The 57,494-nt window shown below is 66.9% G+C and carries 49 protein-coding genes and 1 riboswitch (2 of these 50 only partly in view); of the genes, 22 read left to right on the forward strand and 27 right to left on the reverse strand.

Going from position 1 to position 57,494, the window contains the following annotated elements:
* On the forward strand, positions 1-987 hold the 3' portion of the coding sequence (hemL, locus tag ACZK4H_RS17560) for a glutamate-1-semialdehyde 2,1-aminomutase (protein WP_099552954.1). 303 nt of this gene lie to the left of the window's left edge; only the last 987 of its 1,290 coding nucleotides appear in the window; its start codon lies off the left edge, out of view; it ends in the stop codon at positions 985-987.
* Between the two features lie 70 nt (positions 988-1,057).
* Here hemL and azu read toward each other — a convergent pair whose 3' ends face one another.
* Complete coding sequence (gene azu / locus ACZK4H_RS17565; protein WP_075676335.1) at positions 1,058-1,507, reverse strand: azurin; 450 nt, start codon at positions 1,505-1,507, stop codon at positions 1,058-1,060.
* Between the two features lie 122 nt (positions 1,508-1,629).
* Between azu and ACZK4H_RS17570 the strand changes: the two genes are divergently transcribed.
* Positions 1,630-2,232 carry an HAD-IA family hydrolase gene (locus ACZK4H_RS17570; RefSeq protein WP_099552953.1) on the forward strand — a complete coding sequence of 201 codons (603 nt, stop codon included), beginning with the start codon at positions 1,630-1,632 and terminating at the stop codon, positions 2,230-2,232.
* Between the two features lie 53 nt (positions 2,233-2,285).
* Here the strand turns inward: ACZK4H_RS17570 and ACZK4H_RS17575 are convergent, their stop codons facing one another.
* Positions 2,286-3,512, reverse strand: a complete 1,227-nt coding sequence (locus ACZK4H_RS17575) for an acetylornithine transaminase (RefSeq protein WP_010484016.1) — start codon at positions 3,510-3,512, stop codon at positions 2,286-2,288.
* 63 nt (positions 3,513-3,575) lie between these two features.
* Here ACZK4H_RS17575 and ACZK4H_RS17580 point away from each other — a divergent pair, with 63 nt between their 5' ends.
* Positions 3,576-4,448: an ion transporter gene (locus tag ACZK4H_RS17580; RefSeq protein WP_099552952.1), complete on the forward strand. Its 873-nt coding sequence runs from the start codon at positions 3,576-3,578 to the stop codon at positions 4,446-4,448.
* A gap of 60 nt (positions 4,449-4,508) precedes the next feature.
* Here ACZK4H_RS17580 and ACZK4H_RS17585 read toward each other — a convergent pair whose 3' ends face one another.
* A complete protein-coding gene (locus ACZK4H_RS17585) occupies positions 4,509-5,327 on the reverse strand; it encodes an SDR family oxidoreductase (RefSeq protein WP_099552951.1) in 819 nt (272 codons plus the stop codon).
* A 108-nt stretch (positions 5,328-5,435) separates the two neighbouring features.
* On the opposite strand from ACZK4H_RS17585, the gene ACZK4H_RS17590 reads away from it, so the two are divergent.
* Positions 5,436-6,119: a hypothetical protein gene (locus tag ACZK4H_RS17590; RefSeq protein WP_099552950.1), complete on the forward strand. Its 684-nt coding sequence runs from the start codon at positions 5,436-5,438 to the stop codon at positions 6,117-6,119.
* Between the two features lie 51 nt (positions 6,120-6,170).
* Here the strand turns inward: ACZK4H_RS17590 and ACZK4H_RS17595 are convergent, their stop codons facing one another.
* Both ACZK4H_RS17595 and ACZK4H_RS17600 read right to left on the reverse strand, forming a co-directional pair.
* Positions 6,171-6,659 carry a DUF2867 domain-containing protein gene (locus tag ACZK4H_RS17595; RefSeq protein WP_278252902.1) on the reverse strand — a complete coding sequence of 163 codons (489 nt, stop codon included), beginning with the start codon at positions 6,657-6,659 and terminating at the stop codon, positions 6,171-6,173.
* Between the two features lie 14 nt (positions 6,660-6,673).
* Positions 6,674-7,336, reverse strand: coding sequence for a serine/threonine-protein kinase (locus tag ACZK4H_RS17600; RefSeq protein ID WP_099552948.1), 663 nt, complete (start codon positions 7,334-7,336; stop codon positions 6,674-6,676).
* Between the two features lie 85 nt (positions 7,337-7,421).
* Between ACZK4H_RS17600 and ACZK4H_RS17605 the strand changes: the two genes are divergently transcribed.
* Complete coding sequence (locus tag ACZK4H_RS17605) at positions 7,422-9,416, forward strand: bifunctional DedA family/phosphatase PAP2 family protein (RefSeq protein ID WP_099603980.1); 1,995 nt, start codon at positions 7,422-7,424, stop codon at positions 9,414-9,416.
* 96 nt (positions 9,417-9,512) lie between these two features.
* Here the strand turns inward: ACZK4H_RS17605 and ACZK4H_RS17610 are convergent, their stop codons facing one another.
* The 3 genes from ACZK4H_RS17610 to ACZK4H_RS17620 all read right to left on the reverse strand — a co-directional run bounded on the left by ACZK4H_RS17610 (position 9,513) and on the right by ACZK4H_RS17620 (position 12,344).
* Positions 9,513-10,091: an LON peptidase substrate-binding domain-containing protein gene (locus ACZK4H_RS17610; RefSeq protein ID WP_099552946.1), complete on the reverse strand. Its 579-nt coding sequence runs from the start codon at positions 10,089-10,091 to the stop codon at positions 9,513-9,515.
* The gene (mpl, locus tag ACZK4H_RS17615; RefSeq protein WP_099552945.1) at positions 10,088-11,452 is read right to left on the reverse strand and encodes a UDP-N-acetylmuramate:L-alanyl-gamma-D-glutamyl-meso-diaminopimelate ligase; all 1,365 of its coding nucleotides are present in this window, start codon (positions 11,450-11,452) and stop codon (positions 10,088-10,090) included. The genes ACZK4H_RS17610 and mpl overlap by 4 nt, the downstream gene beginning before the upstream one ends.
* A 328-nt stretch (positions 11,453-11,780) precedes the next feature.
* Complete coding sequence (locus ACZK4H_RS17620) at positions 11,781-12,344, reverse strand: adenylate kinase (RefSeq protein WP_014038375.1); 564 nt, start codon at positions 12,342-12,344, stop codon at positions 11,781-11,783.
* A gap of 136 nt (positions 12,345-12,480) precedes the next feature.
* On the opposite strand from ACZK4H_RS17620, the gene ACZK4H_RS17625 reads away from it, so the two are divergent.
* Entirely contained in the window at positions 12,481-13,737 is a 1,257-nt protein-coding gene (locus tag ACZK4H_RS17625; RefSeq protein WP_099552944.1) for a 6-phosphofructokinase, read from the forward strand.
* A 118-nt stretch (positions 13,738-13,855) separates the two neighbouring features.
* A complete protein-coding gene (locus tag ACZK4H_RS17630; RefSeq protein WP_099552943.1) occupies positions 13,856-14,245 on the forward strand; it encodes a DUF488 domain-containing protein in 390 nt (129 codons plus the stop codon).
* A 119-nt stretch (positions 14,246-14,364) separates the two neighbouring features.
* On the opposite strand, the gene ACZK4H_RS17635 is transcribed toward ACZK4H_RS17630, so the two are convergent.
* Positions 14,365-14,868, reverse strand: a complete 504-nt coding sequence (locus ACZK4H_RS17635; protein ID WP_099552942.1) for a hypothetical protein — start codon at positions 14,866-14,868, stop codon at positions 14,365-14,367.
* 282 nt (positions 14,869-15,150) lie between these two features.
* Here ACZK4H_RS17635 and ACZK4H_RS17640 point away from each other — a divergent pair, with 282 nt between their 5' ends.
* Positions 15,151-17,178 carry a sodium-translocating pyrophosphatase gene (locus ACZK4H_RS17640; protein WP_099552941.1) on the forward strand — a complete coding sequence of 676 codons (2,028 nt, stop codon included), beginning with the start codon at positions 15,151-15,153 and terminating at the stop codon, positions 17,176-17,178.
* 35 nt (positions 17,179-17,213) lie between these two features.
* Here ACZK4H_RS17640 and ACZK4H_RS17645 read toward each other — a convergent pair whose 3' ends face one another.
* From ACZK4H_RS17645 to ACZK4H_RS17665, 5 genes are read right to left on the reverse strand one after another with little or no spacing between them, the layout of a single operon-like run.
* Positions 17,214-17,933, reverse strand: coding sequence for an energy transducer TonB (locus ACZK4H_RS17645; RefSeq protein WP_099552940.1), 720 nt, complete (start codon positions 17,931-17,933; stop codon positions 17,214-17,216).
* On the reverse strand, positions 17,930-18,355 hold the full coding sequence (gene exbD / locus ACZK4H_RS17650) for a TonB system transport protein ExbD (protein ID WP_099552939.1): 426 nt from the start codon (positions 18,353-18,355) through the stop codon (positions 17,930-17,932). Before exbD ends, ACZK4H_RS17645 begins: the two co-directional genes overlap by 4 nt.
* A gap of 9 nt (positions 18,356-18,364) precedes the next feature.
* A complete protein-coding gene (gene exbB / locus ACZK4H_RS17655) occupies positions 18,365-19,093 on the reverse strand; it encodes a tonB-system energizer ExbB (protein WP_099552938.1) in 729 nt (242 codons plus the stop codon).
* Positions 19,080-19,547 carry a YbaN family protein gene (locus ACZK4H_RS17660; protein ID WP_099552937.1) on the reverse strand — a complete coding sequence of 156 codons (468 nt, stop codon included), beginning with the start codon at positions 19,545-19,547 and terminating at the stop codon, positions 19,080-19,082. The genes exbB and ACZK4H_RS17660 overlap by 14 nt, the downstream gene beginning before the upstream one ends.
* 31 nt (positions 19,548-19,578) lie before the next feature.
* On the reverse strand, positions 19,579-20,166 hold the full coding sequence (locus ACZK4H_RS17665; protein WP_099552936.1) for a biliverdin-producing heme oxygenase: 588 nt from the start codon (positions 20,164-20,166) through the stop codon (positions 19,579-19,581).
* Between the two features lie 108 nt (positions 20,167-20,274).
* Between ACZK4H_RS17665 and ACZK4H_RS17670 the strand changes: the two genes are divergently transcribed.
* Complete coding sequence (locus ACZK4H_RS17670) at positions 20,275-20,532, forward strand: DUF2789 domain-containing protein (RefSeq protein ID WP_099552935.1); 258 nt, start codon at positions 20,275-20,277, stop codon at positions 20,530-20,532.
* Positions 20,533-20,640: 108 nt separating this feature from the next.
* On the opposite strand, the gene ACZK4H_RS17675 is transcribed toward ACZK4H_RS17670, so the two are convergent.
* The 3 genes from ACZK4H_RS17675 to ACZK4H_RS17685 all read right to left on the reverse strand — a co-directional run bounded on the left by ACZK4H_RS17675 (position 20,641) and on the right by ACZK4H_RS17685 (position 25,341).
* Positions 20,641-23,559 (reverse strand): TonB-dependent receptor, encoded by a 2,919-nt coding sequence (locus ACZK4H_RS17675; protein WP_099603981.1) that lies wholly within the window; start codon positions 23,557-23,559, stop codon positions 20,641-20,643.
* Between the two features lie 244 nt (positions 23,560-23,803).
* Positions 23,804-24,736 carry a FecR family protein gene (locus ACZK4H_RS17680; protein ID WP_099552933.1) on the reverse strand — a complete coding sequence of 311 codons (933 nt, stop codon included), beginning with the start codon at positions 24,734-24,736 and terminating at the stop codon, positions 23,804-23,806.
* Between the two features lie 104 nt (positions 24,737-24,840).
* Positions 24,841-25,341, reverse strand: coding sequence for an RNA polymerase sigma factor (locus ACZK4H_RS17685; protein WP_014038389.1), 501 nt, complete (start codon positions 25,339-25,341; stop codon positions 24,841-24,843).
* 181 nt (positions 25,342-25,522) lie between these two features.
* Between ACZK4H_RS17685 and ppa the strand changes: the two genes are divergently transcribed.
* Positions 25,523-26,059, forward strand: a complete 537-nt coding sequence (gene ppa, locus ACZK4H_RS17690; RefSeq protein ID WP_005410935.1) for an inorganic diphosphatase — start codon at positions 25,523-25,525, stop codon at positions 26,057-26,059.
* Positions 26,060-26,210: 151 nt separating this feature from the next.
* A complete protein-coding gene (locus tag ACZK4H_RS17695; protein ID WP_099552932.1) occupies positions 26,211-27,332 on the forward strand; it encodes an HDOD domain-containing protein in 1,122 nt (373 codons plus the stop codon).
* A gap of 56 nt (positions 27,333-27,388) precedes the next feature.
* Here ACZK4H_RS17695 and ACZK4H_RS17700 read toward each other — a convergent pair whose 3' ends face one another.
* The 6 genes from ACZK4H_RS17700 to thiC form a co-directional block, all read right to left on the reverse strand.
* Positions 27,389-27,595, reverse strand: coding sequence for a hypothetical protein (locus tag ACZK4H_RS17700; RefSeq protein WP_012512032.1), 207 nt, complete (start codon positions 27,593-27,595; stop codon positions 27,389-27,391).
* Between the two features lie 179 nt (positions 27,596-27,774).
* The gene (locus ACZK4H_RS17705; protein ID WP_006390155.1) at positions 27,775-30,738 is read right to left on the reverse strand and encodes a TonB-dependent receptor plug domain-containing protein; all 2,964 of its coding nucleotides are present in this window, start codon (positions 30,736-30,738) and stop codon (positions 27,775-27,777) included.
* 49 nt (positions 30,739-30,787) lie between these two features.
* The gene (locus ACZK4H_RS17710; RefSeq protein WP_005410939.1) at positions 30,788-31,687 is read right to left on the reverse strand and encodes a helix-turn-helix transcriptional regulator; all 900 of its coding nucleotides are present in this window, start codon (positions 31,685-31,687) and stop codon (positions 30,788-30,790) included.
* A gap of 114 nt (positions 31,688-31,801) precedes the next feature.
* Positions 31,802-34,132 carry a winged helix-turn-helix domain-containing protein gene (locus ACZK4H_RS17715; RefSeq protein WP_099552931.1) on the reverse strand — a complete coding sequence of 777 codons (2,331 nt, stop codon included), beginning with the start codon at positions 34,130-34,132 and terminating at the stop codon, positions 31,802-31,804.
* Between the two features lie 269 nt (positions 34,133-34,401).
* Positions 34,402-35,073 (reverse strand): ion channel, encoded by a 672-nt coding sequence (locus ACZK4H_RS17720; protein ID WP_099552986.1) that lies wholly within the window; start codon positions 35,071-35,073, stop codon positions 34,402-34,404.
* Positions 35,074-35,188: 115 nt separating this feature from the next.
* Positions 35,189-37,033: a phosphomethylpyrimidine synthase ThiC gene (gene thiC, locus ACZK4H_RS17725; protein ID WP_099552930.1), complete on the reverse strand. Its 1,845-nt coding sequence runs from the start codon at positions 37,031-37,033 to the stop codon at positions 35,189-35,191.
* A gap of 82 nt (positions 37,034-37,115) precedes the next feature.
* Positions 37,116-37,217: riboswitch (TPP riboswitch) on the reverse strand.
* Positions 37,218-37,482: 265 nt separating this feature from the next.
* On the opposite strand from thiC, the gene ACZK4H_RS17730 reads away from it, so the two are divergent.
* Entirely contained in the window at positions 37,483-39,060 is a 1,578-nt protein-coding gene (locus tag ACZK4H_RS17730; RefSeq protein ID WP_099552929.1) for a BCCT family transporter, read from the forward strand.
* A 628-nt stretch (positions 39,061-39,688) separates the two neighbouring features.
* Here the strand turns inward: ACZK4H_RS17730 and ggt are convergent.
* Positions 39,689-41,407 carry a gamma-glutamyltransferase gene (gene ggt, locus ACZK4H_RS17735; RefSeq protein WP_099555192.1) on the reverse strand — a complete coding sequence of 573 codons (1,719 nt, stop codon included), beginning with the start codon at positions 41,405-41,407 and terminating at the stop codon, positions 39,689-39,691.
* 708 nt (positions 41,408-42,115) lie between these two features.
* Between ggt and ilvC the strand changes: the two genes are divergently transcribed.
* The 9 genes from ilvC to leuB all read left to right on the forward strand — a co-directional run bounded on the left by ilvC (position 42,116) and on the right by leuB (position 51,768).
* A complete protein-coding gene (gene ilvC, locus ACZK4H_RS17740; protein ID WP_099555194.1) occupies positions 42,116-43,090 on the forward strand; it encodes a ketol-acid reductoisomerase in 975 nt (324 codons plus the stop codon).
* 37 nt (positions 43,091-43,127) lie between these two features.
* A complete protein-coding gene (gene ilvG / locus ACZK4H_RS17745) occupies positions 43,128-44,864 on the forward strand; it encodes an acetolactate synthase 2 catalytic subunit (RefSeq protein ID WP_099555196.1) in 1,737 nt (578 codons plus the stop codon).
* Positions 44,848-45,099 (forward strand): ACT domain-containing protein, encoded by a 252-nt coding sequence (locus ACZK4H_RS17750; RefSeq protein WP_049445555.1) that lies wholly within the window; start codon positions 44,848-44,850, stop codon positions 45,097-45,099. Before ilvG ends, ACZK4H_RS17750 begins: the two co-directional genes overlap by 17 nt.
* Positions 45,100-45,195: 96 nt before the next feature.
* Positions 45,196-46,287 carry a threonine dehydratase gene (locus ACZK4H_RS17755; RefSeq protein ID WP_099555198.1) on the forward strand — a complete coding sequence of 364 codons (1,092 nt, stop codon included), beginning with the start codon at positions 45,196-45,198 and terminating at the stop codon, positions 46,285-46,287.
* On the forward strand, positions 46,284-47,870 hold the full coding sequence (locus ACZK4H_RS17760) for a 2-isopropylmalate synthase (RefSeq protein WP_142806696.1): 1,587 nt from the start codon (positions 46,284-46,286) through the stop codon (positions 47,868-47,870). The genes ACZK4H_RS17755 and ACZK4H_RS17760 overlap by 4 nt, the downstream gene beginning before the upstream one ends.
* A 10-nt stretch (positions 47,871-47,880) precedes the next feature.
* Positions 47,881-48,660 carry a class I SAM-dependent methyltransferase gene (locus ACZK4H_RS17765; protein WP_099551977.1) on the forward strand — a complete coding sequence of 260 codons (780 nt, stop codon included), beginning with the start codon at positions 47,881-47,883 and terminating at the stop codon, positions 48,658-48,660.
* Positions 48,661-48,720: 60 nt separating this feature from the next.
* Positions 48,721-50,139, forward strand: a complete 1,419-nt coding sequence (gene leuC, locus ACZK4H_RS17770; RefSeq protein WP_099551978.1) for a 3-isopropylmalate dehydratase large subunit — start codon at positions 48,721-48,723, stop codon at positions 50,137-50,139.
* Complete coding sequence (leuD, locus tag ACZK4H_RS17775; RefSeq protein ID WP_065200767.1) at positions 50,139-50,717, forward strand: 3-isopropylmalate dehydratase small subunit; 579 nt, start codon at positions 50,139-50,141, stop codon at positions 50,715-50,717. The genes leuC and leuD overlap by 1 nt, the downstream gene beginning before the upstream one ends.
* Complete coding sequence (gene leuB / locus ACZK4H_RS17780) at positions 50,707-51,768, forward strand: 3-isopropylmalate dehydrogenase (protein WP_099603911.1); 1,062 nt, start codon at positions 50,707-50,709, stop codon at positions 51,766-51,768. The genes leuD and leuB overlap by 11 nt, the downstream gene beginning before the upstream one ends.
* A 205-nt stretch (positions 51,769-51,973) precedes the next feature.
* Here leuB and ACZK4H_RS17785 read toward each other — a convergent pair whose 3' ends face one another.
* A complete protein-coding gene (locus ACZK4H_RS17785) occupies positions 51,974-52,747 on the reverse strand; it encodes an SDR family oxidoreductase (protein ID WP_099551980.1) in 774 nt (257 codons plus the stop codon).
* 117 nt (positions 52,748-52,864) lie between these two features.
* Here ACZK4H_RS17785 and ACZK4H_RS17790 point away from each other — a divergent pair, with 117 nt between their 5' ends.
* A complete protein-coding gene (locus ACZK4H_RS17790; RefSeq protein ID WP_099551981.1) occupies positions 52,865-53,770 on the forward strand; it encodes a LysR family transcriptional regulator in 906 nt (301 codons plus the stop codon).
* Positions 53,771-54,055: 285 nt separating this feature from the next.
* On the opposite strand, the gene ACZK4H_RS17795 is transcribed toward ACZK4H_RS17790, so the two are convergent.
* Complete coding sequence (locus ACZK4H_RS17795) at positions 54,056-57,217, reverse strand: efflux RND transporter permease subunit (protein WP_099551982.1); 3,162 nt, start codon at positions 57,215-57,217, stop codon at positions 54,056-54,058.
* A 4-nt stretch (positions 57,218-57,221) separates the two neighbouring features.
* On the reverse strand, positions 57,222-57,494 hold the 3' portion of the coding sequence (locus ACZK4H_RS17800; RefSeq protein ID WP_099551983.1) for an efflux RND transporter periplasmic adaptor subunit. 858 nt of this gene lie beyond the right edge of the window; the window shows 273 of its 1,131 coding nt (coding positions 859-1,131); the start codon falls outside the window, past its right edge; it ends in the stop codon at positions 57,222-57,224.

Here is a 57,494-nt window from a genome sequence, read left to right on the forward strand (position 1 = left end):
ACCCGCCTGGTGCCGTCGTGCGAGATGGTGCGCATGGTCAACTCCGGCACCGAGGCCACGCTGTCCGCGATCCGCCTGGCCCGCGGTGCGACCGGCCGCAACCGCATCGTCAAGTTCGAGGGCTGCTACCACGGCCACGGTGACTCGTTCCTGGTCAAGGCAGGCAGCGGCATGCTGACCCTGGGCGTACCGACCTCGCCGGGCGTGCCCGCCGGCCTGAGCGAACTGACCCTGACCCTGCCCTACAACGACTTCGAAGCCGCCACTGCGCTGTTCGAGCAGCAGGGTGACGACATCGCCGGCCTGATCATCGAACCGGTGGTCGGCAACGCCAACTGCATTCCGCCGCGCGACGGTTATCTGCAGCATCTGCGCGAACTGTGCACGAAGCATGGCGCGCTGCTGATCTTCGACGAAGTGATGACCGGCTTCCGCGTCGCCCTCGGTGGTGCACAGGCGCACTACGGCATCACCCCGGACCTGACCACCTTCGGCAAGATCATCGGCGGCGGCATGCCGGTGGGTGCCTACGGCGGTCGCCGCGAGCTGATGCAGCAGATCGCACCGGCCGGCCCGATCTACCAGGCCGGCACGCTGAGCGGCAATCCGGTGGCGATGGCCGCCGGCCTGGCAATGCTGGAGCTGATCCAGCAGCCGGGTTTCCATGCCGACCTCGCCGAGCGCACCGCGCGCTTGTGCGCCGGCCTGGAAGCGGCCGCCGCCGACGCCGGCGTGGCCGTGACCACCACCTGCGTGGGTGCGATGTTCGGGCTGTTCTTCACCAGTGAGAAGGTGGAGACCTATGCGCAGGCCACCGCCTGCGACATCCCGGCATTCAACCGCTTCTTCCACGCCATGCTGGACCAGGGCGTGTTCCTGGCACCGTCGGCGTACGAGGCCGGCTTCCTGTCCAGCGCGCACGACGATGCGGTGATCGAAGCGACGCTGGCCGCCGCCCGCGTGGCGTTCAAGGCCGCCAAGGGCTGATCGCAAAAAGGGGACGGAGGGGATTAAGTCGTTTGTGCACAAACGACTTAATCCCCTCCGTCCCCTTTTTTCAACCGAAGACGAACTTGCCCTTCATCATCGCGAAGTGGCCAGGGAACGAGCAGAAGAAGGTGTAGTCGCCGCCCTTCTGCAGGCCCTGGGTGGAGAAGCGCACGCGCGTGGTCTCGCCACCGCCGATCACCTTGGTGTGTGCCAGCACGCGCTTGTCAGCCTTCGGCAGGTAGCTGTCGGCCAGGGTCATGCGCATGCCCGCCATCGCCACCGGCTGGTAATCGGCGGTGCGGGTCAGCACCCAGTTGTGGCCCATGGCAGTGGCGGCCAGCTTGCCGGTGTGACGCAGGGTCAGGTCCACGGCGGAGCAGTCGGCGGCGACCTTGATCTCGCGGCTGCTGAAGCTCATCTGGTCGGTGCTGTCGATGCTCACCGCGCACACCCGTGCCATCGCCGACGGCGCCAGCATCAGCGCGCCCAGTCCCACTGCCACCATCCAAGCCTTCATCGTTGCGTCTCCTGCAGGTTCAAGCGCCATTCTAGGCAGGCACCTGCAGCCGTGTCTGCGACCGTCTGTCGCACGCGTACTCCAGGGTTTCCGCACATCGGCCACGATGGCATGCTCGGCCGATGCGGATCGATCTGTTGCTGCTGGATGTGGATGGCGTGCTGGTGCAGTACCAGCGCGCGCAGCGTGTGCTGCACCTGGCGCGGGCGCTGGGGGTTCCGACGCAGGCCGTGCAGGCTGCGCTGTACGACAGCGGGCTGGAAGCCGCGCATGACAATGGCGCGCTGGATGGCCCGGCCTATCTGGCGCGATTGGGGGAGCTGCTGGGCACGACTGTCGATGTGGCTACATGGACCGCGGCGCGACGGGCCGCCAGCCATCCGCAGCCAGCCGTATTGCAACGGCTGCAGGCCCTGCAGCTGCCGATGGCGGTGCTGACCAACAATGGCGCACTGATGAAGCAGGCCTTGCCTGCCCTGCTGCCGGAGCTGTTCCCTGCCCTGCTGGGTCGCGTGTTCTGCAGCGCCGATTTCGGCCTGCGCAAACCGGCACCGGAGGTGTTCCTGCGCACGCTGGAGATGCTCGATGCAGCGCCTGCGCACACGCTGTTCGTCGATGACCTGTTCGCCAACGTGCGCGGTGCACGCGCCGCCGGCCTGCATGCGGAAACCGTGCGCGATGGCCGTGGACTGGGCAAGGTGTTGAAGCGTTACGCGGTGAGCTGATCGGGGTCAGAGCCCTCTCCGCAGGAGAGGGATCCGACCCCACTGCCATGGCTTCAGCGCGCTGCGATGAACGCAGCAATCGCCGCACGCAGGCGCTTGAGGCCTTCGGCCACTTCTTCGTCGGTGATGTTCAACGACGGCACGAAACGCAGCACGTCCGGGCCGGCCTGCAAGGTCAGCAGGCCCTGCTCGGCAGCGTGGTCGAGGATCGCGCCAGCCTGGCCGGCAAAGTCCTTGCTCAGCACTGCGCCCAGCATCAGGCCACGGCCACGCACGTCGCTGAACACGCCGAATTCTTCGTTGATGCGCGCGAAGCCATCGCGCAGCGCCTTCGACTGGCGGCTGACATTGGCGGCGATCTCCGCCGAGGCCAGCTTGCGCAGTGCCACGCGGGCCACCGCAGCAGCCAGCGGGTTGCCGCCGAAGGTGGTGCCATGCGCGCCGAACTGCATGGTCTCGGCCACCTTCGGGCCGGCCAGCATCGCGCCGATCGGGAAGCCGCCGCCGAGTGCCTTGGCCAGGGTGACCATGTCCGGCACCACGTCGTCCTGCCAATGCGCGAACAGGGTGCCGGTGCGGCCCATGCCGGCCTGGATCTCATCCAGCACCAGCAGCGCGTTGTGCTGGTCGCACAGCTCACGCACGCGCTTGAGGAAACCGGACTTGGCCGGCATCACGCCGCCCTCGCCCTGGATCGGCTCCAGCATCACCGCGGCGACGTCGCCGGCGGCCATGGCGGTTTCCAGCTGCACCTCATCGTTGAAATCGATGTAGCGGAAGCCACCGGGCAGCGGCTCGTAGCCTTCCTGGTACTTCGGCTGGGCAGTGGCGGTCACCGCACCCATGGTGCGGCCATGGAAGCTGCCACGGAAGGTGATGATCACCCGCTTGTCGGCCGGGCGCCCTTGGCTGGAGGCCCACTTGCGGACCATCTTGATCGCCACTTCGTTGGCTTCGGCGCCGGAGTTGCACAGGAACACGCGCTCGGCGAAGCGGCTGGCCTTCACCAGCTCCTCGGCCAGGTGCAGCGGCGGCGCGCTGTAGAACACGTTGCTGGTGTGCCAGAGCTTGCCGGCCTGCTCGACCAGCGCGGCCACCAGGTCCGGATCGTTGTGGCCCAGCCCGCACACGGCGATGCCGGCGGCCAGGTCGATGAACTCACGGCCCTGGCTGTCCCACACGCGGGCGCCCTGGCCTCGCTCCAGTACCACCTGGCGGGGCTTGTAGACCGGCAGGTAATAGTGCGAAAGGGAGATCAGCGGATCGGTAGCGGCGGTCATGGCAGTCGGCAGGGTTCAGGAATCCCCATTCTCGCGCCGGAACCCCTGCGGCACAATGCGCCCATGCGACCGTTTTCCGCCCCCCAGCTGAACCCCGCCACCGAGACCGGCTGGCGCCGTCGGTGGTTCGACATCATCTACCGCCACGACTCGCGACCCTCGCGCAATTTCGACCTGCTCCTGGTGGTGGCGATCGTCGCCAGCATCCTGGTGGTGATGATCGACAGCGTGCAGCACCTGCATGCCGAATGGTCCACCGGCCTGTACATCCTGGAATGGGGCTTCACGATCATCTTCACCGCCGAGTACCTGTTGCGGCTGGCGGTGGTCAAGCGCCCGCTGCGTTACGCGGTGAGCATCTGGGGCATCATCGACCTGCTGTCGATCCTGCCCGCCTACCTGTCGTTGTTCATCCCCGGCGCGCAGAGCCTGCTGGTGGTGCGCGCGCTGCGCATCCTGCGCGTGTTCCGCATCCTCAAGCTGACCCGCTACATCGAGGAAAGCGGCGTCCTGATGACGTCGCTGTGGCGCAGCCGGCGCAAGGTGCTGGTGTTCCTGTTCACGGTGATCACCATCACCATCATCGCCGGTGCGCTGATGTACGTGATCGAGGGCCCCGAACACGGCTTCACCAATATCCCGGCCAGCATGTACTGGGCGGTGGTGACCATGGCCACGGTCGGCTTCGGCGACATCGTGCCGCAGACCGTGCTCGGCCGCTTCGTCACCTCGGTACTGATCCTGATCGGCTACAGCATCATCGCCGTGCCCACCGGCATCTACACCGCCGAACTGGCCAGCACCATGCGCGAAGCAGAGCTGGCCGCGCGCCGTGATGCGCGCGGCTGCCCGCATTGCGGGCTGGAAGGCCACGAGCCGGATGCACGGCACTGCCGCAAGTGCGGCGGCGAACTGCCGGATGCGTTCAACCATTGAGGGGTTCGCCGGGCATGGCCCGGCGCTACCCGTGGGCGGTCACACGTGGATGCCCGCGCCTCAATCCAGGAACAGGTCCGGCAGCAACGGCCGCGACGGATCCACCGCGTAGCCCGAAAGATCGGTGACGCCGGCCTGCGCCAGCACTTCATCATCGATCAGGAACTGGCCATGGAAGCCGGCCGCTTCGCGCACCAGCACCGCATGCGCGGCGTCGGCCATGATCTGTGGCGTGCGGCAACCGGCCGCATCCACGCCCGGAATCATGTTGATCGCATCGGTGGCGATCACCGTGCGCGGCCACAGGGCGTTCACCGCCACGCCCTGCGGACCGAACTCCGCAGCCAGGCCCAGGGTGACGAAGCTCATGCCCATCTTTGCCAGCGTGTAGCCGGTGTGCGGTGCCCACCACTTCGGCTCCAGGCTCGGTGGTGGTGCCAGGGTGAGGATGTGCGGGTTCGGCGCCTGCAGCAGGTACGGCAGGCAGGCCTGCGCGCACAGGAAGCTGCCGCGTGAGTTGACCTGCTGCATCAGGTCGAAACGCTTCATCGGCGTATCCAGCGTGCCGCGCAACCAGATCGCGCTGGCGTTGTTGATCAGGATGTCGATGCCACCGAAGGTATCGACCGTGGCGGCAACTGCGGCCTGTACCTGCTCTTCCTCGCGGATGTCACACTTCAGCGCCAGGCCCTGGCCGCCGGCCGCCGTTACCGCCTCGGCAGCGCTGTGGATGGTGCCCGGCAGCTTCGGATTCGGCACCGACGACTTGGCCGCGATGGCCACGTTGGCGCCGTCGCGCGCAGCACGCAGTGCGATGGCCAGGCCGATGCCACGCGAGGCACCGGTGATGAAAAGGGTTTTGCCCTGCAGACTGCCCACGTTCCACACTCCAGCGTATGCAATGAGCCGCTAGTATGCCGCGCCGACGCGGAGTTCACCCGGCCTTGACGATACTCGGGCCTCCAGACAACGCACAAGGTCCACGCCATGCGCCGTTCCCGCCTGTTGCTGCCTGCCCTGGGGCTTGTTCTGCTGACTGCCTGCCAGGGCCGTTCGCCGGAACCCGGCAAGGAGCCGCCCGCCGGTGACGCGCCCAGCGCGGAGAAGGCCGCCGCCGACGGAAAGATGCGCTGGAGCGAAGCCGTGGTCTGGGATGGCGATCTGAACGCATGCCGCCAGGGCGAGACTGCCGCCACCCGCGACTGCCTGCGCGATGCGATGCGTGCGGGGGGAGCAAGCGCCGAGGCGATCACCGCCGCCGAGCAACTGTCCAGCGCCGGGGAACTGGCGTATGTCACCGCTTGGCATGAGAACGAGGGGCTGGGCATTGCCACGGTCGAGTATCCCTTCCGCGCCAACACGAACGAAGGCACCCGCCTGGTCGACGCCGGCGGCAAGCGCATCGATGTGGACGCCGTGCAGCTGGACGACACGCTGCGTGCCGACCCGGTCGTGCAGGAGCTGCTGAAAGCCAATCCGCAGGCCACGCCGTTCGCGCCTGCGCAGTCGGCCGGAGCGACACCGCTGGAGGGTGGCGGCATACGCCTGCTGTACCGCACACCGCTGCGCGACTGCCACGCCTGCCCGGACGTGGGCCAGCTGCAGATCGCCTATGACTTCGATGCCAAGCGCAACTTCATCGGCCAGCAGGTGGTACCGGCAACGCCGTAGCCCGGAAACACCGCGTGTCGCCGGGCCACGCCCGGCGGACGCAGTGTCGCGTCACCGGTACGCCTGCACCTGCTTCTGCAGCAGATGCGGCACGATCAACCTGTGCACGGGCGCGACCGGCAGCATGTAGAGGCGCCCGAACGCGTTGTGCGTGTGCACCACCGTCGCCACTTCCAGCACGTCGCCCTGCCATTGCAGGGCAAGCTGTACGCGCAGGTGGCGATCATCGTCTTCCAGCACGATGGCATCGTCATCCAGCGACTGCAGGGTGAAGATGCCCAGCCGCTGGCCGGGAGCCGGATCGACAGTGTCCTGCACCGCCCGCAACGAACCCAGATGTTTCATGCCCAGCAGGCGCATGCCGTGGTTGCGCAGTGCCATCAGGCCATCGAACCAGCCGGGAATGGTCGCCGCCATGTCGCGGTAGGCCTGCAGTGCGGTACGCCCGTCGCGCCGGGTGGTGGCCTGGCAGGCGTGCACGAACTCCGCACCGGGCAGCTGAGCAAGCAGCACGCTACCCGCGCTGGGCGGGGCGCTCATCACCTGCGATGCACTCACGGCTTCGGTCCCTGCCCCTCGTTGTCTTCCCAGTGCAGGATGCGGCGGGTGATGAAGCGGTAGACCGGCTTGCCGGTGGCGAACCACAGCTCGCGCACCCACGAGGTACGCTTGAGCACGCGCTTTTCCACCGGAGTGAGCGATTCACGGCAGTACATGCGCTTGTGCTTGAGCAGGTGGCGCAGGTCCTCGCGGGCCAGCAGCCGCATCCAGCGAGAGCGCGGGTTGCCGATCACCGCCAGCTGGAAGTCGATCAGCGCCGGGCGGCCATCCTCGGTGACCAGCCAGTTGGCCTCCTTGGCCAGATCGTTGTGGGCCACGCCACGGCGGTGCAGCTGCTGCAGCAGGCGCCGTGCGGAACGGAACCAGGCCAGGTCGCCGCGCGGCGGACGCTGGTACATGGCATCGCCGGCCATGAAGCTGCGGTCGAGGTGGCGGCCATCCCAGGCCAGCAGCTGCGGCACATCGGCCATGCCATGGATATGGCGCAGCGCGCGCGCCTCGCGACGTGCAAGCCACCACGCGGGCAACCGCAGCCACAGCGGCGTGGCGCCCAGATCGCGGCGTACGAACCGGCCGTCGGGCCCTTCAACCAGAAGGATCTGACCGAAACTGTCGGCCTTCAAAGCATGGTGGGGAGCGTCTGGCATATGCGGCATGCCCCCATTCTAGGCGATGGCGCCGGTTGCAAACGGTCACGAAGCGGCTGGGAACCAGTCACCTTCACGCCCCTATAATCGGGCAATGGACTCTTCATGGATCGACGCCACCCTCGCGTGGATTGCCGCTCACCCCGTGCTGGCGGGTGCCGTTATCTTCCTCATCGCCTTCTGCGATGCGGTGATCATTCTCGGCGCCATCGTGCCGGCCCTGCCGCTGCTGTTCGCGGTGGGCGTGTTCATTGGCCTGGGCCAGATCTCCGGGCCGTACGCGGTGGCGGCTGCGGCATTGGGTGCGTTTGCCGGCGATGGCATCAGCTACTGGATCGGCCGTCGCTGGGGCGATCGACTGCGCGGCATCTGGCCGTTCAGCCGCTATCCGCAGCTGCTCGACCGTGGCGAGAACCTGTTCCGCCGCAATGCATTCAAGAGCATCCTGGTGGCGCGCTACGTTGGCGCGATCCGCCCATTCGTGCCGGCCATCGCCGGCATGATGAAGATGCCCGCCAGCCGCTACGTGCAGGCCAGCGGCATCGCCAGCATTTCCTGGGCAGTGCTGTTCCTGGCCCCCGGCTGGATCCTCGGCGAAGCGTATGACGCGGTGGCTGCCGTGGCCGGTCGACTGGTGGTGGTGGTCGGCCTGCTCGCGGTGATCCTTGGCCTGGTCTGGGCCATCGTGCTGTACGGCTACCGCTGGTCGGCCGCGCGCATGGACAACTGGCTGGCACGCCTGCTGGACTGGTCCAACCGCCACCCGACGCTGGGCCGCTACACCGTCGGCGTGCTGGACCCGAAGCGCCGCGAATCGGTGCCGCTGGCGATGCTGGCGTTGATGCTGCTCTTGCTGGGCTGGGGCTGGTTCGCGCTGCTGACCGTGGTAGTCGCACACGGTGAGCCGCTGGCCATCGACCTGCTGGTGCACCAGGCCATGCTGGCGCTGCGTAATCCTCTGGCCGACTACCCGATGGCGGCCCTGGCCTCGCTCGGCGCCTGGCAGGTGCTGTTGCCGGCCACGGCCGCGGCGATGGGCTACCTGATCTGGCGCCGGCGCTGGATGGCCGCCGCGCACTGGTTGGCAGCCCTGGCCTTCGGCCTGGCGTTGACCATGCTGCTCGGCGCCACCGTGGATGTGGTGCGGCCTGTCGATGCCAGCAGTGGCTTCGGCTTCCCGTCGGTTTCGGTGACCATGGCCACCATCACCTTCGGCTTCTTCGCGGTGCTGATCGCACGCGAGATGCCCGGCCGCACCCGCGTCTGGCCGTACCTGGTCTCGGGCATCGTGGTCAGCCTGATCGGCTTCTCGCGCCTGTACCTGGGCGCGCATTGGCTGAGCGATGTGATCGGCGGCATGCTGTTCGGCACGTTCTGGCTGCTGGTGCTGGGCATCGCCTACCGCCGCCGCTTCAACCGCTCGTTCTGGGTGAAGCCGGTGGCCTGGCTGTTCTACGGCGTCTTCGCCGTGGCGGCCATGTGCTATGCGCCACGTAACATCCCGGTGAAGCTGGAACGCTTCGAACCGACCCTGCCGGCCCCGCAGGCGATGGACATGCAGGCCTGGTGGCAGCACGACTGGGTGACGCTGCCGGCGCGCCGCAACGAGTTCGACGACGACCAGCGCTGGCCGCTGGACGTGCAGGTGGCGGGACCGCTGGCGCCGCTGCAGGCGCAGCTGGAAGCGCGCGGCTGGAAGCGGCAGGAACAGGCCGGCTGGCAGCAGGCGCTGCTGATGCTGGACAAGAACACCGGCGCCGACGAACTGCCGGTGCTGCCGGCCACGCTGGAAACGCGCGTGGAGGCGCTGCTGATGGTGCGCCAGGGTGCGAAGCCGGATGAGCGCTATGTGCTGCGCCTGTGGCCGGCACCGGCACAGCTGCAGCCGGGCAACACGCCGCTGTGGCTGGGCAGTGCACAGACCCTGCGTTACGAGCGCCACTTCGAATGGATCGGCATGTGGCACCCGCTGCGCGGTGTCGACCCGGCATTGAACGCGGTGAAGGACGCCGTGCAGGACCTGCCGCAACGCGAGGACGTGCACAGCGAAACCGGGCTGCCGGTGCTTCGGTTGAAGACGCAGCCGTGATGGATCCGCCGGGCATGGCCCGGCGCTACCGGAACGCGGACGGGTAGCGCCGGGCCATGCCCGGCGGTGTAGATCCACGCCATGCGTGGATGGCTTCTACGGCATCCAGCCCAGCAACTGCTGCAACCGCTGGTGCGGGTCATCCAGCTGCAGCAGCTGCAAACGTTGCTGCTCGCTCAGCGGCAGCAGCTCGGCCAGCCGCCAGCCGACCCAGCTGGCCTGGTCCAGCAGCGCCGGATTGGCCGGCGCATAGGCCTCACCGGCCTGCTCGATGATGTGCCCCAGCACCGTGGCCAGCAGTGCATGCTGCGGCCGCAGTTCGTCATCGGGGTCTTCCTCGCACCAGCGCACATCGGCCACCACCAGGCCATTGTCGCGCACGCGGGTGCGCTCGACATGGAAGCGGCGGGTGCCGCGCAGGCGCAGCTGCAGCACGCCGTCGGCGCCGACATCGAAGTCTTCGATGCGCACCTGCACGCCGTAGGCCGCCGGTGTTGCCGGTGCCCCCACTTCCTGGCCGTCGAGGATCAGGCAGACACCAAAGCCTTCGCCACTACGGCCGCTGTCGCGCACCAGATCAAGGTAGCGCCGCTCGAACACGCGCAGGCCCACCGCTGCACCCGGCACCAGCGTGGTGTGCAGCGGAAACAGTGGCAGTATCGTATCGCTGCTCATCGGGCCTGCAGCGCGGCAAGGAAGCGGCGCGGTGCGCCGTCGAAGCCACCATTGGACATGAACACCACGTGGTCGCCGCTGCGCGCGCTGGCCTGCAGCTGCGCCAGCAGCGCGGCGGTATCCGGCACCGCGTGCGCTTCACCACGCACCGCGGCGATCACAGCGGCGGCATCCCAGGCCAGTTCCGGGCGGTGCAGGAACACCACTTCGTCGGCCAGCGCCAGCGAGGGCGCCAGCGCCTGCGCATGGGCGCCCAGACGCATCGAATTGCTGCGCGGCTCCATTGCAACCACGATGCGCGCATCGCCCACCTTGGCACGCAGGCCTTCCAGCGTGGTGGCAATCGCGGTCGGATGATGGGCGAAATCGTCGTAGACGGTGATGCCGTCGTGGCTGCCGATCACTTCCATGCGGCGCTTGACGCTGCGGAAGCGCGCCAGCGCCGGGATCACCTCGGACGGCGCCACGCCCACTGCATGTGCAGCGGCCAGCGCGGCCAGGCCGTTGAGCACGTTGTGACGGCCAAGCAATGACCACTGCACATCGCCCAGCGCCTGCCCGCGATGGTGCACACGGAACGCGCTGCCATCGGCAGCCAGCAGTTCCGCATGCCATTCCAGGGACGGGTCGAAACCGAAGCGCTCGACCGGGGTCCAGCAGCCCATCGCCAGCACCTCGGCCAGGTGCTGATCCTCGCCGTTGACGATCAGGCGGCCACGCGCCGGCACGGTGCGCACCAGATGGTGGAACTGGCGCTGGATCGCGGCCACGTCCGGGAAAATGTCGGCGTGGTCGTATTCAAGGTTGTTGAGGATGGCCACCAGCGGCCGGTAGTGCACGAACTTGCTGCGCTTGTCGAAGAAGGCGGTGTCGTACTCATCGGCCTCGACCACGAATTCGCGGCCCTGGCCCAGGCGCGCGGAAACGCCGAAATCCTCGGCCACGCCGCCGATCAGGAAGCCCGGCGAGCGCCCGGCGCTTTCCAGCAGCCAGGTGAGGATGGTGGTGGTGGTGGTCTTGCCATGGGTACCGGCCACGGCCAGGGTGTCGCGGCCCGGCAGTACCTGTTCGGACAGCCACTGCGCACCCGAAATGTAGCGCTGGCCGGCGTCGAGCACGGCCTCCACGGCCGCATTGCCGCGCGAGAGCGCGTTGCCGATCACCACTTCATCGGTTCCGGCCGGCACGCTGTCGGCGCGATAGCCCTGGTCCAGGGTGATGCCCAGCTGTTCCAGCTGGGTCGACATCGGCGGGTAGATGGCCTGGTCGCTGCCACTGACCGTATGGCCGAGTTCCCGCGCCAGGGCGGCCACGCCGCCCATGAAGGTGCCGGCGATTGCAAGGATATGTACGCTGCTCATGACCGGGGATTGTGACCGATGACGGCTGTATAGGGCCAATGTCCGCCCCCGGGTAAGACAAGTCCTACACCGGATGTGAGAAAACTCCAATCTTCTGTCAGGGAATTCCCGATAGCGATGTTCTGTGAACCCGGACACAATTCGAACTGCCAGCCGCAGTACCCGAACCGGTCCTACTCCCCAAGAGGCCATCCCCAAGGGAGCTCATGCTGCGGGGCCCTGAGCAAGCCCTCTGCTGGCGCCTATGAAACGACACAGGCCTGATCCTCGCGGACCAGGCCTGTGTTTTTTGCGCCTGAAGGGCCGGCAGCAGGCCGGCCCCACCGGATCAGGCCTTGATCGCCGCCAGGATGCGGGCTTCGATCTCGTCCAGTTCACCGACGCCGTCGACGCGGGCCAGGGTGCCACGGCCAGCGTAGAAGTCGACCACCGGGGCGGTCTGGTCGTTGTAGACCTGCAGGCGCTGGCGCACCGCTTCCGGATTGTCGTCGGCACGACCCTGCTCCTTGGCGCGACCGGCGATGCGGTCGACCAGCAGCTCGGTGGCCACGTCCAGCTGCACCACGGCATCCAGCGGCTGGCCGATCTTGGCCAGCAGGCCGTCCATCGCGTTGGCCTGGGCCACATTGCGCGGGTAGCCATCGAGGATGAAGCCCTTGGCGACATCGGCCTGGGTCAGGCGCGACTCCAGCATGCCCAGCAGGATGTCGTCCGACACCAGGTTGCCGGCATCCATCACCGTCTTGGCCTGCTTGCCCAGCTCCGTGCCCGCGGCGATTTCCGCGCGCAGCATGTCACCGGTCGAAATGTGGGCGATCCCCAGCTTTTCCTTCAGGCGCGTCGCCTGTGTCCCCTTGCCCGAACCGGGCGGTCCCAACAGAACCAATCGCATTGACCTGACTCCAACGTGTTGAAAACAAAGAAGGTTCGCGTCCCGGACGGACCGGTATCGCTGCACCGCAATAGCGCCACTTTACCGCATCCGGGTAATGTCCCTGCAATGTCCTTTCCCCCGAGCAGGTAGACGCATGCGCAACGGTACTCTCCTCTACGCCCAATCCGGTGGTGTCACCGCAGTCATCAACGCCACGGCGGCGGCGGTGATCGAGCAGGCCCGGGCCAAGGGCATCAAGGTCCTGGCCGCGCGCAACGGCATCCTCGGCGCGCTGCGCGAAGAGCTGATCGACACCAGCAAGGAGAGCGCTGCGGCGATCCGCGCCCTCGCCCATACCCCGGGCGGCGCCTTCGGCTCGTGCCGGGTCAAGCTGAAATCGCTGGACGCCGACCGTGCCCGCTACGACCGCCTGCTGGAAGTGCTGCGTGCCCACGACGTGCGCTGGTTCCTCTACAACGGCGGCAACGACTCGGCCGATACCGCGCTGAAGGTCTCGCAGCTGGCCAAGGCCTCCGGCTACGACCTGACCTGCATCGGCGTGCCCAAGACCATCGACAACGACCTGGCGGTGACCGACACCTGCCCCGGCTTCGGCTCGGCGGCCAAGTACACCGCGGTGTCGGTGCGCGAGGCAGCACTGGACGTGGCGGCGATGGCCGAAACCTCCACCCGCGTCTTCATCTACGAGGCGATGGGCCGCCACGCCGGCTGGCTGGCCGCCGCCGCTGGCCTGGCTGGCAACGGTGATGACGAAGCGCCGCACATCATCCTGCTGCCCGAGCGCGCCTACGACGAGGCCGCGTTCCTGGCCAAGGTGAAGGCGGTGGTCGAGCGCGTCGGCTACTGCGTAGTGGTGGCGTCGGAAGGCATCGCCACCGCCGATGGCCGCTTCGTTGCCGACGCCGGCGGCGGCAAGGACTCGTTCGGCCACTCGCAGCTGGGTGGCGTGGCCGCGCACCTGGCCGGACGGGTCAAGGACCAGCTGGGCCTGAAGGTGCACTGGGCACTGCCCGACTACCTGCAGCGCTCGGCCCGCCACCTGGCCAGCAAGACCGACTGGGAGCAGGCGCAGGCGGTCGGCAAGGCTGCCGTGCAGCTGGCGCTGAAGGGCCAGAACGGCGTGATGCCGGTGATCGTGCGCAGCAGCGACGCACCGTACCGCTGGAAGATCGAAGCGGCGCCGCTGTCGAAGATCGCCAACCACGAGAAGAAGATGCCGGCCGGCTTCATCCGCCGCGATGGCTTCGGCATCACCGCCAAGGCGCGCGCCTACCTGTCGCCGCTGATCAAGGGTGAAGCGCCGCTGCCCTACGGCGCCGACGGCCTGCCGAAATACGTCACGCTGAAGAACGTGGCGGTGAAGCAGAAGCTGCCACGCTTCGAGGGCTGACCCGGAAAAAGGGACGGAGGGGATTAAGTCGCATACGCCCCTCCGTCATCTCCAACAGCGTCAGTAGTGGGTCGGATACGACTTAATCCCCTCCGTCCCCTTTTTGTGGAGGAGCATCATGGCACTGCGTGTTGTTCGACTGGGTACGCCGCGCGCTCCCGGCGAGGGCCTGCGCATCGGTACCGTGCGGCGACCACCGCGCGGTGTGCCGCGCACCGAGTTCGCCCGGCAGGACTGGTATGACGTCTGGTTCCCGACACTGTCGCCCAGCGCGGCACTGGTGAAGCAGGCGCACGAGGCGAGAACGGCCGCCGACTGGAATTCATTCTTCCGCCACTACACGACCGAGATGAAGGCGCCCGATGCCGCCCACGCGCTGGACCTGCTGGCTGCGATGTCGCAGCACAGTGACATCAGCGTGGGGTGCTATTGCGAGGATGAGGCGCACTGCCACCGCAAGGCCCTGCGCGAGCTGCTGGTGGCGCGTGGGGCGACGCTGGCGGAGTGATTGCAGGGGAGTCGGCCAGCGGCCGGCACTACCAGGTTGCCCGCCGGGCATGGTCCGGCACTACCGATGCGCAGCGAAGTAGATCCACGCCATGCGTGGATGCGCGCTGCTGGACGGCCTCAATTGCAGGCCTTGCCTTCCATCTGCAACTGCGCGGCGAACATGGTCACCTGCGGAATCTGGCCGGCAGCGGCCTGCTTCTTCGCCTCTTCCAGGTAGATGCGCGACTGGCCCTGCCCGTCCAGCTCGACCTTGTTGCTCGACGGCAGCCGCCACACGCGCACCACCGCCTGCTGTGCCGGGCACGCAGCACTGGGCACGCGGATCACATCATTGAGCTTCCAGCCCTTGCCGGCACTTGGCTGCGCCTTGGCGTAGTCGACGAAGCGCGCGCGCGGCTGGCATTGTTCGCTCGTACGCACCGCAGAGAAGCGATACGGCTCGGCCGCCTGCCCGGTGAATGCACCTTCCAGGCGCGCACAGGCCTCGGGGATCTGCCGCAGCGTATGCACCGCGCCTACTGCCTGAGGTGCACCCACGGCACGCTGCAGTTCGGGGGTTTCCGCCGCGAAGGCCGGCAGCGCCGGGGCCAGGGCGGCGAGCATCAACAGGGACAAGCGCATGGGGAATCTCCTTCAGGACTGCGCGCAGGCTTGCAGAGATTGGCTTAACGGGGTGCAAAGGCGCGTGGGTCGAGCAGCCGCGGCACTCGGCGGGCGCGGCCCGGCGCTACCATCCAGCCGCGGGTGCACGCATACTGCGGGTACCAGGGAATGCTGAACACCGCCATACGTCGGACGACCACCAAGGTCGGTACGGGTTGGTTCCAGGCTGCAGCCCGTCGTCCCCCTCGTGGTGCCGTTCATCGCCACTGGATGCCTACATCCATTCTGCGGAGGGGTCTAATGCTGGAACGTCACGGGCTGTCATTGGCGCTGGGCTGCGCCATTCTCGCGATCCTGTTCGGAATCGTCTCGGCGCGCTGGATCCTGCGCCAACCCACCGGCAATGAACGCATGATCGCGATCGCCACCGCGATCCAGGAAGGTGCGCGTGCCTATCTCAACCGCCAGTACCTGACCATCGGCGTGGCCGGTGTGGTGCTGTTCGTGCTGGTCGGTGTGTTCCTCAGCTGGTACACCGCGATCGGCTTCGCGGTCGGCGCGGTGCTGTCCGGCGCGGCCGGCTACATCGGCATGAACGTGTCGGTACGCGCCAACGTACGCACTGCCGAAGCTGCACGCCACGGCATCAGCGCCGCAATGGACGTCGCCTTCCGCGGCGGCGCCATCACCGGCATGCTGGTGGTCGGCCTGGGCCTGCTGGGTGTGGCCGGTTACTACGCATTGCTGCTGCGGATGGGCCTGCCGATGGAACAGGCGCTGCACGCGCTGGTCGGCCTGGCCTTCGGCTCCTCGCTGATCTCGATCTTCGCGCGGTTGGGCGGCGGCATCTTCACCAAGGGTGCCGACGTCGGCGCCGATCTGGTCGGCAAGGTGGAAGCCGGCATTCCCGAAGACGATCCGCGCAATCCGGCGGTGATCGCCGACAACGTCGGTGACAACGTCGGCGACTGCGCCGGCATGGCCGCCGACCTGTTCGAGACCTATGCAGTCACCGTCATCGCCACCATGCTGCTGGGCAGCCTGATGCTGGCCGAGGCAGGCGCCAACGCCGTGCTGTATCCGCTGGTGCTGGGCGGCGTTTCGATCATCGCCTCGATCATCGGTGCGCTGTTCGTCAAGGTGAAGCCAGGCGGCTCGATCATGGGCGCGCTGTACAAGGGCGTGATCGTCTCCGGCGTGCTGGCCGCCATTGCCTTCTACCCGATCACCACCGGGTTGATGTCCGACAACGTGCACGGGCCGATGGCGCTGTATGGCTGCGCCTTGATCGGCCTGGTGCTGACCGGCCTGATCGTGTGGATCACCGAGTACTACACCGGCACCCAGTACAAGCCGGTGCAGCACGTGGCGCAGGCGTCGACCACCGGCCACGGCACCAACATCATCGCCGGCCTCGGCATCTCGATGAAATCCACCGCGCTGCCGGTGGTGGCGGTGTGTGCGGCGATCTGGGGGGCGTTCGCGCTGGGCGGCCTGTACGGCATCGCCATCGCCGCCACCGCGATGCTGTCGATGGCCGGCATGATCGTCGCCCTGGATGCCTATGGACCGATCACCGACAACGCCGGCGGCATCGCCGAAATGGCCGAGCTGCCCTCGGAGATCCGCGACATCACCGATCCACTGGATGCGGTGGGCAACACCACCAAGGCGGTGACCAAGGGCTATGCGATCGGCTCGGCGGCGCTGGCGGCGCTGGTGCTGTTTGCCGACTACACCCACAACCTGCAGGCCGCCAACCCCGGCCAGGAATTCCGCTTCGACCTCAGTGACCACACGGTGATCATCGGCCTGCTGATCGGCGGCCTGATTCCCTACCTGTTCGGTGCGATGGCGATGGAAGCGGTCGGCCGCGCCGCCGGTGCGGTGGTGGAAGAAGTGCGTCGCCAGTTCCGCGAGATCCCCGGCATCATGCAAGGCACAGGGAAGCCGCAGTACGACAAGGCGGTGGACATGCTGACCCGCTCGGCGATCCGCGAAATGATCGTGCCTTCGCTGCTGCCGGTCGCCGTGCCGGTGGTGGTCGGTCTGCTGCTGGGGCCACGCGCGCTCGGCGGGCTGCTGATCGGCACCATCGTGACCGGCCTGTTCGTGGCCATCTCGATGACCACCGGCGGCGGTGCCTGGGACAACGCCAAGAAGTACATCGAGGACGGCCACTTCGGCGGCAAGGGCAGCGAGGCGCACAAGGCCGCGGTGACCGGCGATACCGTCGGTGACCCGTACAAGGACACCGCCGGCCCAGCGATCAATCCGCTGATCAAGATCATCAACATCGTGGCGCTGCTGCTGGTGCCGCTGCTGTAGATCCACGCCATGCGTGGATGACGGGCCTGGCCCGGTCACCGCCCGCGCAGGAAGAACGACACCGGCACCATCACTTCCACCGGGTCGCCGGCCACTTCGGCCGGCGGCGCCGGGACCGGGCTGGCACGCTGCACGGTATCCAGCGTCTCCTGGTCGAGCAGCGCGAAGCCACTGCTGCGGCCCAGTTTCAAACCCGAGACCGTGCCATCGCGGGCTACTGCGAAGCGCACGTAGACCACGCCCTGCTGGCGCAGCCGCTCGGCCTGGCGCGGATAGCGCCGATGCTTCTGCAGATGCCCGAGCAGGCGTCCTTCCCAGGTTGCCTCGGCACGACTGCGCTCACCCGCCGTGGTCTGCGGTGCGGTGTAGCGCGCGGCCGCGTCGGCGGCCACCTGCGGCGGTGCGCTGGTCTGCGCGACATTGGCGTCGGCGGTGTCCGGCGAGGGCGTCGGCTCCGGTGTACGCGGCGGTGGCAGGTCACCCTGCGGCTGCACCGGCGCCTTCGGTTGCTCGCGCAGGGCCGGCTTCGGCGCCTGCCGCTGCTGTTGCTGCTGCAGCGGACCGGTGGCGACCTCGCGCGGCGGCACCGGCGGTGCCTGTGCCATCGGCGCAAGTTCCAGCATCAGCGCGGCCGGCGGCGCCGTCGCAGCCAGCACCGGTGCGCGCGTCGCCCACCAGCAGGCCGCGCCGATCAACAGCGCGTGCACCAGCAGCACGATCGCCAGGCTGGTCGCCCAGCGCCGCAGTCCACTCATCGTGCGCCCTGCTCCAGGCCGACCAGCGCCACCTTCAGGTAACCCGCCGCACGCAATGCATCCAGCGTGGCCATCAGTTCGCCGTAGGGCACACGGGCATCGGCGCGCAGGAAGATACGCTGCGCGGTGTCACTGCGGGTGGCGGCCTGCAATGCAGCGGCCAGTCCGTCGCGCGCCACGGACTGTTCGCCAACGCGCAGCGACAGATCGGCCTGCACGGTCACATACACCGGTGCCTGTTCCGGCGGCGTAGCGCTGGCGCTGCTGGCCGGTAGCTGCACTGGCACTGATACGGTGGCCAACGGTGCGGCCACCATGAAGATGATCAGCAGCACCAGCATCACGTCGATGAAAGGCGTGACATTGATCTCGTGCGCTTCTTCGGGCGCATCGTCGCGGTCGGACGCGGTCCTGATCGCCATCGTTACGCCTCAGTGCACCGCACGCAGCGGTGCCGCTGCGGTACGCGGCACGGCACGATCAAGATCGCGCGAGACCAGCTGCTGCACGGCCGCCGACAGATCGCCGAGCAGCCCCCGCAGGCCAGCCAGCACGCGGCTGAAGTGGTTGTAGACCAGTACCGCCGGAATCGCCGCGACCAGGCCGAGCGCGGTGGCCAGCAAGGCCTCGGCGATGCCGGGTGCGACCACCGCCAGGTTGGTGGTGTTGCTGTGGGCAATGCCAATGAAGCTGTTCATGATGCCCCACACCGTGCCGAACAGCCCGACGAACGGCGCCACCGCACCGATGCTGGCGAGCACGCCGATACCGCGCCGCTGAACGCGTGCGGTTTCCAGTTCGATGCGGTCAAGGCGGGAGGCCACGCGCTCCTTGATGCCCTCGCCGCTGTCCAACGCCTGCGACAGCCGCAGTTCGGTGCGTGCGGCGTCCAGCATCGCCCGTGCGGTGCCCTGCTGCAGGCTTGCCTCTTCGCTCTGCGCCGGCAACTGTGCGGACTGCAGCAACAGCGCGCGCGCCGCACGCAGCTGCCGGGCCTGTCGGGCCAGCTCCCAGCCCTTGGCCAGCAGCACGGTCCAGGTGGCCAGCGACGCCAGTGCCAGCGCGATCATCACGGCTTTCACCACCACGTCGGCGGCCAGGTACATGCCCCACGGGGTCAATGCGGGGGCGGCCACAGGGGCCAGGTCAGCAGGCAGCATCGTCTCGGTTTCCATCAGCATCAGGGGGCGCTGCGCGACGACGGGCCGCGCGCGGATCATTGGCGTCGTCCACTTCCACCAGTGGCGTGGGCTCCATGCGCGGAGCCGGACGGCTGAGCACATAGCCGGCGCTGACCGCGAAGAACAGGCCCACGCCCAACAGCAGGCGCCACGACGGATGCGCGCCCCAGCAGAACAGCGCGAAGCCCACCGCCATGCCGGCACTGGCGAACGCCTTGCCCTTGCGCGACACCGCACCCTGCTCACGCCACAACCGCAGCGACGGGCCATAGCGCGGATGCGCCAGCAGGCGCTGCTCGAACTTCGGCGAGCTGCGCGCGAAGCAGCCCACGGCCAGGATCAGGAAGATGGTGGTCGGCATCACCGGCAGCAACGCGCCGATCACCCCGAGGCCAACCATCAGCCAACCCAGCGCGAACCAGAGCCAGCGCATCAGCGCTGCACCTGTAGGCGCGCGCCGTGCATCAGGCGAATTCCACTTCGACGTGGCCGTGCACGCTGCGGAACGCGGCGTCGGCCGCATCGATCACCTGCTGCTCCTGCTCGGTACTCAGCGGTACCGCGTCCAGCGCAGCGGTGAACTCACGCCAGTGGCGCGCCGCGCCATCCGGATGCGCGGCCAGGTGGCGGGCGCCGAAATCACGGTCCAGGCCGAGCTTGGCAGCCATCTTGTACAGAATGGTGCCGCCCAGGTTGGAGCCTTCAGCCACGTACAGCCAACCCAACGCAGCCGGCAGTGCCAGGTCCGAGGGCAGCGCGTCGATGTCCGCGCCTGGCAGGGTCTGCTCCAGGTCCTGCAGGTCGCGTGCGACCTGTCCAAGGCGCCGGCGCTCACCGAGATCGGGCAGCAGTGCGTCCAGCGCAGGGTTGGCATACAGCGCATCGATGCTGCGGTGGAAGCGATACTGCACGCGCAGGAAACGGGCGAAATTGCTGCGGTCGGCGAAGATATCGCCGGCCATGATGCGCTTGTCCAGGGCACCGTGGCTGTCGCGGGTAGCGGCCTTGAGCCGCAGGCTGCGGCTGTCTTCGGGAGCGATGTGTGCGTTCATGGGGGAATGCCAAGGGGGTCGTCCTGCTGTAGACGTCTGCCACGGGGCTTTCCCCAAGCCCGTGTGCACCGATAATGGGCCATCCCCTTTTTCCACCCGGAACCGACGATGATCACCACCGAACCGCGCATGACCAACCTGTTCCTGCAGCTGGGCCTGGACGCCAGCGCCGAGGGCATCGCCCGCTTCATCCGCGAGCACCAGCTGGCCACCGATGTCGAAGTGGTCGAGGCGCCCTACTGGAACGATGCCCAGCGCCAGTTCCTGTCTGAATCGCTGCAGGCCGATGCGGCATGGAGCACCGTGGTGGACGAGCTGAACGAGTCGCTGCACGAAGATGCGGTGAAGGCTTCGACCGGGCTGTAAACAGACGCCGGGCATGGCCCGGCGCTGTCGTTTCACCTGCGCGATCCGCCGGGCGTGACCCGGCGCTACCCGTTGTCCGGTAGAACCACGCCACGCGTGGATGCGCGATCAGTACTTCCAGGTCAACGCCAGGCGCGCGGTGCGGCCCGGGGCCGGCATCACGCCCAGGGCGAGCGGATCCAGATAGTAGCGATCGGTCAAGTTGTCCACACCCGCTTCCACCGACCACTGGTCGTTGAAGCTCCAGCTGGCAAAGAGATCCACCAGCGTGGTTGGCCGGTACAGCTGCTGGATCGCCGACAGGCCCACGTTCCAGTCCTTGTCCAGCTTGCTGATCGGGCCGGCGTTGTGGACCACGCGGGTGCCGAAGGTCAGGCGCTCGTCGAACAGGCGCGAGCCCAGGGTCAGGTTGACCATGTAGCGCGGTGGGTTCTGGGTATTGGTGTACGAGCCCTCGAAGCCGCCGTCCACGCAGTCGGGCGTGTTGGCCAGCTCGCCGTTCCTGCGCTGTGCACCATAGGCGCGACGCTCGGCGGCGATGTCCGGCGCGCAGGTCTTGGCCTTGAAGTAGTAGTGCGCGGACAGATCGGCGAACACCTTGCCGCTGTCATAGCTGGACTGGAACTCCATGCCCGAGACCTTGAACTGGTCGACGTTGCGGATCAGGCCCGCCGACAGCGTGCGGTAGTCACGGGTGATCAGGTCGTCGATGCGGGTATCGAAGTACGCCAGCTTCAGCGCCAGGCGGTCGCCGGCGGTAAACAGGTCATAGCGGATGGTGCTGGCACCGATTTCCCAGCTGCGCGCACGCTCCGGCTTCAGCTCGCCCACCGGCTTGGCGGCAGTGAACAGGCCCAGCGTGGTCTCGAACAGGCTCGGCAGCTTGGTGCCTTCGGCGTACTTCACGTAGACCATGGTGTCTTCGCTGAAGCGGTAGGCGACGCTGGCGGTCGGCGAGAACGCGGTGTCGCGACGGCGGATCGGCTGCGACCAGGTCCAGCTGACCGGCACTTCCAGGTCCTGCGGCTTGCCGGCGTCGTAGAAGTTCCAGCCCGCGATGTCGCCCACCGTGCCCTTCTTGTACGGCGACGCCAGCAGCGAGGCCTGGGTGAAATTGCCGTTGGCGTCCGGATACCAGTTCAGCAGCGCGATGCGCTTGGCTCGCCACGACGGCAGCGCCGGGTTGCCGTTGAGCAGCTCGGTATAGCGGTACTGGCCCTGCACCTCGTAGGCATCCGGCGTGGCCAGGCGGTTGCGGTCGTGCACATCCACCCGGTTCCAGCGGCCACCGGCCAGCAGCTCCCAGTGTTCGTCGGGCTGCCACTTCAGCGACGCCACGGCACTGTATTCCTTGCGCTCGGCATTGCGCAGGAAGCGGTTGTTGACCAGGTCATCGTGCATGACCGGGCCGGAGCTGCCCGGTGCAATGTCTTCATCGCTGTAGGACAGGCCGTAGTCCAGCGTGAACGCGCCGGCACGGGTGTCGAACCTGGACGTGTTGCTGGCATCCAGGTTCAGGCGCTTCTGCCGCAGCGGGTTGCGATACGCATCCTTGTAACCGGGGTCGCCGCTGAAGCTCGGGGCGTCATACCACTCGGTGCGGCGGTCAAAGTACCACGGGGTGATGCCGGTCAGGCTGTTGTACATCACGCTGTCGGTATCGGTGTACGCGGCATTGACGCGCAGGTCGATCAGCTCGCTGTCCGGATTGAAACGATAGCGCAGGGTGTAGCTGTCCATGTCGACGTGGCCCGGATCCCATTGCGGAATGCGGTCCCGTTCGACGCGGATGATCTGCGAGGCCATGATCTCGCCGGCGGTGCCTTCGTAGCGGCGGTAGCCGGCTTCCAGCGTCTGCGCGTTATCGATGCGCCAGGTGCCCTTGAGCAGCGCCGACTTCGAACGCGACGAGGTATTGAACACCTCAGTGCGCGGCGGATTCAGCGGTGCCAGCGTACGACGGGTCTGCGGGAAATCATCATAGCCGTGCTTGCCGGAGAAGTAGTTGCCATTATCGCGGTAGGCATAGGCGGCAACCAGGTCGAAGCGGTCCCAGTGACCGGCGCCGGCCACGTTGAAGAACTGGCTGCCGGTGGCGTTGCGATCGGTGCGCGGCGCGGCACTGTAAGCCGGCAGGTTGTTGGCGCTGGCATTGGCCAGGCCACCACGCACGCGCACGCCGAAGTCGCGCCCCTCGCGCAGCACGTCACCGATCTTCAGCGTCTCCATCTCGACCACGCCGCCGATGCCACCGGACGCATTGGCCTGCAGGCTCGGACCCTTGGTGATGGTCAGGCTGGAGATCAGGTCCGGATCGAGGTAGGTGCGCTGCGACTGGCCGGCATAACCACGGTAGGTATCCATGCTGGACTGGCCACCATCGATGATCACCGGCACGCGGCCCTGGCCCTGGATACCACGGATATTGACGTCGAACCCATTGCCCACGCGCGGGTCACCGGCGGTGACACCGGCCACGCCCTTGACGATGTCGCCGTTGGAGGTGCCGCGGAAACGCTCCAGCTGCGTGCGGTTGAGCATCGTAGTGGATCCCGCGCTGCGGTAGCTGTCGAGCAGTCGCGCTTCGTCGCTGCCTGCGCCGCCGTCGACACGGTCGCCGGCCACGCTGAGCGTATCGGTGACGATCACGCCGCCGTCGGCCTGTACCGGCGTTGCCGCTTCCAGGGTGACCGCGTCGGCACTGACCCGGCGCATCGCCAGCCCGCTGCCCTGCAGCAGCTGCTGCAGCGCCTCGTTGGCCGACAGGCTGCCGTTGACTGCGCGCGAGGTTACTCCCTGGGCGAGGGTGGCCGGGTACACGACCTGTACGCCGGACTGGCGCATGAAGCTGCGCAGCGCTTCGTCCAGCGGCTGTGCCGGAATGTCGAAGCGCTGCACGGCGGCGTGGTTGCCGGTGGCGCTCTGTGCCAGCACGGACGGGGCGGCGCCGGCCAGGCCGGCGGCCAGCAGGGCGATGCACAGGCGGGACGGGCGCAGCGCGCGGCCCGGGCGGTGGGAGTCGAACATGGGGAACCTGTCAGGTAATCGGTGCCGCAGGCGCGGCGTCATCCGCAACACAGGCGGACACGGCGACGTACGTGGCGGCGGCGGGTACGTTCGCGGGGTAAGACGGTTGGGCGCGCGACAGTCCCAAGGTGGATTTCCAGTCGCGGCAGTTGCCGATCGTTGGCCGCCTGGTTGTAGCGGTGGGTGTCGCCCGTTGGCCGGCACATCGGGATCGCCGCAATGATCATCCACGCATGGCGTGGATCTACTGGACGATGGCGACGCCGAGCGGCAGGCGGGTGACCTGAAGGCCTGCGGTTGCCGCCAGCGCGTCCAGTGCCTGTTCCGGGCGATCGATGCGCAGCGCCGCACTGACCGCCGGCAGCCGCGACAGATCGCCGCGCACAAAGGTCGGGCCGGCGCGGTAACGCCCCACCCACCGCACGGCATCGGCAACACTGGCCTGCTCCAGCAGCAGTTCGCCCTGCCGCCACGCGCCGACGCTGTCGGCGGCCACATCCCGCAGGCGCGTCACGCCACTGTGTTCGCCATAGTGGGCACGCTGGCCCGCCTGCAGGTACGTCCAGCCACCGTCAACCGGGCTGGCCACGCGCACCCTGCCCTGTCCGACCTCGGTTTCCACCTGGTCGCTGTCGCGTGCGACGGAGAACGCGGTCGAGATATCCTCGACCACGCCATTGCCCGCGCGCACGCTGAAACCCCGCTGAGCATCCGGGCTGACATCGAACCAGGCGCGCCCGCGCAGCAGCTCGATCTGGCGTGCATCCGCATCGAACCGCACGGCGATCGCGCTGTCCGCATCCAGCACCGCCCGGCTGCCATCGGGCAGCCGTACGTCCTGCACCACATGCGTACTACGGTGATCGGCTCGCAGGCGCAGCCAGGCTTCCGGCCATGCCACCAGCATCACCAGTGCTGCCGCAGCGGCCATTGCCCATCGCAACCGCTTCGGACGCCGTCGCTCGGTGCGCGCAGACTGCGGCCGCGGCCCGACACTGCGCCACAGCGCGCGCTCGTGCTCGAAGGCGCGACGGTGCCCAGGCTGTTGCAGCCAGTGTTCGAACTCATCCATGCGCACATCGCTGATATCGCCTGCGGCCAGCCACGCGATCCAGCCCCGGGCCTGTTCGGCCAGGGCATCGTCATTGGCGGCGGGCAGCATGTTCGGCGGGCTCATCGGCTGGCAGACAGGCGCATTCAAGCGCGGGCGGGGGAACTAGACCGCATCTACGGTCCAGTGATCAAGACGTTTCAGCGCGGGCCAGCCCCAAGCCGGGGCGATCATCGGCCGCTGCGCGCCCAGGCCAGGCGTTGCAACGCGGTGCGCACGTGGTTCTCGACGGTGGTCACCGACACGCCCAGGCGGCGTGCGATCTCGGCCTGGGTCAGGCCCTGCAGGCGGTTGAGCCGGAAGATGGTGCGGGTCGGCTCCGGCAGGTGTCCCGCCGCGTCGAGCACCCGCTGCAGCTCGTCCTGGGCCATCGCCTGTTCCTCGGTCGAGATCACCTCGTCCGGTCCCCACAGGTAATGGTCAGCCAGCAGGCGGTTGCGCCGGGTCGATTCGCGGCCGTGGTCGGTGGCCAGGTTGGCGGCCAGCCGGTACAGATAGGCGCGCGGGTTGTCGATGGCCTGGCTGTCGTCAACCCCGCGGGCCTTGAACCACACGGCCTGGATCACGTCCTCGGCGCCGTTGTCGCCCCCAAGGATGCGCTGTACCCGACGCAGCAGCGCAGGGCGCTCGCGGATCAGCAGTTCAGTGAGGGAGGCAGCATTGGAGGACATGCGCGGAACCGGGACGACAGGCGGAAGGCGCCGCGCATGCTACTCCGTTAATGAGAATCAGTCACGTTCGCATCCATGAACCCCTGCCTCGCCCTGCGGTCAGCCCCCTCCCCTGCACAGCGCCCGGCAAAGGCATAAAATGGGGGGCTATCCGTCTATATCCCCCACCTGGAGCACGACCATGGGTCTGGAACTCGTCTCGCCCGGCAAGAACCCGCCGGAAGAAATCAACGTCATCATCGAGATTCCGAAGGACTCGGAGCCGGTGAAGTACGAAGTGGACAAGGAAACCGGCGCGATCTTCGTCGACCGCATCCTGTCCACCCCGATGCGTTACCCGTGCAATTACGGCTACGTGCCGAGCACCCTGTGTGGCGACGGCGATCCGGCCGACGTGCTGGTGGTGCTGCCGCTGCCGCTGGTGCCGGGCTCGGTCGTGCGCTGCCGTCCGGTCGGCGTGCTGAAGATGAGCGATGAAGCGGGCAGCGACGAGAAGATCCTGGCCGTGCCGGTGTCGAAGATCTTCAGTGGCTACGCCCACGTCGAAGACATCGCCCAGGTGTCCAGCCACTGGCTGGAGCGCATCGGCCACTTCTTCGAGCACTACAAGGACCTGGAGAAGGGCAAGTGGGTCAAGCTCGACGGTTGGGGCGGCGCCGCTGAGGCCAAGCAGATTCTGATCGAGGCGCACCAGCGCCATCTCGACAGCAAGGCCTGAGCCTGAACCGGATCGCTCCGGCATGCCCTGCCGGAGCGATGCGGGTCACGTTTCATGATGACGGCACATCACTCTTGCCGTGGTATTAGGTAAATTGCGTCACTTCACACGTCATCGACATCCACCGTCGAGACAGCCAGGGGAATGTGTCGTGCGTATTCTGCTTGTAGGGGATGCAGCCAGCCTGCCGGCTGAGCTGACCGAATTCATTGCCGATCTTGGGGAAGACTGGCAGCCGCTGACCGCCACCGATGGCCAGACCGCGATGACCGCGGTGGCCACGCAGGGCGTGGACGCGGTGATTGTCTGCCCGCAGCTGCCGGACCTCAATGCCACCACGCTGCTGGGGCAGATCCGGACGCTGCGTCCGGAAACCATCCGCATCGCGCTGGTGGACGCCCAGCATGGCAACCGGCCACCACCGGCGCGCCTCATTGGTGTTGCCCACCGTTTCCTGCCGTTGCCGCTGGCACCGGAGGTGCTGCTGGAAGCGCTGACCAGCCTGGAAGAGCTGCGCGAAGTGCTGGACAGCCCGCGCCTGCGCGATGCCATCGGCCGCATCGAGAAACTGCCGTCGCCGCCGCACCTGTACCTGAGCCTGACCCAGGCGCTGGAGCATGACGACGATGCCGACAGCGCCGACGTCGCCAAGCTGGTGGCCGCCGATCCTGCCATCGCCGCCAAGGTGCTGCAGTTGTCGAATTCGGCGTTCTTCAGCCAGGGTCGCACCATCGCCGACCTGCGCACCGCGGTGACCCGATTGGGCCTGGCAACACTGCGCGACCTGGTCCTGGCCAGCGAAGTGTTCTCGGCACCGACGCTGTCGACCGCCGAACGCAACTCGCTGCAGCAGCGCGCCCTGCTCGCCTCGCGGCTGGCCGCACGCCTGCTGCCCGAATCCAGTGCCGAACTGGGCGCAACCGCGGCACTGCTGGCCGACATCGGCCTGCTGCTGCCCGGCGTACGCAACGAACGCACCGAGCCGTCGCTGGCCGGAGATGCCCGCCCGGGCCATGCCGAAGCCGGCGCCTACCTGCTGGGCCTGTGGGGCCTGCCGATGCCGATCATCGAGGCGGTGGCGTTCCACCTGCAGCCGCAGCGTGCGAACACGCGCAGCTTCTGGGTGACCGGCGCCGTGCACGTGGCCCTGGCGCTGGTCAATGGCGATCCGGTGGACGAGGACTACCTGCAGCGCGCGGGCGTGCTCAACAAACTGCCGCAGTGGCGCGAGCATGCCAACAGCCTGATGGGGCTCACGCCCAGCGAAGCCTGATCACACCGGCAATGCATGCGATGAAGGCGCGCCCGCAGGGACGCGCCTTCGTTGCATCAGGGCTGCGCGCAGTGGTCGTACACGCAGCGCTCGAACAGGAACTGGCAGTACGCCGCATCCTCACCGGCCTTGATGCAGTTGCTGCGCACCTCCGCGCAATAGCGGCCATTGGCACACACCAGCGGACCGGCCGACACACTGCCGGCCAGGCTCAGGACGGCGAGAACCGCCGCAGCGAACATCCGTGGCATCGCGTTCTTCATTTCGCGCTCTCCTTGGTCCGGAATGGACCTCTGTGAACGTACCAGCGGTCCAGTTGCGACAAGCGTGACCTCTGTCGCTGAACCGCCCGATTCAGAGTTTCCCGACCCGGCCCTGCCAAACGCAAAGAGGGCGGGCCTTGCGGCCCGCCCTCCTCGTATTGCCTTCAGGCTTCGATGGATCAGAAGCGCTGGTTGTACTGGATGAACAGGAAGCGGTCGTAATCCAGCATCGGGTCCAGCTGCACGGCGCTGGCGTTGGTCACCGCGTAGGTGATCGGCGGGGTCTTGCCGAACACGTTGCGGGCACCGACGGTCACGCTGCCGTTCCACGGAGCCTGCCAGGTGGCCGAGATGTCGTGATAGACGATCGCGCCCTTCTTGTTGGCACCCAGGCCGCCGGTCCAGCCACCGTTCTCGGTGTAGTAATCCGGCTGGTTGCACTCCAGGCCATTTTCCTGGTCGTAGCAGAAGTCGCGGAAGCCGCCGTAGTAACGCATGGTCCAGGTGGCCGACAGGTCGCCCTTGGTCCAGGTGGTTGCCAGGGTGCCGCGGACACGCGGGTAGTTCCAGTAGCCTGCGTAGTCATCCCATGCAGCGCCCTTGGTGGCCTGCTGACGGAAGCTGGTCAGGTAGTTGGTGTCCAGGTTGAACGACAGGGTACCGAAGCTGTATTCCGGCATACGGTAGCGGACGCCGAAGTTGTAGCCTTCGGTTTCCAGCGAACCCAGGTTGGCATTGCCGCGGCTCAGGCCGGTGACCTGCTGGCCATTGGCAACGTCGCCACGGCTGTACTGGTCACAGAAGGCCTGCACACCGTTCTGGTAGCACTGGTTCAGCACGTAGTTCGCCGACAGCGCGGTGATCACGTTGTCCACGGTGATCTTGTACCAGTCCAGCGAGACGTTCAGGCCGCTGACGAAGCTCGGGCTCCACACCAGGCCCGCGGTGCGGGTCTTGCTGGTTTCCGGCTGCAGCTTGTCGTTGCCCACGCCCGAGTTGAACGGGTTGTTGCCCTGGGTGTCACGGGCACTGATCGGACGACCAGCAGCGTCGGTCTGACGGAAGTCGGACGCCAGGCCTTCAGCACCGCAACGGGCGGCAACGGCCGGGTTGCTGCGCTGGCCGAACACGGCATCACACGGATCGGTGAACTTGTCGAAGGTCTGCGAACCACCGCCGAAGGTGTCGTCCAGGGTCGGGGCACGGAAGCCCTCGCCGTAGGTCGCACGCACCAGCAGGTCGTCGATCGGCTTCCAGGTCACGCTGAACTTGCTGTTGACCGTGTTGCCGAACTTGTCGTAGTCCGAGTAGCGGCTGGCGATATCCAGCGACAGCTCCTTGGCACCCGGCAGGTCACGCAGCAGCGGCACCATCAGTTCCAGGTAGAACTCGTTGGTCTTGTACTTGCCTTCGGTCGGCTGGGCGGCCAGCTCGGTGGTGTAACCCGAGGAGGACAGCGCGTCCGGGTGGTCGTAGCCCGACACTTCACGATGCTCGTAACCGGCAGCGAAGGCGAACTCGCCCGCATTGCCCGGCATGTCGAACAGCGAACCGGTGATGTTGGCGAAGTACTGCTTGCTCTTGCTCTGGCCGGTCGAGTTCAGCAGGGTGTTGATGTACTTCAGCGCATCCGGGGTCGCGGCGCTGGCGCCGCCCAGCAGGTCGAACGGGACGCAGCTGCCCGGGCTGGTGCCCAGCGCGATCGGGTTGGCAGCGGTGCCGCACTGGGCGACGCCGTTGGCGTTGATGAACGACGGGCCGAGGGCGTTCTTCAGTGCCAGCAGGTTGATGTTGCCCGAGCTGGTCTGGGTCACATCGAACTGGTTGTAGTTGATGCCCACATCCCAGTCGAACGGACGGTTGTTGAAGTCGAAGTTGCCTTCCAGGGCCGCGTCGAAGTGCAGCGACTTGACGTTGTTCTGGGTGATGCGCGGCAGTTCGAAGATACGACGGCCCCAGCCACCGATGTCAACGCCGGCGCCCGGGTTGGCCCAGTTGCCCAGCGGGTTGTAGATGCTGTCCTTGCTGATCGCCACCGGGAACTGCGGCTGCGAGGTGCCGGTCAGCGGGTAGCCGGCGATCTGGCGCTTGGAGTCACGCTCGGAGTACATCGCCGTCGACTTCAGACGCAGGTTGTCGTTGATGTCGTAGCTGGCCGAGGTGAACATGGTCTTCGACTCAGCGCCCTGGTTCAGCATCATCTGCTGCGAGGCGTTGTAGTAGTCGTCCAGACCAATCAGGTGGTAGTTGTTGAAGTTGTTCGACGGCTGGCCAACGCCGACCGGGGTGTCCCACGAACCGGTGTGGTTGACCACCCAGGTGTTCGGGACCCACTTGCCAGCCTTGTTGTATTCACCAGCACCGGCGGTGCCTTCGGCACGCGGATCGGTGAAGCGGCCCCACGGGCCCGCCGGGCTCAGACCGTCTTCCTTGTGGCCCTGGCCATAGGAGTACTGGGTCAGGCCACGATCCTTGGCCCACACCGGATCTTCCTTGATGTAGTTCGCGCCGAACACGATCGAGGAGCGCTCGCCGGTGGCACCCAGGGTCAGGCTGTACTGGGTCTTGGAACCGTCGCCGTGGCTGTTCTGGCCGTAATAGGCACTGGCCTCGGCGCCGTCGAAGTTCTTGCGCAGGATGATGTTGACCACGCCGGAGATGGCGTCGGAACCGTAGATCGCCGAGGCGCCGTCCTTCAGGACTTCAATGCGCTCGATCAGCGAGGTCGGGATGGTCGACATGTCGGTGAAGCCGGCCAGGCTGGTGCTCCAGCGCTTGCCGTTGACCAGCACCAGCGTGCGCTGCTCACCCAGGTTGTACAGGCTGACGTACTGGCCGCCCTGTTCCGGGTTGGACGCCAGCACGGCCGCCTTGCTGAAGGTCTGGGTGCCTGCCACGGACAGGTTCTGCAGCAGGTCGCCGACGCTGACCAGGCCCGAACGCTGGATGTCCTCATGGCTTACGGTGAGGACCGGCTGGGAGGTTTCCACATCCACCGAGCGGATGCGGGAGCCGGTGACTTCCAGGCGATCAAGGGTGGTCGGGGCACTGGCTTCCTGTGCGGAAGCAAATGCCGGTGCCAGCGCCAGCGCGATGCCGGCGGGCAGCAGGCCCAGCCGCACGGCAGGGGTGCGAACGTTCATCAATCTCTCCAAGGTACGTGTTAGTAGCGTGTTAAAACGCTCCAGCACGTTACGATTGCGTTGCGATGCTGTATTTGCGCGACCCAACCGTAGACTTTGCAGAGTGTGGCGGGAGCAAGCCGCCGTTTTCCCTGAACCGGGAAGCAGACTGCCCATAACGGGCACGGAAGGCCCGGGCGAAGCTGCAGCAGTTGTCGAATCCGCTGGCTGCGGCGACCTCGCCCACCATCATGTCGGTGTCGCGCAGCAGATCGGCGGCCCGCTCCAGGCGCAACCGTGCCGAAAGCGACTGGGGGCTCTCTTCATAAAGGCTCTGGAAGGTCTTGGAGAGGTACCAGCTGGAGAAGTTGGTCAGTTCGGCGAGTTCGCCGATCCGCACCACCCTGTGGCTGTTGCCCTCCAGATAGAGGCGGGCACGCTGCATGCGGCCGAACACCTGGCGCTTGCGGCTGCGTGAGCGACCGGGGCAGCGCTGTACGTTGTCGGCTAGGTCACGCTGCAGGCCGGCCAGATGCAACAGCAGCGGCCGCAGCGCCTGCGCGGGCAGGCCGCTGTCGAGCGCATCGCGCCACAGGCGCAGGGCAACGCGGGCGTCGCCGCGGCTCATGCGACCACGACCGGCATACAGGCCGCAATCGGCCATCTCGGACAGCACCCGCATCGCCTCCGCATTCAGGCTGAGGCCCACGCACAGTCCGTTACGGCCGGCCTGCACCAGCGGGCGCGACTCCTTCTCGAAGGCGATCCACTCGCCATGGCGCAGGCGGAAACGCCCTTCCTTGGCTTCCACCCAGGAGCTGCCCCGGACCTGCAGCCAGACCGTGAAGCTTGACCCTGCCGTCTGCAGGCTGCCGAGCCGGGCCACGCCCATGCAGGTCGGCGCGAGATCATCGAGCGCCTTGTCGAGGGAGACGGTTTGGCCACGATCGGCCAGCGAGAGTTGACGCATGGGGCACCACGGGTTTGCCTGATACAGGCTTCCGTTTTGCCTAATCAGGTGTCAGCCCGTCAGGAAAATCCGCCGAGATCGCCACGAATTCGCGGCGAGAACTCCACGAAGAAATCACGAAGAGATATTTTTCTTAAGGATCAACGACTTGAGAAATGCCGGGAACAGGGCTGGCGCCGACCGGGGCAGCTGCATGACGCCGATGTCAGCGCCATCGCTGACCGCCAGGGCGACGTACAGATCCCGGCCATCGGCGCTGGCACTGATGCCGTTGCCCGCGCTGAGCCGCTGCCGGTCCAGGCAGCGCTCGGGGGCTTCGGTCCCGGCCTGGATATGGATCAAGGTCGTACCGCACGCGGTCGAATTGCCGAGATACCCGATGCCACCGGTGCCTGCCACCGTCCAGGTGCGATAGCGCCATCGGCTGGGCCGGTCTTCACTGACCTGCTGCACGCTGGCCGGGGACAGTGCCGCATCCACCGACCACAAACCGCCGGACGCCAGGCGTGTGAACAGCACGCGGCCATCACCCCGATCGAAACGTGCCTGGGAGACGCCATCGATGCTGGCCAGGCGGCGCCAGGGGGTTACGCTGCGATCGAACAGGCTCAATCGGGTGCGCTGCTCTGCATCGCGCTCGACCACCAGCAACTGTTCCGGGGTTGCCCCGTACAGGGCCTGCAGGGGCTGATCGACCGGAACCGGCAACGGTTGCAGGTGCTCGTCGCGCGGCGCGATCTCGTAGACCACGGTGCGCCCATGCTCATCACGCCCGACCACCAGCAACTGGCGGCTGTCGGCCGACCAGTCCGGCGCCTGCCGCCCCTCCGGACGCAGGCCCTCGATCGGCCGCAGTGAATCGGGCCGCTGCATGTCCGCCCACCACAGCGCGAAACTGCCGGAACGATCGGATGTGAAGACCAGCTGGCGACCGTCGGGCGCCGCCATCGGCTGCCCGTCACGCCCGCTGGACGCGAACAGCCGCTCGGCGCTGCCGCCGGCCATCGGCACCTTGAACACGCCGAACTGGGCACGGCGGTGAACGAAGGCCAGCACGTCGCCGTGGCGTGACACCGCAGGCCATTGTGCGTCGTCGAGGCCGGCATCACGCAGGGTGCGGCGCTCGACGTCCAGGTAGTACAGCCGCACCTCGCTGTCCACGCGCCGGCCGAACACGATGCTGCGACCATCGCCCAGCCAGGCCCAGCCACGCTGTTCGGCCGATTCGTTGGTCAACTGCTCCAGCTCGCCGCCCCCGGCCGGCATCCGCCACAGGTCGCCCATCTGCGGATTGCGCACGAACACCAGCCACTTGCCGTCGGGCGAGTAGCGTGGCGCGTAGTCAAAATCATCCTGGTCGACCGCATAGTCCAACGCCCGCCACTGGCCGCTGGCCAGGTCGAGCACACGGATGCCGCGATGGGCATAGCGGCCCACCATGCTGCCAAAGACCAGGCCGCGGCCATCCGGAGTCCAGTCGAAGCTGAGCAGTTCGGTTCCGTCGCAGCGGGTCGCCTGGCGCACACCGCCGCCGGTCGCGCTGGCGATCAGCACCTGGCAACCGCCGTCGGCTCCAAAGCGGGCAAAAGCGATCTCGCGCCCGTCCGGTGACCAGCTCGGGAAGCGGTCACTGGCTCCCTTCGGCGGCAGCGCCAGCTGCCGGGCCGGCGCATTGCCCGAGGTCTGCACCTTGATCGCGCCACCACCGGCGCCGTCCTCGTTGGCGCCTTCGTAGGCAACCTGGGAGCCATCCGGCGAAAGCGTGGGATAGGTTTCAAAACCACTGGTGGCGGTGATCAGGCGGTAGGGACGCTGCGGGCTGCCGATCACCCGCACGCCGTTCTCGACCGCGGCATCCACCGGTGAGCTCGGCTCCGGCCCACGCCGGAGCAGCAATGTGGCCATGACCAGCAGCGCGGCCAGCATCATCACACCCAGCACCCACAACAGCTGGCGGCGCAGCTGGCGCCAGCCGCGCCGGCGTGAAGGCGCTGCCGGCACGGCCATCGCCGGAATCGTGCCGGTACCGTCCGGCGACGGCATCACGTCCGCAACGGCTACCGCTTCCACTTCCGCCACCGGCTCGAAGTCGTCCAGCGCCTGCACCGGCACCAGCAGCCGATAACCGCTCTTGGCGATGGTCTCGATGTAGGCCTGGCTGTTGTCGTCGTCGTTGGCGAACGCCTTGCGCAGCTGGGTGACGGCCTGGGTCAGCACGTCATTGGTCGGCAACGTATCGGGCCAGACCTCGGCAAACAGCTCTTCACGGGTAACCACGCGCCCCGGCTGCCGCATCAACACGCGCAGCACGCCCAGCGCTTTCGGCGTCAGCCGCCGCGGACGGCGCGCGCCTTCGACCTCGACCTCACGCGAGGACAAGGTAATGACGCAGTCGCCGACCTGCACGCGGTCGGCCTCGATGGGCGTGAGTTCGCTGCTGTTCATTTTCCGCTATACAGTAGGGACGGGACCTGGGCAGGGCTCACCAGCAATACCGTCCCCACCGTCCCTGGACAGGGTCATCGAAAAGCCAGATTCCGCACAAAGCATCGGCGCATACCGCAAAAACAATAACGCCCCCGGATATTAGCCTAAGCCGGTTACCCCGCCTATGACGGGGTCGACACTCAGGCTCTCTCTCGCCGACGCATTCACATAATCTGCATCACTATTCGCGCCCTTTTGGGCGCGAAATTTTTATCTGGCGTTCATTTTCACATGCGCCGAAGCATGGTCAATCCGACCAGACGCGACACCACCAGGCCGATATACATGACGCCTGCGAACTGTTCGAGCATCACCAGGGCCCGTGCCTGCGGGTGCAGCGGCACGACGTCGCTCAATCCAACACCGGACAACAAGCTGAAGCTCAGATAAAGCAGCTCCATCCAACTGCGCTCGGGGCCCGCGGTCGTACCCTGGAAACTGCCTGGATACCACTGCTGGCACACCGCGAACGCAAAGGCGAACGCCCAGGCCAGCAGGGTGAAGGTTGCCCCGGCCGCGAACAGCTCGTCGCGGGTCACTCGATGGTCCTGCAGCATGTAGGCGATCAATGCCCCCGCCGTATAGAAGTACAGCAGGCTTTCCAGCAGCTGTGCCGTGGTCAGCAGCGCGCTGCGGTCCAGAAGCGCCCCAGCCAGCGAGAACACCACCGAGGGAATGGCCAGCAGCAATGCCAGCCAGGTTCCCAACGGGCTGCGCTGGACCACCCACAGCGCCAGGCCGAGCACCGCCATGCCGAACATGCCCAGCGCCGCCCGGCCAGCGGCGGTGTCATCCAGCGCGGGATACAGCAGGACCGCCAGCAGCTGGGCCCCCAGCAGCCATGCCGAGGGGTGGCGGCGGGCGATTGCCAGCCAGCGGGTGGTCAAGGCAACAGGCATGGCGTCCTTTCCGCTGGGCAGTGGCCGGAGCATAACGGGTCGCGCCGTGCCACGCCCGGCGGTTCTCCTGGACCGCGGCGCCGTCCAGGCATGGCCCGGCGCTACCGGTGCAGCATCATCCCTGGCGGTAGACCTCGGCACCGGCAGCACGGAACTCCTGCGACTTCTCCTTCATGCCGGCCTCTGCGTAGTCACGTACGTCCTGGGTGATCTTCATCGAACAGAAGTGCGGGCCGCACATCGAGCAGAAATGGGCCAGCTTGTGCGCGTCCTTCGGCAGCGTCTCGTCGTGGAATTCCTTGGCCTTCTCCGGATCCAGGCCGAGATGGAACTGGTCTTCCCAGCGGAACTCGAAGCGCGCCTTGCTCAGCGCGTTGTCACGCACCTGCGCGCCCGGATGGCCTTTGGCCAGGTCGGCTGCATGCGCGGCGATGCGATAGGCCATGATGCCGTCGCGCACGTCCTGGCGGTTGGGCAGGCCGAGGTGCTCCTTCGGCGTCACGTAGCAGAGCATGGCCGTACCGAACCAGCCGATCATTGCCGCGCCGATCGCACTGGTGATGTGGTCGTAGCCGGGTGCGATGTCGGTGGTCAGCGGGCCCAGCGTATAGAACGGCGCTTCGCCGCACTCACGCAGCTGCTTGTCCATGTTCTCCTTGATCAGCTGCATCGGCACATGGCCGGGGCCTTCGATCATGGTCTGCACATCGTGCTTCCAGGCAATCTTCGTCAGCTCACCCAGCGTTTCCAGCTCACCGAACTGCGCGGCGTCGTTGGCATCGGCGATGCAGCCCGGGCGCAGGCCGTCACCCAGCGAGAAGGTCACGTCGTAGGCCTTCATGATCTCGCAGATGTCTTCGAAATGCGTGTAGAGGAAATTCTCCTTGTGGTGCGCCAGGCACCACTTGGCCATGATCGAGCCACCACGGCTGACGATGCCGGTAACACGCTTGGCAGTGAGCGGCACATAGCGCAACAGCACGCCGGCATGAATGGTGAAGTAGTCCACGCCCTGCTCGGCCTGCTCGATCAGCGTGTCGCGGAAGATCTCCCAGGTGAGCGCCTCGGCACGGCCGTCGACCTTTTCCAGCGCCTGGTAGATCGGCACGGTGCCGATCGCCACCGGCGAGTTGCGGATGATCCACTCGCGGGTTTCGTGGATGTGCTTGCCGGTGGACAGGTCCATCACCGTGTCACCGCCCCAGCGGATCGCCCACACCAGCTTCTCCACTTCCTCGGCAATGCCCGAAGAGACGGCGCTATTGCCGATGTTGGCGTTGATCTTGGTCAGGAAATTGCGGCCGATGATCATCGGCTCGCTTTCCGGGTGGTTGATGTTGTTGGGCAGCACCGCACGGCCACGGGCGATTTCGTCGCGCACGAACTCCGGGGTGATGATGTTCTGGATCGACGCGCCGAACGCCTCGCCCGGGTGCTGCTGCAGCAGGCCGGCATCGCGGATCGCGTCCAGCCGCTGGTTCTCGCGGATGGCGACGAATTCCATTTCCGGCGTGATGATGCCGCGGCGCGCGTAATGCATCTGGGTGACGTTGGCACCTGCACGCGCACGGCGTGGCAGGCTGCGCGCGGGGAAGCGCACCGCATCGAGCTTCGGGTCATGCTCGCGATCGCGGCCGAACGAAGAGCTCAGTCCTTCGAGCTGCTCGGTATCGCCACGTTCCTCCACCCAACCGCGACGCAGCTCCGGCAAACCGGCGGACAGATCGATGCGCACCTCCGGATCGGTGTACGGACCTGATGTGTCATAGACCGTGACCGGTGCATTCTCTTCGCCACCGAACAGCGTCGGCGTGCGGGTCAACGCGATCTCGCGCATCGGCACCTGCAGATCCGGACGCGAACCGGGCACGTGGATCTTGCGCGAGCCGGGAATGGGCCGGGTCACGGATTCGGAGAGTTGCTGGGCCTGTTGCTGCAGGGCGGAGAGCTGTGCGTTCATCGGGCATCGTCCAGGAAGGTCAGGGACGAAGCGGCGGCGCACTGCTGCCGCGCCCGGACGGTCCTTGGGCGGAGTCCGGGCATGGCTGCACTGCAAAGCTTCCCTACGCCGGTATGAGCCGGATCAGGTTCCAAGGGACTGTCTCAACCGTGGCCACATGGCCGCGGTACCCCCGCTTCTTGGTGTGCATTAGAGCATAGACCGCCCGCCTCCGGAGTTGCTCCCGGGGTCAGATCCACTTTCCTGCGGAAAGCGGATCTGACCCCAATCGCTATTCGTTAACAGAACCGTGACATCGCGTTCAGTAACGTGCACGCGCATCGTGTCGTCGCGAACGATGCTTATCTCGCCGCCTTCGCGGCTCCTGCCCGGTCTGTGCTGCATGTCGCCGGCCCCTCGCAGCAAGCTCTGCTCGCTCCCCTCAATCCCTTGATCGGAGAAGCTCCTTCATGGTGTTTCGCGTTTCCATCGCACTGGTTCTGCTTCTGGTGCTGCTTGCCGGTGTTGCACCGGGCCCCTTCAATACGGTGGTGCAGTCGGTACTCGCCGATGTCGTCCGCAGTGTCGGCTGGCTCTATCTTCTGGTCGTGTTCCTGGCGCTGACTTTCCTGATGTACTTGGCATTCGGTCGCTTCGGCAACCTGCGCATCGGTGGTGAAGATGCCGAGCCGGAATTCTCCCGCGCCAGCTGGATGTCGATGCTGTTCGCTGCCGGCATGGGCATCGGCCTGGTGTTCTGGGGTGCGGCCGAACCGATCTCGCATTTCAGCAAGCCGCCCGAGGGCCTGGCGCCGCAAAGCATGGACGCCGCGCGCGCCTCGATGCGCTATGCATTCTTCCACTGGGGCCTGCATCCGTGGGCGATCTATGCGCTGATCGGCCTGGCGATGGCCTGGTTCCAGTTCAACCGCAACGGGCGCGGCCTGGTCAGCGACATGCTGCAACCGATCATCGGCCGTCACCATCGCGGCTGGATCGGTCGGGTAGTCAACATCGCTGCCGTAGTTGCCACGGCGATTGGTGTCGCCACCACGCTCGGCTTCGGCACCATCCAGATCGCGGCAGGTATCGAACGCGTCTTCAGCGTGCAGGCCACCGTCGCGGTGCAGATGACCATCATTGCCGTCGCCTTCGTGCTGTACATGGCCTCCACCGCCAGTGGCGTGGAACGCGGGGTGAAATGGCTGTCCAACTTCAACCTGGCATTGGCTGCGTTGCTGGCAGCCATCCTGCTGGTGCTTGGGCCGACCGGCTTCATCTTCGATACGTTCACCACCACGCTGGGCTCCTACCTCAACCAGCTGGTGACGATGAGCCTGCGCATGTCGCCTTTTTCGGGTAGCACCTGGGTGGCGGACTGGACGATCTTCTACTGGGCCTGGTGGATCTCGTGGGCACCGTTCGTGGGATCGTTCATCGCGCGCATCTCGCGTGGCCGCAGCGTGCGCGAATTCGTGATCGGCGTAGTGCTCGCGCCGACGCTGCTGGGCTTCTTCTGGTTCGCGGTGTTCGGCGGCACCGCGCTGTGGGCACAGATCTTCGGCCATGCCGATCTGGTGCAGGCGCTGGGCAATGGCTACGAGACGGTGCTGTTCACACTGTTCGACAGCATGCCGCTACCGCTGTTGCTGTCGTGCATCGCGCTGGTACTGCTGATGATCTTCTTCGTAACCTCGGCCGATTCGGCGGTACTGGTGCTGGCCAGCATGTCCACCGACGAGGCCGGCGACCCACCGCTGAAGCGCAAGCTGGCCTGGGGCATTGCGGTGGCGTTGATCGCAGCGGCGTTGCTGCTGGCCGGTGGACTGGACGCGCTGCAGGGCATGATCACGATCGCAGCATTGCCGTTCGCGTTGCTGATGGTGCTGGTGATGGTGTCGCTGTACCGGGTTCTGGACCAGGAGTACACGCGTGAGCGACGTCAGGCGCAGCGCCAGCGGCACATGATCGATGCGTGGATCGCGCGCGAGATGGCGGCGCAGGAGGAGACGCAGGTGGAGGCGGCGCGGGCGCAGGATCAGGGTTGAGTTTGTTTTGCAGGGCTTGCAGCCCTGCACCTGCTCAATGCAACGGCAACGGCCGAAGCAGGAGCGGCTCTGGGTTGCTGCTGGTTTGGCGGGGAGGGGACAGCTGGCGGGACACGCCGCAAGTACATCCCTGTAGGCTCGGCCACGGCATCCATGCCGTGGACGGTCCCGCCAGCTGTCCCCTCCCCGCCTCCGACAATTTCCCGGTGACGGCAGTAGATCCACGCCATGCGTGGATGAGGTGTATCGAAAAACAAGAAGGGGTCGGATCCGTTTTCCTGCGGAAAACGGATCCGACCCCACCCCAAAGCCCGCGACTGTTGCCGTTGCCTTTGCTCTTGCTCTTCTTTTTTCTTTTCCTGCGGTGGCGGCCACGGAAACTGTCAGGGGCCGGGCGGGTGGGCTGGGCGGGGGTGTCAGCCGCATGGGCCCGAGGCATGCCTCGGGCGGGTTGGGCAGGACGCCCAACCCCGGTCTTGCCGTGTGCGCAGGACAGCGCACACGAGCAAGCGGCTGCCAAGCCTGCAGGGACGGATTCACGGCGTCCCCCGACCAGCCCACCCGCCCGGCCAAGCCTCATATCACTGCCATCACCGCAGAGGGGGCTCAGCCCGGTGGCCGGGAAACCTCAATACCCCGCTGCCTGCCCATCCTTGCGACTCTCCGAAGCACCGTAATACACCCCGGTCTCAGGATCACGCATGATTGCCTGGTAGCCGCCATACGGGCCGTCGGCAAACACGATGCGATGCCCCTTGCGCATCAGCGCGCGCACCGTCTCGTACGGGAAGCCGGTTTCCAGATTCACTTCACCACCGTCGGTCATCGCCGTGGCCTGGCCGGTCGGTTCGGTTGAGCCTTCATGCTGGATGCGCGGTGCATCGCCGGCTTCCTGCAGGTTCATCCCGAAGTCCACCAGGTTCATCACGATCTGCGCGTGGCCCTGCGGCTGCATCGCGCCCCCCATCACGCCGAAGCTGGCATACGGCTTGCCGCCCTTGGTGATGAAGGCCGGAATGATGGTCTGGAACGGGCGCTTGCCCGGCGCGTAGCCGTTGGGATGGTTCTTCTGCAGCACGAACATCTCGCCACGATCCTGCAGGATGAAGCCCAGCCCGGGCGGCGCCATGCCGCTACCCATGCCGCGGTAGTTGGACTGGATCAGCGACACCATCATGCCGTCGGCGTCGGCCACGGTCATGTAGATCGTGTCGCCCTCTTCCAGCTGCTTCGGCGTGCCCGGCTGCACTTCCTTCAACGCCTTGTCCATCGAGATCAGCGCGCGGCGCTGCGCGGCGTACTCCTTGGAGATCAGCTTCTGCACCGGCGCCGGCTGGAACGCCATGTCGGCGTAGAAGCGTGCGCGGTCGGCGAAGGCCAGCTTCTTCGCTTCAACGAACAGGTGTACATGCTCCGGTGAACCGAACGGGATTTTCGAGAAGTCGTAGCCTTCCAGCACGTTGAGGATCTGCAGCGCGGCAATGCCCTGGCTGTTCGGCGGCAGTTCCCACACGTCGTAGCCACGGTAGTTGCTGCTGACCGGCTCGACCCATTCACCGCGGTGGTCGGCCAGGTCCTGGTAACTCAGGTAGCCGCCGTTGGCCTTGAAGTAGTCGCCGATGGTGTGGGCGATCTCGCCCTTGTAGAAAGCATCACGGCCGCCGTCGGCGATCTTCTGCAGGGTGCTGGCCAGGTTCGGGTTCTTCCACATCTCGCCCTTGCGCGGGGCGTGGCCGTTGATCGTGAACTGCTCCTTGAAGCCCGGGTACTGCGACAGCTTCGGCACCGAGCGGTCCCAGTAGTAGGCGATCACTTCGGCCACCGGGTGGCCCTCGCGTGCGTAGCGGATGGCCGGCGCCAGGTTGTCGGCCATCGGCTTGCGGCCGAAGCGATCATGCAGGGCGAACCAGCCATCGACCGCGCCTGGCACGGAGACCGGCAGCGGGCCGGTGGCTGGGATCTCCTTCAGACCACGGCGCTGGAACTCGGCCAGGGTGAGCGATTTCGGCGAGCGGCCCGAGCCGTTGTAGCCATAGAGCTTCTGTGTCTTTGGGTCCCAGACGATGGCGAACAGGTCGCCGCCGATGCCGTTGCCAGTGGGCTCCATCAGACCGAGCGCGGCGTTGGCGGCAATGGCCGCGTCCACCGCCGAACCACCACTCTTCATCACGTCCAGCGCTATCTGGGTGGCCAGTGGCTGCGAGGTAGCGGCCATCGCATGTGGAGCGATCACCTCCGAACGGGTAGCGAAGGTATGGCCGGTGATGCGGTCGGCGGCAAGGGACAGCGCGGGCACGGTGGCCAGCACGGCGGCGGCAAGCAGGGAACGGGCAAGGCGTCGGGACACGGTCGGGTTCCGATGGAAGGGTGGTTCCCCGATCTTCACCGCTGTGGCCTTCACGCGGTATCGGGCAGAGGTCATGGGCGCCTTGAGATCCCGGCGGGAGCGGGCGGGGGGCGGCTGTCGACAGATTCCTGCGAGCGCGGACACAACAGCCCCTCATTCCCGCGCAAAAGACCCACCGAAAAGACTGAATTCCGGTTCACCAAAACACTTTCAGCGGCAACCATCCTTGTGCCGCAAGCGATTGCGCTGGATGCAGCGGAAACCGATAAAAAATCCGTCGCCAGGGTTGACACCGCCGAAATGGCTGTGTTTCTCTCGATCACATGTTGCATCACAACACGCCACCGCGAACCCACATTGAAGCCGCCGACACCGGCGCCGCCTCGCTGCGTTCGATTCTTGTGCTCGTACTTATTACCCAACCAACAGGTGCGGGACGAGCCAGCGTGTAAGCAACAAACACACCGGAACTCATCAAAAACCCGCACCCGCCCCGGTGCGGGTTTTTTCATTTCAGGACCTGGTTTCAGACGCAACCACCATGCACACCGCCAACTTCAAAACCCGGACCCACACCACCGCGACGCCTCGTGGCGGATGTTCGCGTGCGATGCATGGCACCTCCCCCACCGCTTTCCCCTGACCGGCCGGCACGTCACCTCGACGACCGGCCGTTCTTTTTTCTTCCCACCGCAAGGAACCTCCCCCATGAGCACCAACGACCTGCCCCAGACCAAGATCGCCGTCATCGGCTACGGCAGCCAGGGCCGCGCCCACGCACTGAACCTGCGCGAATCCGGCTTCGACGTGGTGGTAGGCCTGCGTCCGGGCGGCCCGACCGAGGTCAAGGCACAGGCCGACGGCTTCACCGTGAAAGCGCCGGCCGATGCAGTAAAGGATGCAGACCTGGTCGCCGTGCTGACCCCGGACATGGTGCAGAAGAAGCTCTACGACGACGTGCTGGCTGCAAACATGAAACAGGGGGCGGTGCTGTTGTTCGCGCACGGCCTGAACGTGCACTTCGACATGATCAAGCCGCGCGAAGACCTGGACGTGGTGCTGGTCGCGCCCAAGGGCCCGGGTGCGCTGGTGCGCCGCGAGTACGAGATCGGCCGTGGCGTGCCGTGCATCTGGGCCGTGTACCAGGACAAGAGCGGCAAGGCTGCCGAGTACGCGCTGGCCTATGCCGGTGGCCTGGGCGGTGCCCGCGCCAACCTGATCCAGACCACCTTCAAGGAAGAGACCGAGACCGATCTGTTCGGCGAGCAGGCCGTGCTGTGCGGCGGTGCCTCGGCGCTGGTGCAGGCCGGTTTCGAGACCCTGGTCGAAGCCGGATACCAGCCGGAGATCGCCTACTACGAAGTACTGCACGAGCTGAAGCTGATCGTCGACCTGTTCTATGAAGGCGGCATCTCGCGCATGTTGGAGTTCATCTCCGAGACCGCGCAGTACGGTGACTACGTCAGCGGCCCGCGCGTGATCGATGCCGGCACCAAGGCGCGCATGAAGGAAGTGCTGAAGGACATCCAGGACGGCACCTTCACCAAGAACTGGGTAGCCGAGTACGAAGCGGGCCTGCCGAACTACAACAGGTTCAAGCAGGCCGACCTGGAACACCCGATCGAGAAGGTAGGCAAGGAACTGCGCGCCAAGATGGTCTGGTTGCAAGGTCAAGCCGCGTAACAACGCGGCACCCCCACCCGCTCTGCAAGGTTCCCCCATGAACTCTCCCACACACCGCAGCACGCCGCCCAACGGCGCGCGCTGGCTGACCCAGGCGCTGGAGGCCGAGGGCGTCCGCACGCTGTTCGGCTATCCCGGCGGCACCATCATGCCGTTCTACGACGCGCTGGTGGACTCGTCGCTGAAGCACATTCTGGTACGCCATGAGCAGGGTGCGGCGTTGGCTGCCAATGGCTTCGCCCGCGCCAGCGGCCAGGTCGGTGTCTGCGTGGCCACCTCCGGCCCGGGCGCTTCGAACCTGGTCACCGGCATCGCCGACGCGATGCTGGATTCGGTGCCGATGGTCTGCATCACCGGCCAGGTCGGCACGTCGCTGCTGGGCACCGATGCCTTCCAGGAGCTGGATGTGTTCGGCCTGACGATGCCGATCGTCAAGCACAGCTGGCTGGTGCGCAGCGTCGATGACCTGCCGCGCGTGGTGGCCGATGCCTTCCGTATTGCCCGCGAAGGCCGCCCCGGCCCGGTGCTGATCGACCTGCCCAAGGACGTGCAGCTGGCCGATGCCAGCCATCTGCCGGTGCATGTGCCGAGCAGCATCGAACCGCCGCCGGCGCCGGCCGACGCGGCCATCGCCGAGGCCATCGCCGCGCTGGCGGCAGCCGAGAAGCCGGTGGTCTACGCCGGTGGCGGCATCGCGCTGGGTGACGCCGTGCAGGACCTGCGCGACTTCGTCGAAGCCAGCGCGATTCCCACCGTGATGACCCTGCGCGGCCTGGGTGCACTGCCGGCCAGTCATCCGCAGTCGCTGGGCATGCTGGGCATGCACGGCACCCGCGCGGCCAACATGGCGGTGCAGGAAAGTGACCTGCTGCTGGTGCTGGGTGCGCGTTTCGATGACCGTGCCACCGGCAAGCTGGCCGAGTTCGCACCGTTCGCCCGCGTCGTCCACATCGATGCGGACGCGTACGAGATCTCCAAGCTGCGCAGTGCCGATGTCGCCGTGCCCGGCAATGTCGGTCACGCCATCCGCGCCCTGCGTGCGGCCTTCCCCTCCCCCAAGGCCCACCAGGACGCATGGCGCAAGCGCTGTGCGCAGCACCGCGATCGCTTCGCCGCCCGCTACGACGCACCAGGCCAGCACATCTACGCACCGGCGCTGCTGAAGCGCCTGAGCGAGCTGGCCCCGGCCGATGCGGTGATCGCCTGCGATGTCGGCCAGCACCAGATGTGGGTGGCGCAGCATTGCCGCTTCAACCACCCCCGCAACCACCTGACCAGTGGCGCGCTGGGCACCATGGGCTTCGGCTTGCCGGCAGCGATGGGCGCGCAGTTCGCCTGCCCGGAGCGCACGGTGGTGCTGGTGTCCGGCGACGGCAGCTTCATGATGAACGTGCAGGAGCTGGCCACCATCGCCCGCTGCCGCCTGCCGGTGAAGATCGTGCTGCTGGACAACAGTTCGCTGGGCATGGTGCGGCAGTGGCAGGAGCTGTTCTTCGCCGAGCGCTACAGCGAGATCGATCTGTCCGACAACCCGGACTTCGTGGCACTGGCGCAGGTGTTCGGCATCGCCGCCACCCGCATCGACAACCGCGACGACGTGGAAGGCGGCCTGGCCGCGCTGCTGGCCGAACCGGGCCCGGCGCTGCTGCACGTGGCCATCGATGCACGCGCCAACGTGTGGCCGCTGGTGCCGCCGAACACTGCCAACAGCACGATGCTGGAAAGCAACCCCGCCCATGCCCGCCAGGAGACCCCCAATGCAATACCGGCTTGACCTGGTGCTGCACCCGGCCGAAGGCGCGCTGCTGCGCGTGATCGGCATGGCCGAACGCCGCGGCTTCGCGCCGCGCGCGATCAGCGGCGCGCCGGTGGCCGCCGACGATGGCCGCTGGCACCTGCAGCTGGTGGTGGACGGCCAGCGCCCGGCGGAAACGCTGTGCCGGCAGATCGAGAAGATCTACGACTGCGTGTCCGTGCAGGTCACCGCCGTGGAAGGAGTAGCCCCATGAACACCCGTACCGTAGCGACCACGGTGCCGGTACGGAGGCGTCTTCTTCGTCGCCCGTGCCCGCATGCGGCGGTCGCCCGCACCCCGCGGGTGGCCCATGCCGGCCGCTGACACCAGCCAGGAAAGCGATGTCGGTGACGTAAGCGTTGCCGATGTCCTGGCAGCGCAGGCCCGCCTGCGCCGCTTCCTGCCGCCCACCCCGCTGCACCATGCCGAGCGCTTCGGCACCTGGCTGAAGCTGGAGAACCTGCAGCGCACCGGTTCCTACAAGGTACGCGGCGCATTGAACGCGCTGTTGGCCGGTCGTGAGCGCGGTGACAACCGTCCGGTGATTTGCGCTTCGGCCGGCAACCACGCCCAGGGCGTGGCGTGGGCGGCCTATCGCCTGGACGTGCCCGCGATCACCGTGATGCCGCACGGTGCCCCGGCCACCAAGATCGCCGGCGTCGCCCATTGGGGCGCGACCGTGCGCCAGCACGGCACCAGCTATGACGAGGCCTACGCCTTCGCGGTAGAACTGGCGCAACGCCATGGCTACCGCTTCCTGTCCGCGTTCGACGATGCCGATGTGATTGCCGGCCAGGGCACGGTCGGCATCGAGCTGGCCGCGCACGCGCCGGACGTGGTGATCGTGCCGATCGGTGGCGGCGGCCTGGCCTCCGGCGTTGCACTGGCACTGAAATCACAGGGCGTACGCGTAGTCGGCGCGCAGGTGGAAGGCGTTGATTCGATGGCACGCGCGATCCGCGGCGACGTGCGCGAGGTCGCCCCCGTCGCCTCGCTGGCCGACGGCGTGCGGGTGAAGATTCCCGGCTTCCTGACCCGCCGCCTGTGCACGTCGCTGCTGGACGATGTGGTGATCGTGCGCGAAGCCGAACTGCGCGAAACCCTGGTCCGGCTGGCACTGGAAGAACACATCATCGCCGAGGGCGCCGGTGCGCTGGCGCTGGCTGCTGGCCGCCGCGTCGCGGGCCGCCGCAAGTGCGCGGTGGTCTCCGGCGGAAACATCGATGCCGGCGTCCTGGCCGGCCTGCTGACCGACATCCGACCGCGCCCGCCGCGCAAGCCACGGCGAAGGCGCAGCGAAACACCCCGCTCGCCCGCCAAGGCCAGCGCGCCGCCCTCCCCCACCTCTTCCCCTTCCCACCTGCAAGCCGCAACGCCCGCTGTCGAGGAGATTTCCCTGTGACCACCATCGAACGAATTACCACCCCGCGCATCCGCATCTTCGACACCACCCTGCGTGACGGCGAGCAGTCCCCCGGCTGCAGCATGAGCCCGCCGCAGAAGCTGGTGATGGCGCGTGCGCTGGACGAACTGGGCGTGGACATCATCGAGACCGGCTTCCCGGCCAGCTCGCAGTCCGACCGCGAGGCGATGGCACTGATCGGCCGCGAACTGCGCCGCCCGAGCCTGAGCCTGGCGGTGCTGTCACGCTGCCTGCAGGCCGACATCGAAACTTCCGCACGCGCTCTGGAAGCCGCGGTCAACCCGCGTCTGCACGTGTTCCTGTCGACCAGCCCGCTGCACCGCGAGCACAAGCTGCGGATGACCCGCGAGCAGGTGCTGGAGTCGGTACGCAAGCACGTAGCGCTGGCCCGTTCCTACATCGACGATGTCGAATTCTCGGCCGAGGATGCCACCCGCACCGAGCTGGATTATCTGATCGAAGTATCGCGCGTGGCGATCGCCGCCGGCGCCACCACCATCAACCTGCCCGATACCGTCGGCTTCACGACGCCGGAGGAAATCCGCGCGATGTTCCAGCAGGTCATCGCCGGCGTCGCCGACGTGCCCAATGCCGCCAACGTGATCTTCAGCGCGCACTGCCACAACGACCTGGGCCTGGCCGTGGCCAACTCGCTGGCCGCCATCGAAGGCGGCGCGCGCCAGGTCGAGTGCACCATCAACGGCATCGGTGAACGCGCCGGCAACTGCTCGCTGGAAGAAATCGCCATGGTGCTGAAGGTGCGCCAGGCCTTCTACGAGCAGGACACCGCGATCAACACTCCGCGCATCGTCGGCACCTCGCAGCTGCTGCAGCGCCTGGTCGGCATGCCGGTACAGCGCAACAAGGCGATCGTCGGCGCCAATGCCTTCGCCCACGAATCGGGCATCCACCAGCACGGCATGCTGCGTCATCGCGGCACCTACGAAATCATGCGTCCGGAAGACGTGGGCTGGGAAGACTCGCAGATGGTGCTGGGCCGCCACAGTGGCCGCGCCGCTGTTGAAGCGCGCCTGCGTGCGCTGGGCTTCTGGCTGGACGAAGACGAACTGAAGCTGGTGTTCGAGCAGTTCAAGGGCCTGTGCGAGCAGCAGCGCGTGGTCACCGATGCCGACCTGCAGACGCTGATGCAGGGCGGCTCCAACGCACAGGGCTACCGCCTGGCGTCGATGACCATCAGTGATGTTGGCAGCCGCGCCAACGCGCTGGTCGAACTGTCCGATCCGGACGGCAACCGCGTGGCCGAGACCGCGCAGGGCGACGGCCCGGTCGATGCGCTGTTCGGCGCGCTGTCGGCCGCCACCGGCGTGCAGCTGATGCTGGACAGCTACCACGTGCACAGCGTCGGCATCGGCGCCGATGCACGTGGCGAAGCCAACCTGAGCGTGCGCCACGAGGGCGTGGAGTACGACGGCACCGGCACCAGCAAGGACATCATCGAAGCGTCCGCGCTGGCCTGGCTGGATGTCGCCAACCGCCTGCTGCGCCAGCGCCAGGCCGCCGCCCACAGCAGCACCGACGTTCCCACCCCCGCCACCGCCTGAGGAACCTGCCATGAGCGCCTTCGACACCCCCACCCCGGCCAGCGCCGCTGGCCAGCAGTGGAACGCCCAGGACTATGCGATCGATGCCGGCTTCGTGCCGCTGCTCGGCGGCGCGGTGGCGCGCCTGCTCGATCCGCGCGCCGGTGAGCGCATCCTCGACCTGGGTTGTGGCGATGGCGTACTCAGCACCGAGCTGGCGCTGAGCGGCGCACGCATCCACGGTGTGGATGCCTCGCCGGAACTGGTGATCGCCGCCCGTGCGCGCGGTGTCGACGCGCAGGTGATGGACGGCCACGCGCTGTCGTTCGACAGCACGTTCGATGCGGTGTTCAGCAATGCGGCATTGCATTGGATGACGACTCCGGACCGCGTGCTGGAAGGCGTGCGCCGTGCCCTGCGCCCCGGAGGCCGTTTCGTCGCCGAGTTCGGCGGCCATGGCAACGTGGCCACGATCATCGCGGCGGTACAGGCCGCACGCGTGGCTCATGGCCACGGCGCCAGCGCGTTCCAGTGGTACTTCCCGACGGCCGATGCCTACGCCGACCGCCTGCGCCAGCATGGCTTCCAGGTGCAGCTGATCGAGTGCACGCCACGCCCTACCGCATTGCCGACCGGTGTGGCCGGCTGGCTGCGGGTATTCGCCGCACCACTGCTGGACGACCTGCCGGCCGAGGCACGCGCCACCGTGCGCGAGGCCGCCGCTGCTCTGCTGGCCGAGCTGCCGCGCAATGCCGCGGGTCAGCCGCTGGCCGACTACGTGCGCCTGCGGGTCCTCGCCCGCCGTCGCTGACATGACCTTTTCGCTATCTTTCCTGATGTCCGCACCTTCGTACTTCTGCCAGGCACACGCATGACTTCCGCACCCCGCACCCTGTACGACAAACTGTGGGACGCCCACGTGGTGGTTCCCGAATCCGACAGCGCGCCCGCCGTGCTGTACATCGACCTGCACCTGATCCACGAGGTCACCTCGCCGCAGGCGTTCACCGAGCTGCGCGAACGCGGTCTGTCGCCGCGCCGCCCGGACCGCACCAAGGCGACGATGGATCACTCCACGCCGACCCTGCCGGCCGCAGCCGACGGCACGCTGCCCTATGCCAGCGCCGCCTCCGAGGCACAGGTCGCCACGCTGGCACGCAACTGCGCCGAGCACGGCATCGAGCTGTTCGACATGGCTTCGGACAACCGCGGCATCGTCCACGTGATCGCGCCGGAACAGGGCTTCACACAGCCGGGCATGACCATCGTCTGCGGCGACAGCCATACCTCCACCCACGGTGCGTTCGGTTCGCTGGCCTTCGGCATCGGCACCAGCGAAGTCGGCCACGTGCTGGCCACGCAGTGCCTGCTGCAGCGCAAGGCGAAGACATTCGCGATCACCGTTGATGGTCTGCTGGCGCCTGGCGTCGGCGCCAAGGACGTGGTGCTGCACATCATCGGCGTGATCGGCGTCAACGGTGGCACCGGCCACGTCATCGAGTTCCGTGGCAGCACCATCGAAGCGATGACCATGGAACAGCGCATGACCCTGTGCAACATGTCGATCGAAGCCGGCGCACGTGCCGGCATGGTGGCGCCGGACCAGGTCACCTTCGACTTCGTTGCCCGTACGCCGCGTGGCCCCAAGGGCGCCGACTTCGACGCCGCCGTCGCACGCTGGCAGCAGCTGCGCAGCGATGACGGCGCACGCTTCGACAGCGAAGTGCACATCGACGCCGCCGACATCCGCCCGACCCTGACCTGGGGCACGCATCCGGGTACCGCCATCGCGGTGGATGCGCCGATCCCCGCCGCCAACGATGCGGCCGCACAGAAGGGCCTGGACTACATGCACTTCCAGTCGGGCAAAGCGCTGGCCGGTACCCCGGTGGACGTGGTGTTCGTCGGCTCGTGCACCAACGGCCGCCTGAGCGACATGCGCGAAGTGGCGCAGGTACTGCGCGGTCGTCGCGTCGCCGAGCGGGTGCGCATGCTGGTGGTGCCGGGCTCGGAGATCGTCAAGCGCGAGGCCGAGGCCGAAGGCATCCACGAGATCGTGCGCGCGGCCGGTGCCGAGTGGCGCGAGCCGGGCTGCTCGATGTGCATCGCCATGAACGGTGACCTGGTTGCACCCGGCCAGCTGGCCGTCAGCACCAGCAACCGCAATTTTGAAGGCCGCCAGGGCCCCGGTTCGCGCACGTTGCTGGCCTCGCCGATGAGCGCCGCGTGGGCCGCCGTGAACGGGCACGTTGCCGATACCCGCGAACTGTTCGCACAGGAGGTGGCGTGATGGCCGGTTTCCGTACCCTGACCTCGGCCAGCGTGGTGCTGCGCCAGACCAACATCGACACCGACCAGATCATCCCGGCGCGGTTCCTGTCCACCACCGAGCGCGCCGGCCTGGGCCGCAACGCGTTCAATGACTGGCGCTGGCAGGCCGACGGTTCGCCGGTGGCCGACTTCGCCTTCAACCAGCCGCACAACGCCGGCCGCAGCATCCTGCTGGCAGGCCGCAACTTCGGCTGCGGCTCCTCGCGCGAACATGCGCCGTGGGCGCTGACCGATCTGGGCCTGCGCGCCATCGTCAGCAGCGAGATCGCCGACATCTTCCGCGGCAACTCGCTGAAGAACGGCCTGCTGCCGATCGTGCTGGACGAGGCTGACGTACAGGCGCTGATGCAACGCCCGGACGACGAGCTGACCATCGACGTGGCTACGCGCGAACTGCGAACTCCGGACGGCCGCGTCTATTCCTTCCCGCTGGATGGCTTCTCGCAGACCTGCCTGCTGGAAGGTGTCGACCAGTTGGGGTATCTGTTGGGCCGTGTCCCTGAAATCGAACGTTACGAGAGTGAGCATGCACGCTGAAATTGTTGTCCTGCCCGGTGATGGCATCGGCCCGGAAGTGGCCGCCGCGGCAGTGGCCGTCCTGAAGGCCGTCGCCGAACGCTTCAACCACACCTTCACCTTCAGCGAGCACGACATTGGTGGCGTCGCCATCGACCGTCATGGCGATCCGCTGCCCACCACCACGTTGACCGCCTGCCAGGCCGCCAACGCCGTACTGCTGGGCGCGGTTGGCGGCCCGAAGTGGTCCGACCCCAATGCCAAGGTGCGCCCGGAACAGGGCCTGCTGGCGATCCGCAAGGCGCTGGGCCTGTACGCCAACCTGCGTCCGGTGCGTACCCATGAAGCCGCACTGCACGCTTCGCCGATCAAGGCCGAGCTGCTGCAGGGCGTGGACTTCGTGGTGGTGCGCGAACTGACCGGCGGCATCTACTTCGGCGACAAGACCCGCGACGCCGACAGCGCCAGCGACCTGTGCCGCTACACCGTGGCCGAGATCGAGCGCGTGCTGCGCAGTGCCTTCCGCCTGGCCCAGCAGCGCCGCGGCAAGGTCACCTCGGTGGACAAGGCCAACGTGCTGGAGACCTCGCGCCTGTGGCGTGACGTGGCCGCGCGCATCGGCCGCGAGGAGTTCCCGGACGTTGCGCTGGAGCATCAGCTGGTTGATTCGATGGCCATGCACCTGCTGGCCAAGCCGCGCGAGTACGATGTGATCGTGACCGAGAACATGTTCGGCGACATCCTCACCGATGAAGCCTCGATGCTGGCCGGCTCGCTGGGCCTGCTGCCATCGGCCTCGCTGGGCGAACCCGGCGCGGTCGGCATCTACGAGCCGATCCACGGTTCGGCCCCGGACATCGCCGGCAAGGGCATCGCCAACCCCTACGCGACGATCTTCAGCGCCGCCATGCTGCTGCGCCATTCGCTGGGCCTGGAAGACGAGGCCGCCGCGGTGGAAGCCGCTGTGCATGCGGTGCTGGATGACGGGGTGTTCACCGCCGACCTCGCGGCCAAGGGCCAGGCCGTCAGCACCGCCGCCGCCACCGACGCGGTGCTGGCCAAACTCAACTGATCCGATAGCGCCACGCCATGCGTGGCGGCCTTTCCTTCGGACATTGCGCGCAGCCACCCATGGGGTGGCTCTACTGTAGATCCACGCCATGCGTGGATCGTTCGAATCTCGCGCGGTAGATCCACGCCATGCGTGGATGCAGCCATCCGTGCCAACCAGGGTTGGCACCCACCACCGCAGTAGAGCTACGCCACGCGTGGCTGGATTATTTGGTGGTGTACCCACCATTGACCAGAATGGTCTGCCCGGTCATCCACCAACCATCGGTGACCAGGAAGCGGATCCACGGCACGATGTCGGCGATGTCGGTCAGGCCGGTCCGGGTGAACGCCGACAACGCCGCTGCTGTCTTGTGATACGCCTGCGCATCGGCACTCTCGGCCGGATAGAAGAACGGCGTGTCCATCGGGCCGGGCCCGATCGCAGTCACCGAGATGCCGCGTTCACCGAACTCCTTCGATGCCGCGCGGGTGAAATGCTCGACCGGCGCCTTGGTGCCGGCATAGCTGGAATAGAACGGCGTGAACGCGCCCAGCAGTGAGGTGACCAGGGTGCAGATGCGGCCGCCGTCGTTGACGTGGCGGCCGGCTTCCTTGAGGAAGAAGAACGCCGCCTTGGCGTTGACCGCGCTCATCTCGTCGTACTCCGCTTCGCTGATGTCCAGCAGCGGCTTCTTCAGTACCTTGCCCACCGTGTTGATGGCGATGTCGGGACGGCCGACCGCTGCCACGGCATCGGCGAACAAGCGCTCCATCGCTGCGGCCGACGTCAGGTCGCCCTGCAGGGCCACCGCCTTGCTGCCGGCAGCCTGCACGGCGGCGACGGTCGCCTCTGCATCGGCCTGGGTAGCGGCGCTGTTGTAGTGGATGACGATGGCCTTGGCACCCTGTGCGGCGAAGTCGCGGGCGATCAGTCCGCCCAGGTTCTTGGCACCACCGGCGATCAGTACGGTCTTGCCCTTGAGGGAATGGTCGGTCATGGCTTCGGTCTCGGGAGGGGGCTGCCCGGGGTGGCAACCCTGCCCTGACGACGATATCGTGCAGAAAATGCGGATAAAGCCCGCCACATTAACTTAACTTTCCAGAGCCAGCGAACAATGGACCGGATCGATCGCTTCCGCATCTTCACCCGGGTCGTGGAGTGCGCCAGCTTCACCCGCGCCGCCGACCAGCTCGGCCTGCCCCGCTCCACCGTCTCGGCGGCGATCGCGGAGCTGGAACAGCGGCTTGGCACCCGCCTGCTGCAGCGCTCGACCCGCCGGGTGTCCACCACCCATGATGGCGACGTGTTCCATGCCCGCTGCCTGCGCCTGATCGCCGAAGTCGAAGACGCCGAAACCCTGTTCCGCCAGGACGACGCGCAGCCGATGGGCCTGCTGAAGATCGATGTACCCAGCCGCATCGGCCGTCGCATCATCGCTCCGGCGCTGCCTGGGTTCTTCGCGCAGTATCCGCAGGTGGAAGTCGACCTTGGCATGACCGACCGCGCGGTGAACCTGATCGAAGACGGTTGCGATGCGGTGTTGCGGGTCGGCCAGCTGGGCGATTCCAGCCTGGTGGCGCGCACGCTGGGCCAGCTCGACTTCGTCAACGTCGCCGCGCCGGCGTACCTGCGTGAACACGGCACTCCGCAGCAGCCTGCCGACCTGCAGCAGCACCGCGCAGTGAACTACGCCTCGCCGACCACGGCGCGGGTTGAACCGTGGGAGTGGCAGGAGGGCACGCAGCTGCGCACATTGCCGATGCCCGGCTGGGTGCGGGTGAACAGTGCAGAAGCGTCGATCGCGTGCTGTGTGGCCGGGCTGGGGCTTTTGCAGATTCCGCGCTACGACGTGCAGGCCGAACTGCAGTCAGGCGCATTGGTGGAGGTGATGCCGCAGCATGTAGCGCAGCGCTTGCCGGTGACTCTGTTGCAACCGCATCGGCAACACCGCGCACAACGCGTGCAGGTGTTCATCGAATGGCTGCTGCCGGTGCTGCGGAGCGGCCTGCAGCTGCAGTAGATCCACGCCATGCGTGGATGCGTGCGCAAGTCAAAGTCCAGCTGCAGTAGATCCACGCCGTGCGTGGATGCATGCGTCAGTGCCAACCAAGGTTGGCACCTACCAGGGCAAAGACCTGCTCCAGTAGATCCACGCCATGCGTGGATGCATGCCGCAGTGCCAACCAAGGTTGGCACCTACCAGGGCAAAGACCTGCTCCAGTAGATCCACGCCATGCGTGGATGCATGCCGCAGTGCCAACCAAGGTTGGCACCTACCAGGGCGGTGGCCGCAGAACCCGGGGCATCACGCCCCGGATTCATCCGGCTTCACCCGGAACCACGCCGCGTACAGCGCCGGCAGGAACACCAGGGTCAGCACCGTGCCCACGATCAGGCCGCCCATGATCGAGATCGCCATCGAGCCATAGAACGCGCTGCGCGACAGCGGAATCATCGCCAGCACCGCCGCCAGCGCGGTCAGAACGATCGGGCGGAAACGGCGCACCGTGGCATCGATGATCGAATGCCAGCGGTCATGCCCGGCGTCGATGTCCTGCTGGATCTGGTCGATCAGGATCACCGAGTTGCGCATGATCATGCCGGCCAGTGCGATCGTGCCCAGCAGCGCAACGAAGCCGAACGGCGCGCGGAACAGCAGCAGGAACAGGGTCGCACCGATGATGCCCAGCGGCGCGGTCACCAGCACCATCGCCGCACGCGAGAAGCTGCGCAGCTGCAGCATCAGCAGCGTGGCCACCACCACCAGGAACAGCGGCATGCCGGCCTTGATCGAGTTCTGGCCACGTGCCGAATCCTCCACGGTACCGCCTGTTTCCAGCAGGTAACCGTTCGGCAGCTCGGCACGGATGCCGTCCAGCGTCGGCAGGATCTGATGCACCACGTCCAGCGGCTGCATGCCATCGCTGATGTCGGCACGCACGGTCACCGTCGGCAGGCGGTTGCGGTGCCAGATGATGCCGTCCTCGAAGCCATACTCCATCGTCGCCACCTGCGACAGCGTGATGCTGCCACCATTGGCGGTCGGCATCGACAGGCTGGACAGCAGCTCCAGCTGGTTGCGCTCGTCGGCCGGCCCGCGCAGCAGCATCTCGATCTGGCGGTTGCCTTCGCGGTACACGCTCACCGACTGCCCGGCCAGCGAACTGGACAGGAACTGACTGACCTGGGCACTGCTCACGCCCAGCGCGCGGGCGCGCTCCTGGTCGATCACCAGCCGCACCACCTTGCTCGGCTCGCTCCAGTCCAGGTTGACGTTCATCACGTGCGGGTTCCCGCGCACTTTGGCCTCGACCTGGCGCGCGATCGCCTGCACCTTCTCGATGTGCTCGCCGGAGATGCGCATCTGCACCGGATAGCCGACCGGCGGGCCGTTCTCCAGGCGGGTCACGCGCATCTGCACGTCCGGGAACTTCGGAATCACTTCGTGCAGCAGCCAGTCACGGGTGCTTTCGCGCGATTTGATGTCCTTGGCCAGCACCACGAACTGGGCGAAGTTGGTCGCCGGCAGCTGCTGGTCCAGCGGCAGGTAGAAGCGCGGCGAACCGGTGCCCACGTAGGACACGTAGTTGGCGATGCCCTCGCGGCTGGACAGCAGCTTCTCCAGCTTCTCGGCCTGGGCCTGGGTCGAGCGCAGCGACGCGCCCTCGGCCAACTCGATGTCCACCATCAGTTCCGGCCGGGTCGAATCCGGGAAGAACTGCTGCGGCACGAAGCGGAACATCATCAGCGAGAACACGAACAGGGCGATGGTCGCGGCAATCACCCACCAGCGATGACGCAGGCAGGTGTCGAGGAAGCGCCGGAAGCTGCGGTAGAACGGGCGCTGGTACGGATCATGGTCGTGCCCGTGCTGCGGCGGTGCGATCAGGTTGGCCAGCGCCGGATAACGGTCGGCCCACTGCTGGCGCTTGGCGTGCCAGCGCGCGGACAGGCTGCCCGGCTTCGGCGGCTGCGGATTGAACAGGTCCGGCAGCATCTTGTCGCCCAGGTACGGGATGAACAGCACCGCCGCGATCCACGACACCACCAGCGCGATGGTCACCACCTGGAACAGCGAGCGGGTGTACTCACCCGTGCTCGATGCCGCGGTAGCGATCGGCAGGAAGCCGGCCGCAGTAATCAGCGTACCGGTCAACATCGGGAACGCAGTCGACTCCCAGGCGAAGCTGGCCGCACGCAGGCGGTCGTAACCCTGCTCCATCTTGGTGGCCATCATCTCCACCGCGATGATCGCATCGTCCACCAGCAGGCCCAGCGCCAGCACCAGCGCGCCCAGCGAAATCTTGTGCAGGCCGATGTCGAAGTAGTGCATGACGAAGAAGGTCATCGCCAGCACCAGCGGGATGGTCACGCCCACCACCAGGCCGGTGCGCAGGCCCAGCGAGAAGAAGCTGACCAGCAGCACGATCACCACTGCCTCGGTCAGCACCTGCACGAACTCGCCGACCGATTCCTCCACCGACTGAGGCTGATCGGACACCTTGCGCAGCTGCATCCCCGCCGGCAGGGTCTTCTGCAGGCGCTCGAACTCGGCATCCAGGTTGGCGCCCAGCTTGAGGATGTCACCGCCGTCCTTCATGGCAACAGCCAGGCCGATCGCCTCTTCGCCCATGAAGCGCATCTTCGGCGACGCCGGATCGGCGAAACCGCGCTTGACCTCGGCGATGTCGCCCAGGTGCACGGTGCGGTCACCGGCGCGGATCGGGAACTGGCGGATCGCTTCGATATCATTGAACTGGCCGGTCACGCGCAGCTGCACGCGATCGGTGGCGGTCTCGAAGAAGCTGGTGCCGGTCACCGCGTTCTGGTCGGCCAGCGCCTGCTGCACCTGCTGCATCGACACCCCCAGCGTGGCCAGGCGCGTGTTGGACAGTTCGATCCACACCTTCTCGTCCTGCAGGCCGACCAGGTCGATCTTGCCGACGTCGGGCACGCGCTGCAGTTCCAGCTGGATGCGGTCGGCGTAATCACGCATCACCGCATAGTCGAAGCCCTTGCCGGTCAACGCATAGATGTTGCCGTAGGTGTCACCGAACTCGTCGTTGAAGAACGGACCGACGATTTCGCGCGGCAGCGTCGGGCGAATGTCGCCCACACGCTTGCGCACCTGGTACCAGAGGTCGGGGATCTGCTTGGACCGCAGGCTGTCGCGCGCCATGAAGATGATCTGCGACTCGCCCGGCCGCGAGTACGAGCGGATGAACTCGTACTCGCCGGTGTTCATCAGCGCCTTCTCGAGCGGCTCGGTCACCTGCCGCGAGACCTGTTCGGCGGTGGCACCCGGCCACAGCGTGCGCACCACCATCGCCTTGAAGGTGAACGGTGGGTCCTCGGACTGGCCCAGATGCTTGTACGACCATGCACCGATCAGCGCGAACGCCAGCATCGCGAACAGCACCAGGGGTCGGTTGGCCAGTGCCCACTCGGAGAGATTGAAACGGCGCACCGGCTTACTCCTTGGCCTTGGCGGCAGCCGCCGGCGCGGCCGGCTTCAGCACCGGGCGGTTCTGCCGGTCCACGGCGATCACCGGCTGGCCGGCGCGCAGCAGGTGGCCACCGGCGGCAACCACCCAGTCACCCGCGTTCACGCCGGACAGCACCGGCACGGTCTCGCTGCCAAACGCACCAGTGGTGACCGCTGCGGCCTTCAGCGTGCTGTTGGCCGGATCGACCAGCCACACGCTGGCGGTACCGTTGGCACCGCGCTGCAGCGCGCCCAGCGG

The sequence above is a fragment of the Stenotrophomonas sp. 78350_Sma genome (assembly GCF_056482105.1).

Coding starts and splice junctions, on each gene's coding strand:
- azu (WP_075676335.1), bottom strand. CDS start 1,507: ATGAAGGCTTGGATGGTGGCAGTGGGACTGGGCGCGCTGATGCTGGCG.
- ACZK4H_RS17570 (WP_099552953.1), top strand. CDS start 1,630: ATGCGGATCGATCTGTTGCTGCTGGATGTGGATGGCGTGCTGGTGCAG.
- ACZK4H_RS17575 (WP_010484016.1), bottom strand. CDS start 3,512: ATGACCGCCGCTACCGATCCGCTGATCTCCCTTTCGCACTATTACCTG.
- ACZK4H_RS17580 (WP_099552952.1), top strand. CDS start 3,576: ATGCGACCGTTTTCCGCCCCCCAGCTGAACCCCGCCACCGAGACCGGC.
- ACZK4H_RS17590 (WP_099552950.1), top strand. CDS start 5,436: ATGCGCCGTTCCCGCCTGTTGCTGCCTGCCCTGGGGCTTGTTCTGCTG.
- ACZK4H_RS17595 (WP_278252902.1), bottom strand. CDS start 6,659: ATGAGCGCCCCGCCCAGCGCGGGTAGCGTGCTGCTTGCTCAGCTGCCC.
- ACZK4H_RS17600 (WP_099552948.1), bottom strand. CDS start 7,336: ATGCCGCATATGCCAGACGCTCCCCACCATGCTTTGAAGGCCGACAGT.
- ACZK4H_RS17605 (WP_099603980.1), top strand. CDS start 7,422: ATGGACTCTTCATGGATCGACGCCACCCTCGCGTGGATTGCCGCTCAC.
- ACZK4H_RS17610 (WP_099552946.1), bottom strand. CDS start 10,091: ATGAGCAGCGATACGATACTGCCACTGTTTCCGCTGCACACCACGCTG.
- mpl (WP_099552945.1), bottom strand. CDS start 11,452: ATGAGCAGCGTACATATCCTTGCAATCGCCGGCACCTTCATGGGCGGC.
- ACZK4H_RS17620 (WP_014038375.1), bottom strand. CDS start 12,344: ATGCGATTGGTTCTGTTGGGACCGCCCGGTTCGGGCAAGGGGACACAG.
- ACZK4H_RS17625 (WP_099552944.1), top strand. CDS start 12,481: ATGCGCAACGGTACTCTCCTCTACGCCCAATCCGGTGGTGTCACCGCA.
- ACZK4H_RS17630 (WP_099552943.1), top strand. CDS start 13,856: ATGGCACTGCGTGTTGTTCGACTGGGTACGCCGCGCGCTCCCGGCGAG.
- ACZK4H_RS17635 (WP_099552942.1), bottom strand. CDS start 14,868: ATGCGCTTGTCCCTGTTGATGCTCGCCGCCCTGGCCCCGGCGCTGCCG.
- ACZK4H_RS17640 (WP_099552941.1), top strand. CDS start 15,151: ATGCTGGAACGTCACGGGCTGTCATTGGCGCTGGGCTGCGCCATTCTC.
- ACZK4H_RS17645 (WP_099552940.1), bottom strand. CDS start 17,933: ATGAGTGGACTGCGGCGCTGGGCGACCAGCCTGGCGATCGTGCTGCTG.
- exbD (WP_099552939.1), bottom strand. CDS start 18,355: ATGGCGATCAGGACCGCGTCCGACCGCGACGATGCGCCCGAAGAAGCG.
- exbB (WP_099552938.1), bottom strand. CDS start 19,093: ATGCTGCCTGCTGACCTGGCCCCTGTGGCCGCCCCCGCATTGACCCCG.
- ACZK4H_RS17660 (WP_099552937.1), bottom strand. CDS start 19,547: ATGCGCTGGCTCTGGTTCGCGCTGGGTTGGCTGATGGTTGGCCTCGGG.
- ACZK4H_RS17665 (WP_099552936.1), bottom strand. CDS start 20,166: ATGAACGCACACATCGCTCCCGAAGACAGCCGCAGCCTGCGGCTCAAG.
- ACZK4H_RS17670 (WP_099552935.1), top strand. CDS start 20,275: ATGATCACCACCGAACCGCGCATGACCAACCTGTTCCTGCAGCTGGGC.
- ACZK4H_RS17675 (WP_099603981.1), bottom strand. CDS start 23,559: ATGTTCGACTCCCACCGCCCGGGCCGCGCGCTGCGCCCGTCCCGCCTG.
- ACZK4H_RS17680 (WP_099552933.1), bottom strand. CDS start 24,736: ATGAGCCCGCCGAACATGCTGCCCGCCGCCAATGACGATGCCCTGGCC.
- ACZK4H_RS17685 (WP_014038389.1), bottom strand. CDS start 25,341: ATGTCCTCCAATGCTGCCTCCCTCACTGAACTGCTGATCCGCGAGCGC.
- ppa (WP_005410935.1), top strand. CDS start 25,523: ATGGGTCTGGAACTCGTCTCGCCCGGCAAGAACCCGCCGGAAGAAATC.
- ACZK4H_RS17700 (WP_012512032.1), bottom strand. CDS start 27,595: ATGAAGAACGCGATGCCACGGATGTTCGCTGCGGCGGTTCTCGCCGTC.
- ACZK4H_RS17705 (WP_006390155.1), bottom strand. CDS start 30,738: ATGAACGTTCGCACCCCTGCCGTGCGGCTGGGCCTGCTGCCCGCCGGC.
- ACZK4H_RS17710 (WP_005410939.1), bottom strand. CDS start 31,687: ATGCGTCAACTCTCGCTGGCCGATCGTGGCCAAACCGTCTCCCTCGAC.
- ACZK4H_RS17715 (WP_099552931.1), bottom strand. CDS start 34,132: ATGAACAGCAGCGAACTCACGCCCATCGAGGCCGACCGCGTGCAGGTC.
- ACZK4H_RS17720 (WP_099552986.1), bottom strand. CDS start 35,073: ATGCCTGTTGCCTTGACCACCCGCTGGCTGGCAATCGCCCGCCGCCAC.
- thiC (WP_099552930.1), bottom strand. CDS start 37,033: ATGAACGCACAGCTCTCCGCCCTGCAGCAACAGGCCCAGCAACTCTCC.
- ACZK4H_RS17730 (WP_099552929.1), top strand. CDS start 37,483: ATGGTGTTTCGCGTTTCCATCGCACTGGTTCTGCTTCTGGTGCTGCTT.
- ilvC (WP_099555194.1), top strand. CDS start 42,116: ATGAGCACCAACGACCTGCCCCAGACCAAGATCGCCGTCATCGGCTAC.
- ilvG (WP_099555196.1), top strand. CDS start 43,128: ATGAACTCTCCCACACACCGCAGCACGCCGCCCAACGGCGCGCGCTGG.
- ACZK4H_RS17750 (WP_049445555.1), top strand. CDS start 44,848: ATGCAATACCGGCTTGACCTGGTGCTGCACCCGGCCGAAGGCGCGCTG.
- ACZK4H_RS17755 (WP_099555198.1), top strand. CDS start 45,196: ATGCCGGCCGCTGACACCAGCCAGGAAAGCGATGTCGGTGACGTAAGC.
- ACZK4H_RS17765 (WP_099551977.1), top strand. CDS start 47,881: ATGAGCGCCTTCGACACCCCCACCCCGGCCAGCGCCGCTGGCCAGCAG.
- leuC (WP_099551978.1), top strand. CDS start 48,721: ATGACTTCCGCACCCCGCACCCTGTACGACAAACTGTGGGACGCCCAC.
- leuD (WP_065200767.1), top strand. CDS start 50,139: ATGGCCGGTTTCCGTACCCTGACCTCGGCCAGCGTGGTGCTGCGCCAG.
- leuB (WP_099603911.1), top strand. CDS start 50,707: ATGCACGCTGAAATTGTTGTCCTGCCCGGTGATGGCATCGGCCCGGAA.
- ACZK4H_RS17785 (WP_099551980.1), bottom strand. CDS start 52,747: ATGACCGACCATTCCCTCAAGGGCAAGACCGTACTGATCGCCGGTGGT.
- ACZK4H_RS17790 (WP_099551981.1), top strand. CDS start 52,865: ATGGACCGGATCGATCGCTTCCGCATCTTCACCCGGGTCGTGGAGTGC.